Origin of the sequence: Pantoea rwandensis (assembly GCF_002095475.1) — a bacterium.
GTDB lineage: Bacteria > Pseudomonadota > Gammaproteobacteria > Enterobacterales > Enterobacteriaceae > Pantoea > Pantoea rwandensis.
This window is the reverse complement of record NZ_MLFR01000020.1, coordinates 57672-105758: the sequence shown is the minus strand read 5'-3', so window position 1 is coordinate 105758 and position 48087 is coordinate 57672. Positions and strand designations below refer to the sequence as shown.

General features: G+C 52.9%; 48 protein-coding genes and 3 pseudogenes (1 of these 51 cut by a window edge). 14 read left to right on the top strand and 37 right to left on the bottom strand.

Annotated elements, in window-relative coordinates; all coding sequences use genetic code 11:
* From HA51_RS18005 to fkpA, 9 genes are all read right to left on the bottom strand, one after another.
* Positions 1-264: GTP-binding protein (locus HA51_RS18005; protein WP_245840239.1), on the bottom strand; the 264-nt coding region annotated here is incomplete at its 3' end.
* A 69-nt stretch (positions 265-333) separates the two neighbouring features.
* On the bottom strand, positions 334-2448 hold the full coding sequence (gene fusA, locus HA51_RS18000; protein WP_084935964.1) for an elongation factor G: 2115 nt from the start codon (positions 2446-2448) through the stop codon (positions 334-336).
* 93 nt (positions 2449-2541) lie between these two features.
* Positions 2542-3012: a 30S ribosomal protein S7 gene (gene rpsG, locus HA51_RS17995; protein WP_007886246.1), complete on the bottom strand. Its 471-nt coding sequence runs from the start codon at positions 3010-3012 to the stop codon at positions 2542-2544.
* A gap of 96 nt (positions 3013-3108) precedes the next feature.
* Positions 3109-3483, bottom strand: a complete 375-nt coding sequence (gene rpsL, locus HA51_RS17990; protein WP_006120575.1) for a 30S ribosomal protein S12 — start codon at positions 3481-3483, stop codon at positions 3109-3111.
* Between the two features lie 126 nt (positions 3484-3609).
* A complete protein-coding gene (tusB, locus tag HA51_RS17985) occupies positions 3610-3897 on the bottom strand; it encodes a sulfurtransferase complex subunit TusB (RefSeq protein ID WP_084935963.1) in 288 nt (95 codons plus the stop codon).
* Between the two features lie 9 nt (positions 3898-3906).
* Entirely contained in the window at positions 3907-4266 is a 360-nt protein-coding gene (tusC, locus tag HA51_RS17980) for a sulfurtransferase complex subunit TusC (RefSeq protein ID WP_084935962.1), read from the bottom strand.
* Entirely contained in the window at positions 4266-4652 is a 387-nt protein-coding gene (tusD, locus tag HA51_RS17975) for a sulfurtransferase complex subunit TusD (RefSeq protein ID WP_084935961.1), read from the bottom strand. The genes tusC and tusD overlap by 1 nt, the downstream gene beginning before the upstream one ends.
* Positions 4652-5374, bottom strand: a complete 723-nt coding sequence (locus HA51_RS17970; protein WP_084935960.1) for a helix-turn-helix transcriptional regulator — start codon at positions 5372-5374, stop codon at positions 4652-4654. The genes tusD and HA51_RS17970 overlap by 1 nt, the downstream gene beginning before the upstream one ends.
* A gap of 172 nt (positions 5375-5546) precedes the next feature.
* Positions 5547-6377: an FKBP-type peptidyl-prolyl cis-trans isomerase gene (gene fkpA / locus HA51_RS17965; protein ID WP_084935959.1), complete on the bottom strand. Its 831-nt coding sequence runs from the start codon at positions 6375-6377 to the stop codon at positions 5547-5549.
* Between the two features lie 279 nt (positions 6378-6656).
* On the opposite strand from fkpA, the gene HA51_RS17960 reads away from it, so the two are divergent.
* Positions 6657-6875, top strand: coding sequence for a SlyX family protein (locus HA51_RS17960; protein ID WP_084935971.1), 219 nt, complete (start codon positions 6657-6659; stop codon positions 6873-6875).
* Between the two features lie 47 nt (positions 6876-6922).
* On the opposite strand, the gene slyD is transcribed toward HA51_RS17960, so the two are convergent.
* The 4 genes and pseudogenes from slyD to kefG all read right to left on the bottom strand — a co-directional run bounded on the left by slyD (position 6923) and on the right by kefG (position 10251).
* Positions 6923-7462, bottom strand: coding sequence for a peptidylprolyl isomerase (gene slyD, locus HA51_RS17955; RefSeq protein WP_084935958.1), 540 nt, complete (start codon positions 7460-7462; stop codon positions 6923-6925).
* A gap of 193 nt (positions 7463-7655) precedes the next feature.
* Complete coding sequence (locus tag HA51_RS17950) at positions 7656-7850, bottom strand: YheV family putative zinc ribbon protein (RefSeq protein WP_084935957.1); 195 nt, start codon at positions 7848-7850, stop codon at positions 7656-7658.
* A gap of 46 nt (positions 7851-7896) precedes the next feature.
* A complete protein-coding gene (kefB, locus tag HA51_RS17945; protein WP_084935956.1) occupies positions 7897-9699 on the bottom strand; it encodes a glutathione-regulated potassium-efflux system protein KefB in 1803 nt (600 codons plus the stop codon).
* Positions 9699-10251, bottom strand: a pseudogene (gene kefG, locus HA51_RS17940) (glutathione-regulated potassium-efflux system ancillary protein KefG). Before kefG ends, kefB begins: the two are co-directional and overlap by 1 nt.
* Before the next feature lie 115 nt (positions 10252-10366).
* Between kefG and HA51_RS17935 the strand changes: the two are divergent.
* Entirely contained in the window at positions 10367-12271 is a 1905-nt protein-coding gene (locus HA51_RS17935) for an ABC transporter ATP-binding protein (RefSeq protein ID WP_084935955.1), read from the top strand.
* 321 nt (positions 12272-12592) lie between these two features.
* On the opposite strand, the gene tauD is transcribed toward HA51_RS17935, so the two are convergent.
* The 4 genes from tauD to tauA are packed head-to-tail and all read right to left on the bottom strand — an operon-like array spanning position 12593 to position 16011.
* On the bottom strand, positions 12593-13432 hold the full coding sequence (tauD, locus tag HA51_RS17930; RefSeq protein ID WP_084935954.1) for a taurine dioxygenase: 840 nt from the start codon (positions 13430-13432) through the stop codon (positions 12593-12595).
* Positions 13429-14256 carry a taurine ABC transporter permease TauC gene (tauC, locus tag HA51_RS17925; RefSeq protein ID WP_084935953.1) on the bottom strand — a complete coding sequence of 276 codons (828 nt, stop codon included), beginning with the start codon at positions 14254-14256 and terminating at the stop codon, positions 13429-13431. The genes tauD and tauC overlap by 4 nt, the downstream gene beginning before the upstream one ends.
* On the bottom strand, positions 14253-15020 hold the full coding sequence (tauB, locus tag HA51_RS17920) for a taurine ABC transporter ATP-binding subunit (RefSeq protein WP_084935952.1): 768 nt from the start codon (positions 15018-15020) through the stop codon (positions 14253-14255). Before tauB ends, tauC begins: the two co-directional genes overlap by 4 nt.
* 10 nt (positions 15021-15030) lie before the next feature.
* A complete protein-coding gene (gene tauA, locus HA51_RS17915) occupies positions 15031-16011 on the bottom strand; it encodes a taurine ABC transporter substrate-binding protein (RefSeq protein WP_084935970.1) in 981 nt (326 codons plus the stop codon).
* A gap of 232 nt (positions 16012-16243) precedes the next feature.
* On the opposite strand from tauA, the gene HA51_RS17910 reads away from it, so the two are divergent.
* The gene (locus tag HA51_RS17910; protein ID WP_084935969.1) at positions 16244-17224 is read left to right on the top strand and encodes a LacI family DNA-binding transcriptional regulator; all 981 of its coding nucleotides are present in this window, start codon (positions 16244-16246) and stop codon (positions 17222-17224) included.
* 464 nt (positions 17225-17688) lie between these two features.
* Here HA51_RS17910 and HA51_RS17905 read toward each other — a convergent pair whose 3' ends face one another.
* Positions 17689-18759: a glycosyltransferase family 9 protein gene (locus HA51_RS17905; RefSeq protein WP_158087379.1), complete on the bottom strand. Its 1071-nt coding sequence runs from the start codon at positions 18757-18759 to the stop codon at positions 17689-17691.
* Between the two features lie 291 nt (positions 18760-19050).
* Here HA51_RS17905 and msbA point away from each other — a divergent pair, with 291 nt between their 5' ends.
* Positions 19051-20808 carry a lipid A ABC transporter ATP-binding protein/permease MsbA gene (gene msbA / locus HA51_RS17900; RefSeq protein WP_084935950.1) on the top strand — a complete coding sequence of 586 codons (1758 nt, stop codon included), beginning with the start codon at positions 19051-19053 and terminating at the stop codon, positions 20806-20808.
* 220 nt (positions 20809-21028) lie between these two features.
* Here msbA and HA51_RS17895 read toward each other — a convergent pair whose 3' ends face one another.
* Positions 21029-21631 (bottom strand): LysE family translocator, encoded by a 603-nt coding sequence (locus HA51_RS17895; protein WP_084935949.1) that lies wholly within the window; start codon positions 21629-21631, stop codon positions 21029-21031.
* A gap of 60 nt (positions 21632-21691) precedes the next feature.
* Between HA51_RS17895 and HA51_RS17890 the strand changes: the two genes are divergently transcribed.
* The 3 genes from HA51_RS17890 to HA51_RS17880 all read left to right on the top strand — a co-directional run bounded on the left by HA51_RS17890 (position 21692) and on the right by HA51_RS17880 (position 23860).
* A complete protein-coding gene (locus HA51_RS17890) occupies positions 21692-22708 on the top strand; it encodes a hydrolase (RefSeq protein WP_084935948.1) in 1017 nt (338 codons plus the stop codon).
* Between the two features lie 2 nt (positions 22709-22710).
* Positions 22711-22929, top strand: coding sequence for a YheU family protein (locus tag HA51_RS17885; RefSeq protein ID WP_084935947.1), 219 nt, complete (start codon positions 22711-22713; stop codon positions 22927-22929).
* 61 nt (positions 22930-22990) lie between these two features.
* On the top strand, positions 22991-23860 hold the full coding sequence (locus HA51_RS17880; RefSeq protein WP_084935946.1) for a phosphoribulokinase: 870 nt from the start codon (positions 22991-22993) through the stop codon (positions 23858-23860).
* A gap of 43 nt (positions 23861-23903) precedes the next feature.
* On the opposite strand, the gene HA51_RS17875 is transcribed toward HA51_RS17880, so the two are convergent.
* Positions 23904-24308 (bottom strand): OsmC family protein, encoded by a 405-nt coding sequence (locus HA51_RS17875; RefSeq protein WP_084935945.1) that lies wholly within the window; start codon positions 24306-24308, stop codon positions 23904-23906.
* 303 nt (positions 24309-24611) lie between these two features.
* Between HA51_RS17875 and crp the strand changes: the two genes are divergently transcribed.
* Positions 24612-25244, top strand: coding sequence for a cAMP-activated global transcriptional regulator CRP (crp, locus tag HA51_RS17870; RefSeq protein WP_003852956.1), 633 nt, complete (start codon positions 24612-24614; stop codon positions 25242-25244).
* Between the two features lie 58 nt (positions 25245-25302).
* Positions 25303-27372, top strand: a pseudogene (locus HA51_RS17865) (YccS/YhfK family putative transporter); the annotation flags it as partial.
* Positions 27373-27377: 5 nt separating this feature from the next.
* Here the strand turns inward: HA51_RS17865 and argD are convergent.
* The 5 genes from argD to ppiA all read right to left on the bottom strand — a co-directional run bounded on the left by argD (position 27378) and on the right by ppiA (position 30721).
* Positions 27378-28598, bottom strand: a complete 1221-nt coding sequence (gene argD / locus HA51_RS17860; protein WP_084935944.1) for a bifunctional acetylornithine/succinyldiaminopimelate transaminase — start codon at positions 28596-28598, stop codon at positions 27378-27380.
* An 87-nt stretch (positions 28599-28685) separates the two neighbouring features.
* Positions 28686-29261: an aminodeoxychorismate synthase component II gene (locus HA51_RS17855; RefSeq protein ID WP_084935943.1), complete on the bottom strand. Its 576-nt coding sequence runs from the start codon at positions 29259-29261 to the stop codon at positions 28686-28688.
* A 41-nt stretch (positions 29262-29302) separates the two neighbouring features.
* Positions 29303-29896 carry a putative adenosine monophosphate-protein transferase Fic gene (locus HA51_RS17850; RefSeq protein WP_084935942.1) on the bottom strand — a complete coding sequence of 198 codons (594 nt, stop codon included), beginning with the start codon at positions 29894-29896 and terminating at the stop codon, positions 29303-29305.
* Positions 29886-30050, bottom strand: a complete 165-nt coding sequence (locus HA51_RS17845; RefSeq protein ID WP_084935941.1) for a YhfG family protein — start codon at positions 30048-30050, stop codon at positions 29886-29888. The genes HA51_RS17850 and HA51_RS17845 overlap by 11 nt, the downstream gene beginning before the upstream one ends.
* Before the next feature lie 98 nt (positions 30051-30148).
* Positions 30149-30721 carry a peptidylprolyl isomerase A gene (gene ppiA / locus HA51_RS17840; protein WP_084935940.1) on the bottom strand — a complete coding sequence of 191 codons (573 nt, stop codon included), beginning with the start codon at positions 30719-30721 and terminating at the stop codon, positions 30149-30151.
* A 261-nt stretch (positions 30722-30982) separates the two neighbouring features.
* Between ppiA and tsgA the strand changes: the two genes are divergently transcribed.
* The gene (gene tsgA / locus HA51_RS17835) at positions 30983-32161 is read left to right on the top strand and encodes an MFS transporter TsgA (RefSeq protein WP_084935939.1); all 1179 of its coding nucleotides are present in this window, start codon (positions 30983-30985) and stop codon (positions 32159-32161) included.
* Positions 32162-32194: 33 nt separating this feature from the next.
* Here tsgA and HA51_RS17830 read toward each other — a convergent pair.
* Positions 32195-33477, bottom strand: a pseudogene (locus HA51_RS17830) (cytosine deaminase).
* 250 nt (positions 33478-33727) lie between these two features.
* On the opposite strand from HA51_RS17830, the gene nirB reads away from it, so the two are divergent.
* The 4 genes from nirB (at position 33728) to cysG (ending at position 38987) form a co-directional block, all read left to right on the top strand.
* Positions 33728-36268: a nitrite reductase large subunit NirB gene (nirB, locus tag HA51_RS17825; protein WP_084935938.1), complete on the top strand. Its 2541-nt coding sequence runs from the start codon at positions 33728-33730 to the stop codon at positions 36266-36268.
* Entirely contained in the window at positions 36265-36591 is a 327-nt protein-coding gene (nirD, locus tag HA51_RS17820) for a nitrite reductase small subunit NirD (RefSeq protein WP_084935937.1), read from the top strand. Before nirB ends, nirD begins: the two co-directional genes overlap by 4 nt.
* Positions 36592-36621: 30 nt before the next feature.
* On the top strand, positions 36622-37425 hold the full coding sequence (gene nirC / locus HA51_RS17815; RefSeq protein ID WP_084935936.1) for a nitrite transporter NirC: 804 nt from the start codon (positions 36622-36624) through the stop codon (positions 37423-37425).
* Between the two features lie 197 nt (positions 37426-37622).
* Positions 37623-38987, top strand: a complete 1365-nt coding sequence (gene cysG, locus HA51_RS17810) for a siroheme synthase CysG (RefSeq protein WP_084935935.1) — start codon at positions 37623-37625, stop codon at positions 38985-38987.
* Positions 38988-39043: 56 nt separating this feature from the next.
* Here cysG and trpS read toward each other — a convergent pair whose 3' ends face one another.
* The 11 genes from trpS to HA51_RS17755 all read right to left on the bottom strand — a co-directional run.
* Complete coding sequence (gene trpS / locus HA51_RS17805; RefSeq protein WP_084935934.1) at positions 39044-40048, bottom strand: tryptophan--tRNA ligase; 1005 nt, start codon at positions 40046-40048, stop codon at positions 39044-39046.
* 15 nt (positions 40049-40063) lie between these two features.
* On the bottom strand, positions 40064-40741 hold the full coding sequence (locus HA51_RS17800) for a phosphoglycolate phosphatase (protein WP_084935933.1): 678 nt from the start codon (positions 40739-40741) through the stop codon (positions 40064-40066).
* Positions 40725-41408, bottom strand: coding sequence for a ribulose-phosphate 3-epimerase (gene rpe / locus HA51_RS17795; protein WP_034819612.1), 684 nt, complete (start codon positions 41406-41408; stop codon positions 40725-40727). Before rpe ends, HA51_RS17800 begins: the two co-directional genes overlap by 17 nt.
* A gap of 65 nt (positions 41409-41473) precedes the next feature.
* Positions 41474-42286, bottom strand: coding sequence for an adenine-specific DNA-methyltransferase (gene dam / locus HA51_RS17790; protein ID WP_084935932.1), 813 nt, complete (start codon positions 42284-42286; stop codon positions 41474-41476).
* A gap of 94 nt (positions 42287-42380) precedes the next feature.
* On the bottom strand, positions 42381-43442 hold the full coding sequence (locus tag HA51_RS17785; RefSeq protein ID WP_084935931.1) for an SPOR domain-containing protein: 1062 nt from the start codon (positions 43440-43442) through the stop codon (positions 42381-42383).
* A 59-nt stretch (positions 43443-43501) separates the two neighbouring features.
* Complete coding sequence (aroB, locus tag HA51_RS17780) at positions 43502-44590, bottom strand: 3-dehydroquinate synthase (protein WP_084935930.1); 1089 nt, start codon at positions 44588-44590, stop codon at positions 43502-43504.
* A 39-nt stretch (positions 44591-44629) separates the two neighbouring features.
* Positions 44630-45151 carry a shikimate kinase AroK gene (gene aroK / locus HA51_RS17775; protein WP_039380929.1) on the bottom strand — a complete coding sequence of 174 codons (522 nt, stop codon included), beginning with the start codon at positions 45149-45151 and terminating at the stop codon, positions 44630-44632.
* A gap of 481 nt (positions 45152-45632) precedes the next feature.
* Positions 45633-46892 (bottom strand): DNA uptake porin HofQ, encoded by a 1260-nt coding sequence (gene hofQ, locus HA51_RS17770; protein WP_084935929.1) that lies wholly within the window; start codon positions 46890-46892, stop codon positions 45633-45635.
* Positions 46855-47214, bottom strand: a complete 360-nt coding sequence (locus HA51_RS17765) for a HofP DNA utilization family protein (RefSeq protein WP_084935928.1) — start codon at positions 47212-47214, stop codon at positions 46855-46857. Before HA51_RS17765 ends, hofQ begins: the two co-directional genes overlap by 38 nt.
* On the bottom strand, positions 47204-47698 hold the full coding sequence (locus tag HA51_RS17760) for a HofO family protein (RefSeq protein WP_084935927.1): 495 nt from the start codon (positions 47696-47698) through the stop codon (positions 47204-47206). The genes HA51_RS17765 and HA51_RS17760 overlap by 11 nt, the downstream gene beginning before the upstream one ends.
* Positions 47691-48087, bottom strand: partial view of a PilN domain-containing protein gene (locus HA51_RS17755; RefSeq protein ID WP_245840238.1) — the 3' portion only. It continues 149 nt past the right edge of the window; 397 of the gene's 546 nt are visible here — the last part of the coding sequence; its start codon lies off the right edge, out of view; its stop codon occupies positions 47691-47693. The genes HA51_RS17760 and HA51_RS17755 overlap by 8 nt, the downstream gene beginning before the upstream one ends.

Below are 48087 nucleotides of genomic sequence, written 5' to 3'. Positions count from 1 at the left end.
ATAGTCGGCGTGGCCTGGGCAGTCAACGTGCGCATAGTGGCGTGACGGGGTTTCATATTCAACGTGAGAAGTGTTGATGGTGATACCACGTGCTTTCTCTTCTGGCGCCTTATCGATCTCATCGAATTTGCTTGCTTTACCGCCGTAGGTTTTAGCCAGAACGGTGGTGATAGCTGCAGTCAGAGTGGTTTTACCATGGTCAACGTGACCGATGGTGCCGACGTTTACGTGCAGTTTGTTACGCTGAAATTGCTCTTTCGCCATGGCGATAATTCCTTACGTTGTGCCTTCATGAGTCATGAAGGCATCAGTTAACAATTTTTAAACCGTAGCTTATTTGCTACGAGCTTCAATAACGGCCTGAGCGACGTTGTTCGGCGCATCATCGTACTTCAGGAACTCCATGGAGTAAGAAGCACGGCCTTTTGTCAGAGAACGCAGCTGAGTTGCATATCCGAACATTTCAGACAGTGGAACTTCAGCATGGATCTGAACGCCAGTAGCGTTAGATTCCTGTCCTTTGAGCATACCACGACGACGGCTAAGGTCACCGATAACGTCACCGGTGTTCTCTTCCGGAGTCTCAACTTCAACCTTCATGATCGGCTCAAGCAGAACTGGAGTTGCTCTTTTAAAGCCTTCTTTAAATGCAATAGAAGCAGCAAGTTTAAAGGCCAGCTCTGAGGAGTCGACATCATGATATGAACCGAAGTGCAGACGAACACCCAAGTCTACTACCGGATAACCGGCCAGAGGACCTGACTTCAACTGCTCCTGAAGGCCTTTATCAACCGCAGGGATGTATTCAGTTGGAATCGTACCGCCCTTGATATCGTTGATAAATTCGTAGCCTTTAGGGTTTACACCCGGCTCCAGCGGGTACATGTCGATAACAACATGACCATACTGACCACGACCACCAGACTGCTTGGCGTGTTTACCTTCGATATCGGTAACTTTCGCGCGAATCGCTTCACGGTAAGCAACCTGAGGTTTACCCACGTTCGCTTCAACGTTGAATTCACGCTTCATGCGGTCAACGATGATGTCGAGGTGCAGCTCACCCATACCAGCGATGATGGTCTGGTTGGTTTCTTCATCAGTCCATACGCGGAATGATGGATCTTCCTTCGCCAGACGACCCAGAGCCAGACCCATTTTTTCTTGGTCAGCTTTGGTTTTCGGCTCAACGGCGATAGAGATTACTGGCTCTGGGAATTCCATGCGCTCAAGGATGATGACGTTATCTGGGTCACACAGGGTGTCACCAGTGGTCACATCTTTCAGGCCGATCGCAGCTGCGATGTCGCCTGCACGGACTTCTTTGATCTCTTCACGCTTGTTGGCGTGCATCTGAACGATACGGCCCAGACGCTCACGGTTTGACTTAACCGGGTTGTACACGGTGTCACCAGTGTTAACAACACCAGAATAAACGCGGAAGAAGGTCAAGTTACCAACAAACGGGTCGGTTGCGATTTTGAACGCCAGAGCAGCAAACGGCTCGTTGTCGTCAGAATGACGCTCAGCCGGTGTGTCTTTACCGTCGTCCAGCATACCGTTAATCGCGGTAACGTCAGTCGGTGCTGGCAGGTATTCAACTACCGCATCCAGCATCGCCTGAACACCTTTGTTCTTAAATGCAGAACCACAGGTCACCAGGATGATTTCGTTTTTCAGCACGCGCTTACGCAGAGAAGTTTTGATCTCTTCTTCGGTCAGTTCTTCACCGCCGAAGAATTTCTCCATCAGCTCATCAGAACCTTCAGCTGCAGCTTCAACCAGATTTGCACGCCATTCGTCAGCCAGTTCCTGCATATCAGCTGGGATATCTTCGTAAACGAAGGTAACGCCCTGATCTTCATCGTTCCAGTTGATGGCTTTCATTTTCACCAGGTCAACAACGCCGGTGAATTTCTCTTCTGCGCCGATTGCCAGCTGAAGTGGAACCGGGTTTGCACCCAAGCGCACTTTCATCTGATCAACAACTTTCAGGAAGTTAGCACCCATGCGGTCCATTTTGTTAACGAACGCGATGCGTGGAACTTTATATTTGTTAGCCTGGCGCCATACGGTCTCAGACTGTGGCTGAACACCACCAACCGCACAGTAAACCATCACTGCGCCATCGAGCACACGCATAGAACGCTCAACTTCGATGGTGAAGTCAACGTGTCCCGGGGTGTCAATGATGTTGACGTGGTGTGGCTCGAACTGCTTAGCCATACCTGACCAGTAACAGGTGGTCGCAGCGGAAGTGATGGTAATACCACGTTCCTGTTCCTGCTCCATCCAGTCCATGGTTGCGGCGCCGTCATGCACTTCACCGATTTTGTGGTTTACACCGGTGTAGAACAGAACACGTTCGGTAGTGGTAGTTTTACCGGCGTCGATGTGAGCACTGATACCGATGTTACGATAGCGCTCAATGGGTGTTTTACGAGCCATTTGATTCCTCTGATTCTGAGACGTTCTAAGTTAAAAAAGCCCAGCAGGTAAGTCACTGGGACGCCCGCTGGGTTAATAACAACTACGTGGCTGTTACCAGCGGTAGTGTGCGAACGCCTTGTTGGCTTCAGCCATACGGTGAACGTCTTCACGTTTCTTAACTGCAGTACCTTTGTTCTCTGCAGCATCAGAAAGTTCGTTCGCCAGGCGAAGAGCCATTGATTTATCACCGCGTTTACGAGCAGCTTCAACGATCCAACGCATTGCCAGAGCATTACGACGAACCGGACGGACTTCAACTGGAACCTGGTAGGTTGAACCACCAACGCGACGTGACTTAACTTCTACAGTCGGACGTACGTTTTCGAGTGCAACTTCGAAAGCTTCCAGACCGTCTTTACCTGCACGTTGAGCCAGGGTATCAAGTGCGGTATAGACGATAGATTCTGCAGTAGATTTTTTACCATCTACCATCAGAATGTTTACAAATTTAGCCAGCAATTCTGATCCGAACTTAGGATCTGGCAGGATTTTACGCTGACCAATGACGCGACGACGTGGCATGGAAATACTCCGTTGTTAATTCAGGATTGTCCAAAACTCTACGAGTTTATTTTGACATTAAAGTGAAAATGTTTGGCCTTACTTAACGGAGAACCATTAAGCCTTTGGCTTCTTCACGCCGTACTTGGAACGTGACTGCTTACGATCTTTAACACCTGAGCAGTCAAGCGCGCCGCGAACGGTGTGGTAACGCACACCTGGCAAGTCTTTAACACGACCGCCACGGATCAGGATCACTGAGTGTTCCTGGAGGTTATGACCTTCACCGCCGATGTAGGAGGTAACTTCAAAACCGTTAGTCAAACGCACACGGCAAACTTTACGCAGTGCTGAGTTTGGTTTTTTAGGGGTAGTGGTGTACACACGAGTACAAACACCACGTTTCTGCGGGCAAGCTTCCAGCGCAGGCACGTTGCTCTTTGCAACTTTGCGTACGCGTGGTTTGCGAACCAGCTGGTTAACTGTTGCCATTAAATAGCTCCTGGGATTTAGCTTTTTGCTTCGTAAACACGTAATAAATCGCCTCGTATTACTACGAGGAGGCAGAATTTTAGGGCTGTGTCAAAAGGGTGTCAAGAAATAACCAGGTTTTCGTTGTTACCAGGCCACTTGTTGTTGGTGCTTTGCCGTCATCGCAACGAAACCAGTATAGTCCAAACGTGCTACTTTGGTTGAAATTTGCTCAGCGAGTCCCCGCGCGACCACATCTTCCTGCAATACCCAAAGCGTTGCAGGTGAAGCACTTAACTTGATAAACATCTGGCTACCCTCCAGTGCGGCCGTCACGCCATCTTGCAGCAGCAGCAAATCATCGCCCTCCTGCATCAGCAGTAACAAACTATCGATGTCGCATTGCCAAGGGGATTGCAGCAGCGTGTAAAGCATAGGCGATTCTCAAAAACGAATGATTCGATGATAGGAAGCCAGTTTCTGGTGCAGCGTTTTGGCATCCAGCACCTCTGCTTCCAGAACGCGCTTCGCTGTCAGACTTTGTCCACGCGTGACCAGTGACTCGCGGCAGATAAAGCACTGGTCAATATCGTACAGACCCAGCACGCCAAAAGTCGCAATGTAATTGCGCGCCAAAATCTGCTCTGGATGTTGATCGCGTTGAAGTTGCAGCACACCATCACCTATAAAGAACAAGGCGATATCTTCGCTGAGCGCGCCAGTGGCCAGCACTGCATCCAGCCCTTCCCTGCCCGCGCTGCTACCGTGTGGTGCCTGAGTGAACAGAAATGCCACGCGATTCATCAGAATTGCACCAGACGATCGCAAGTCAGCGCGGCTTCTGCCAGCGCACCTAAGCCACTCAGTTCAAAGCCGGGCTGCAAATTACTGCCTGCCAGTTGCAAGCGAGCAGCTTCCTGCGCATCCGTCACGCCACGGCGTAATGCAGCAGCCACGCAGATATTCAGCGCAGCGCCACTCTCTTCACGTAGTTGCTGCCATGCACGCACCACATCCACTTCATCACTGGCGGGCGCGCTGAGCTGATTGGCATTCATCACACCCTCTCTATAAAAGAAGACGCTTGCTAGCTGATGCCCTTCTTTAATCAGCGCACGCGCAAACAGCAGCGCGCTGCTGGCATGCTGGGTGCCGTATGCCGGCCCAGTGACCAGCAAGGTGTAACGCATTAGCGTTCCTGCCCCTGGAAATCGCCGCTTTTGAATTGGCGAATATACAGATAAACCGTGTGCTTCGAGATATTCAGACGATCGGCGACCTGGTTAATGGCATCTTTAATATCGAAGATGCCCTTCTCATACAGATTGAGCACAATCTGACGATTCTTAGCGTTGTTGGAGACGTTGCGATCGTTGCTCACTTCTTCAATCGTAAATTCCAGCGTCTGCATCACCAGATCTTCTACCGAGCTGGCAAAGTTGACGTTGGAATCCACCTGCTGCGTTTCTGGCGGCAAGAAAGTAGACATAATCTGTGAGAACGGCACATCGAGATTCATGTTGATGCACAGCAGGCCAATCACGCGCTGTTGGCGATTACGAATCGCAATGGTCACTGACTTCATCAACACGCCGCTTTTTGCACGAGTGAAGTAAGCACGGGAAACATTACTGTCCGCGCCATGCATATCGTGCAGCATACGCAGTGCCAAATCGGTAATCGGAGAACCCACTTTACGGCCTGTATGTTCACCGTTGGCGATGCGCACGGCAGAGCATTTCAAATCTTCCAGTGAATGCAGCACGATTTCGCAGTGCGAGCCAATCAGCATCGCCAGACCATCAACGACCGCTTCGTAAGATTTGAGGATATCGTAATCTGCTTGCTCGAACGGACGCTGCTCCAGTAAATCGAAGTCAGTCAGTTCACCGGGATTGAATGGATTAGACATCGAAGACATTACCCTAAGTGGCTGGAGCCTGTCTCGACAGCGTAGGGGCAGACTCATATTGTGATAGTTGTGCAGGCGCTAGTCTGGCAAATGTCGTGGTGTTTAGCCAGAGCTTTGTCAGGGGATAGAAATGAAACCGCCGCCCGAAGGCGGCGGTGTAAGAAAGGGCAGGTTACTGCGCTTTCTTATCAGCGGCGGCTGGAGCCTGCGCTTTCTCATCCGCTTTTGGTGCTGGTTTGATATCCAGCAGCTCAACATCGAAGACCAGCGTGGAGTTAGCCGGAATACCCGGAACGCCATTTTTGCCGTAAGCCAAGTTTGGTGGGATCACCAGCTTGATCTTACCGCCTTTCTTCACGTGCTTCAGACCTTCAGTCCAGCCAGGGATAACACCATCCAGACGGAATGACAGCGGCTCGCCACGGGTGTAAGAGTTGTCGAACTCGGTACCGTCGATCAGCGTACCCTTGTAGTTCACCACAACAGTGTCGCTATCTTTAGGCGCGTCACCGGTGCCTTCTTTCTCAACCTGATAAAGCAGGCCAGATTCAGTTTTCTTCACGCCCTTTTCTTTAGCGAATTTGTCAGCGTATGCAGCACCCTTGTCAGAGTTCTCTTTCGCATCTTTTTCCATCTTCGCCTGTGCAGCGCCTTTCACGCGGCCTTCAAAGGCTTGCAGCGTCTGCTCAATCTCTTGGTCAGAGAGCTTGCTCTTGCCACCGAATGCATCCTGAACACCCGCGATCAGCTGGTCTTTGTCCAGTTTGATACCGAGTTTCTCTTGTTCCTTCAGAGAATTGTCCATGTAGCGACCCAGAGAAGCGCCCAGCGCATAGGCTGATTGCTGGTCTTCATTTTTGAAGGCAGCATTCTTTGGTGCCTGTGGTGCAGCTTGAGCTGCATCAGTTGGCGCTGCGGTGGTTTCTGCGGCCATAGCCAGCGGTGCATTTAACACGACGGCCATGGTGGTAGCTAACAATGTGACTTTAAACAGTGAATTCATCCTTTCTCCAAAACCGAAGCGTCAAAACCTCGGGAATCATTGCGGACAGTGGCCCACACTATAACTTTACGTGGCAGCTGCGAACACTCCCACAACGTAATTACCCGCTTAACATCCGACCTTTTTTGCATCAGGAAGTTTCACCAGAGATGAAGGCATTAGCGCTGTTTTCAACCGCAGGGGCTCATAAAGGTTAAAAATCGGGTGATTCTGGCGCCAAAGGCCGTAGAATCTCGCCCGATACGCGCCAAGCGCAGCACCGTAACAGGAGAAGAGATGATGCAACATGAAGAGTGGGAACAACGCCTTGAGGCGCTGGAGAGCAAGCTAGCTTTTCAGGAGCACACCATTGATCAGCTCAATCAGACGGTTACTCAGCACGAACTGGAGATGAGCAGGATGCGCGAACAGGTACGCCTGCTGGTGGATAAAGTCAAAGCTGCCACACCCTCACCGATTGCCTCACAGTCCGAAGAGACGCCTCCTCCCCATTATTAAAAGCAAAAGGCCACCCAAAGGTGGCCTTTCGCACATCAACGTCAAACTTAGTGGCTGCAGCCGCAGCCGCCTTGGCCGTGGTCGTGACCATGGTCGTGGTCATGATCGTGATGATGACCATCTGCACCGTGTACGTGGCCGTGTGCGATTTCTTCTTCCGTTGCTTCACGGATCGCCACCACTTCCACGTTGAAGTTCAGGTTCTGGCCCGCCAGCATGTGGTTACCATCAACCACGACGTGCTCGTCTTCCACTTCGGTGATTTCAACTGGCACAGGACCCTGATCGGTCTCTGCCAGGAAGCGCATGCCAACTTGCAGTTCATCCACGCCCATGAACACGTCTTTAGGAACACGCTGAACCAGGTTGTCATCGTACTGACCATAAGCATCGTTTGCTGGGATATGCACATCAAACTTATCGCCTACTGCATGATTTTCCAGCGCTTTTTCCAGACCAGAAATCAGGGAACCATGACCGTGCAGATAGTCCAACGGTGCACTCACCGGTGACTCGTCAACCAACACACCGTCTTCGGTACGAACCTGATACGCCAGGCTCACCACCAGGTCTTTTGCTACTTTCATGATATCTCCTAACCGTTGAGAACTGAGATCCTGTCTCATTGGTCTATTTTGCGTGCAATAACCAACCAGAAAGGTTCAAGACTGAGAATGCCAACAAATGTGTTGCTGCATACTGCTCAGCGTTAATGGCGCCGATTGTAACGGAATTCAATCCCGCTGTAAGTTTAAGCTTAAAAAAAGCTGCGCCATTACGCTACTCAGGATGAAAAATGCCGATGACTTGCTCATTGTTGCGCACCTTATCGCGAACTTGCTTATCCGCTTCACGCATCTGATGGCCGCACTGCACGCATTCCACCACCTCGACATTGTTTTCACGCCACAGTGCCAGCGTGTCTTTTTCCTGACATTGCGGACATACCGCACCGGCAATAAAACGTTTACGCATACTCTTTCCTGCCCGTTGTTAAGAAACGGATATGTTAAGTGTAGTCTTACTCGTCATCCCAACCGTCAATCTGGCGTTTTTCATGCTGCATTTCCCGTTGAAAGATGTCCTCCAACTCGCGACGGGCTTCACGAACGCGCGAGGCCTGCGTGCTGTCATCATGACTCGGCACAAGCTCACGCAGCATCCGCATATCCAGCCGACGGAAATGTTGTTGCGCGCGTTGTGCCTGGTGAGGATGCATGCCAAGTGAAATCAGCGTTTTGCGCCCCAGCTCCAGCGCACTAGAGAAGGTTTCACGTGAGAACAGTGTAACACCGGCCTCAAGCAGTTCATGTGCTTCAACACGTCCACGCGCACGCGCCAGAATTTCCAACTGTGGGAAATGCTGCTGACAGAGATGCACGATGGTCATCGAGTCCTCGGGATCGTTGCAGGTGATCACGATGGATTGCGCATTCTCCGCGCCAGCCGCTCGCAGCAGCTCAAGTTCAGTGGCATCTCCGTAGTAAACCTTATAGCCATACTTGCGCATTAGGCTCACAGCAGAGATGTCACGCTCCAGCACCGTAATACGCTTGTTGTTGGCCATCAGCAAGCGGCCCACGACCTGGCCAAAGCGACCGAAGCCCACCACAATCACCTGCGGCTGGTCGTCTTCAACAAAAGGTTTTTCACTGTTGTCATCGGGCTCATTGAAACGACGCGCGAGAATTTTATCCACGCCCTGCATCAATAGCGGAGTGGTCATCATCGACAGCGTCACCGTCACCAACAGCAGTGGGAGCTGATCGCCCCTAAACAGTTTGGCGGAAGAAGCGGCAGAGAACAGTACAAAGGCGAACTCACCTCCCTGGCTCAACACACTCGCAAACTGCAGTCGTTCAGAGCTTCGCAACCCGTAGATGCGGCCCAACACATACAGCACCAACGTTTTCACCGCCACCAAAATCACTACGCCAAGAACAATCTCAACGATGTGGGTGTAAAGCACCCCAAGATTCAGCGCCATGCCAACGGAAATGAAGAACAGTCCCAGCAGCAAGCCTTTAAAGGGCTCAATCGCCACTTCCAGTTCGTGGCGATATTCGCTTTCCGCCAGCAGGATACCGGCGATAAAGGTGCCCAATGCCATCGACAGCCCCAGCGCATCCATAAACAACGCCGAGCCGAGCACCAGCAATAATGAGGCAGCAGTAAAGACTTCACGTACGCCAGATGCAGCGATGAAACGGAAAATCGGGCGCAGCAAATAACGGCCACCCACCAACATCCCGGCGAAGGCCAGCACTTTCATCCCCACTTTCAACCAGTCAACATGGCCGCTATCGCCCCCTGCCAGTAACGGCACAAGTGCCAAGGCGGGAATCACCGCCAAATCCTGGAACAGCAGTACCGAAAAGCCGAGTTGCCCTGCTTCGCTGCGGTTCATGCCCTTGTCACGCATCAACTGCAATGCCATCGCGGTGGAGGACATGGCTAAGCCAATCCCCCCAATCACCGCAGCCTGCCAGCTAAAGTCGGTGAGCCACAGCAGCACACCGAGAATGGCAGCAGAGATCAGCACCTGCGCGGCACCGACACCAAAAATGGAGCGACGTAGCGCCCAAAGTTTGGCGGGATTCAGTTCCAGTCCGATGATGAACATCAGGAACACGACGCCGAGTTCAGAGAAATGCAGAATCTCGTCAACGTCGCTGATGAACCCTAATCCCCATGGGCCGATGGCAATACCTGCCAGCAAATATCCCAGCACCGCGCCAATGCCAAGGCGCGCGGCTATGGGCACGATCAGCACCGCCGCGACCAGATAAATGACCCCAGCGGTCAGTAATGTTTGTCCTTCCATCACACCACTCCCTGCGGCAACGGTGAAGAGAGCCAGTCGCGATAGGCGTGCGCATAGTTACGCATCACCTCTGGCGTCTGGCGGCGTGCCCAGTAGATCACCATTGGCGTCATCCAGTGCATGCGGCACATCTGCGCCGTCAACTCAAACGGACGCATGATGTCGCTCATGGGATAGCGATTCAGCCCACTGTGGTGGTAAGCCGTTTCCGGCTCTCCGGTGGTGACCACGCTACGCCAGTATTTACCCTCGAGCGCATTGCCATCGATACCGCTGGCAAATCCGCGCGACAACACGCGGTCCAACCACTCTTTCAGTAACGCCGGGCAGCTGTAGGTATAAAGCGGATGCTGGAATACCACGATTTGATGTTCACGCAGCAGTTGCTGTTCGTAGTGAACATCAATAAAAAAAATCCGGATAGTGGGCGTATAAATCGTGCACCGTGACGTGGTCCAGTTCCATAGCCGACTGCAGCAAAACCCGATTAGCAATCGAATCCTGTGTTTCCGGATGGGCATAAAGCAGCAATATTTTAGGTGGCTGCGACATCGTTCCCCTCCAAGGCGTCGTCACAGCAGAGGAATTCCGCTACCATGCTCGACGCAACTAACCATTATCGAATTATGTTGCCAATAAATTAACATATTCTGACGATACGGCGCTTATGATTGTATTTTCCTCATTACAAATCCGCCGCGGCACCAATGTGCTGCTGGATAACGCAACAGCCACCATTAATCCCGGCCAAAAAGTCGGTCTGGTGGGCAAAAACGGCTGCGGTAAATCCACGCTGCTGTCGCTACTGAAGGGTGAAATCAGCAGTGATGCGGGTCACTTCACCTTCCCCAGCAGTTGGGCATTGGCATGGGTGAATCAGGAAACCCCTGCGCTGAGCAAAGCCGCACTTGAATATGTTATTGATGGCGACCGCGAATATCGTCAGCTTGAATCCGAATTAGCAGAAGCAAATGCAAAAGATGACGGCAACGCTATCGCACTGCTACACGGCAAACTGGATGCGATCCAAGCGTGGAGCATACACGCTCGTGCGTCCAGCCTGCTGCACGGATTGGGCTTTAGCCAGGAACAATTAATGCGGTCGGTGAGCGACTTTTCCGGTGGCTGGCGTATGCGCCTCAACCTTGCGCAAGCACTGGTGTGTCGATCCGATCTGCTGCTGCTGGATGAACCGACTAACCACCTTGATCTCGATGCAGTGATCTGGCTTGAACGCTGGTTGAAAAGCTATGAAGGCACGCTGATCCTGATTTCGCATGACCGAGACTTTCTCGATCCGGTGGTGGATAAGATTATCCATATCGAACAGCAAACCATGTTCGAATACACCGGCAACTACAGCTCGTTTGAGCGCCAGCGCGTCGCCAAACTGGCGCAGCAGCAGGCGCTGTTCCAGAGTCAGCAGGAAAAAGTGCAGCATCTGCAAAAGTATATTGATCGCTTCCGTGCGCAGGCCACCAAAGCCAAGCAGGCACAGAGTCGTATCAAAATGCTGGAGCGCATGGAGTTGATTGCCCCTGCACACGTCGATAACCCGTTCAGTTTCAGCTTCCGTGCCCCCGAAAGCCTGCCGAATCCATTGCTGAAAATGGAAAAAGTCACGGCAGGTTACGGTGAACGCATCATTCTTGATGCCATTAAGCTCAACCTGGTGCCCGGTTCGCGCATCGGCCTCTTAGGCCGTAACGGTGCGGGTAAATCAACGCTGATCAAACTGCTGGCCGGCGAGATTGAAGCGCTGGATGGCAAAGTCGGCTTGGCGAAAGGCATCAAACTCGGCTACTTCGCTCAGCATCAGCTTGAATATCTACGCGCTGATGAATCGCCATTGCAGCACCTGGCACGTATTGCGCCACAAACGCTCGAACAGCAATTGCGTGATTACCTCGGCGGCTTCGGCTTCCAGGGTGACAAAGTCAGCGAAATCACTGAGCGCTTCTCGGGCGGTGAAAAAGCGCGACTGGTGCTGGCGCTGATTGTCTGGCAACGTCCAAACTTGCTGCTGCTCGATGAACCGACCAACCACCTTGATCTCGACATGCGTCAGGCATTGACCGAAGCACTGATTGATTTCGAGGGCGCCTTGGTGGTGGTTTCGCATGATCGTCATTTGCTGCGATCCACCACCGACGATCTCTATCTGGTGCATGACCGCAAAGTCGATGTGTTCGAGGGCGATCTCGATGATTACCAGCAGTGGTTGAGCGATTTGCAAAAGCAGCAGGCCCAACAGGATGCAACGCCAAAGCTAGATAACGCCAATAGCGCCCAGTCTCGTAAAGATCAGAAGCGCCGCGATGCCGAACTGCGCGCGCAGACTCAGCCATTACGCAAAGAGATAGAGAAGCTGGAAAAGCAGATGGCGAAATGGCAGAGCCAACTGAGTGAAGCGGAAGCGATGCTGTCAGACAGTGCAATTTACGATCAGAGCCGTAAAGCGGATTTGAACGTGGCGTTGCAACGTCAGGCAGAGAGCAAATCTGCTTTAGAAGACGTTGAAATGGCCTGGCTGGATGCGCAAGAGCAGCTGGAGCAAATGCTGGCGGGATAGCCGACAGGTTGGTTCTGTAGGGTTCGCATTTTACGAACCTGGTAAATTGTGTTGCTGTTTATGTTGCTGCCGGGTTTGGTGTAAGGGCCAGAAAAGCCCCGCCCGATCGCAAAGGGATCACGCATCCATGCTGATCGACCGCCACATCCATGTGGCGGACGCTTTGCTCTTCTGGCGGGGATTTCCTGTCCTGTTTAGATTCTCATCGCTGTATCTTGTGCGCTTGCCTGGATGTTTGCACACTTCGTAGCGGCGCAATTTATTGCTCATTTTTTTAGACACGCGCGATAAATCGCGCCGCTACGGATATGAATCAGCCAGTTAGAACGGAACATCACCCAGCACTGTCGCCCGATGCATCACCCTGCGTGCCGGATAATAATCCGCATTGGCATAATGCTGCGTCACGCGGTTATCCCAGATCGCAACATCATTCGGCTGCCAGCGCCAGCGCACCTGAAACTCCGGTTTCGCCGTATGCCAGAACAGGAAATTCAGCAGCGCCTCACTCTCCTTCTCACTCAATCCCAATAAACGCGTCGTGAAGCCTTCATTCACAAATAACGCCTTGCGCCCACTCACCGGGTGTGTGCGAATGACGGGATGTTGCACCGGCGGATGCTTCGCCACGGCCTGTTGCCAGCGTTGATGTTCCTCTTCGGTCTTGCGGTATTTGTATTCCTGGAATGACTTCTTGAAATCGTGCTCCGCCTGCAAGCCACCCAGCAGCTGCTTAAAGGGCTCTGACAGGGCTTCATAAGCCGCAATCCCCGTGGACCACAGCGTATCGCCACCGCTTTCCGGTAACAGCTTGGAGGCCAGAATCGCTATCGCTGGCGGCGTTTCGATAAAGGTCACATCGGTGTGCCAGTTATCATTATCCGGTGGATTGTCCTGATGGGTATCCAGCACGATGATCTCGTCCACCCCTTCCGCGTGCGGATACACCGGATGGATATGCAGATCGCCAAAGCGAATCGCTAACGCACGCTGCTGCTCCGGCGTGATCAGCTGATTACGCAGGAACAACACTTGATGACGCAGTAGGCCATGATAAAGCTGCTCAAACTGCGCGTCGCTTAATGGTCGACTGAGATCCACATCGCTAACCTGCGAACCGATATACGGGCCCAGCGCGGTAAAAGTAAGACGTTCGTTCATTGCTGTTCTCCATTCCAGGGCGTTAATCGGCGCTGCAAAGCGCGCAGACCCAGTTCTAAGCTAAAAGCGATCAAGGCAATCACGGCGATTCCGGCTAGCACCACATCAGTAGCAAGGAACTCGCCCGCCGACTGCACCATGAATCCCAGCCCGCGCGTGGCGGCAATCAGTTCGGCAGCCACCAGCGTTGACCAGCCGACGCCGAGGCCAATACGCAAACCGGTAAGAATTTCCGGCAAGGCACCCGGCAAGATGACAAAGCGCAGCAGCTGCCAGCGTGAAGCCCCCAAAGCTTGCGCCGCTCGTATCCGTACCTGCTGAGCATTCTTCACACCCGCCAGTGTCGAGAGCGTGACCGGCGCGAAGATTGCCAGATAAATCAGTAAAATTTTCGAGGTCTCACCGATGCCAAACCAAATCACCATCAGCGGCAAATAGGCGAGCGGCGGCACCGGGCGATAGAGTTCAATCAGCGGGTCGAGCAGCCCGCGAATCGCCGGACTTAAACCCATCGCAATGCCCACAGGGATGCCAATCAGCGCCGCGAAGAACAACGCCACCAACATACGCGTCAGGCTGGCACCCAAGTGCTGCCATAAGGTCGCATCCATAAAGCCTTGCGGACTGGCGATCAGCAGTAACTTTTGCAGCACCTGCTGGGGTGGCGGTAGGAACAGGGGTGCAACTAAACCGAGCGCCGTCACGCCCCACCACACCAGCAGCAGCAAACCGACACTCAGCAAGCTCAGTGAAAACTGGGCTGAAAACGGCCAGCGCAGTGCGCGGCGGCGAGTTTGCGTTTTCTCATCAATAACCGCACTCATACAAACGCCTCCCGCTGAGAAAAGACCTGATTCAGCACATATTCGCGGCGCTCGATAAAGGCCGGATCGGATTTGATACTGCGGCACGGTTCACCGGCAGCGAACCGCTGACCAAAATCGAGTTTGATACGTTCCACCACGCGACCAGGCCCAGTTGACAGCAGCACCAGCTCGCTGGCGAGAAACACCGCTTCTTCAATATCGTGAGTGATGAGCAAAATCTGTTTGCCGGTATCGCGCCACAGCGTCAGCAGCAGGGTTTGCATCTGTTCACGGGTGAAGGCATCCAGCGCGCCAAATGGCTCATCTAACAGCAGCAGCTGAGGGTCAGCCGCCAGCGCACGCGCAATCCCCACGCGCTGACGCTGACCCCCAGAGAGCTGCCAGATAAAACGCTTTTCGGCCCCTTCCAATCCGACTTTACGGATCAAACGACGCGCAATCACATGACGCTCTGCTTTCGCCATCCCCGTCAGTTGCAAACCAAACGCCACGTTATCGATCACGTTGCGCCACGGCAGTAAACCTTCGTTTTGGAATACCACACCGCGTTCGGCGCCGGGTCCCTTTACCGCTTGGCCATCTAGCGTGATGCTGCCTGACTCCAACGGCAGGAAACCGGCGATCAAATTCAGCAGTGTGGTTTTGCCACAGCCAGAGGGCCCCAGCACCACCAGCAGGTCGCGTTGATCCAGCTGCAGGTTAATATCCTGCAGCGCGGGTTGTCCGGCGTAACGTGCATTCAGGTTGGTGATGCTGAGCATAACGCCTCCGTTATTTCGCTAAGGGCGCAACAAAGCGCGTAGTGACAAAGCTGCTGTAATCGTTAGCCGCATCCGGCACTTTGCCCTGCTCTTTCAGGAAGTGTGCGGTATCAACAATCGCTTTGTTGACCGGTTTACCCAGCTGTTCCACCTGTTGCTGTGCGGTCAGGTAGGTATTGCCTTTGACCAGCACCGGCACATCGCTTTCCGGTACGCCACTCAGTCGCGCCAGTTTGCTAAGATTGTCGGGCTGCTTCAGCCACTGTTCTGGATTAGCAATGTAGGCTTGCTGCGCCTCAATCGCACTGCGCGCAAAGGCAGTGACGATTTCAGGATGCTGCTGGGCGAAATCTTTACGCACTACCCACACATCTAGCGTCGGTGAACCCCATTTGCCTACCTGTGAGGAGTCGGTCAGCACCGTGCCGTCTTTTTCCAGCTCGTTAACTGCTGGCGACCAGACGTAGGCGCCGTCGATATCACCGCGTTTCCACGCCGCAATAATGGCTGGCGGTTGCAGATTCACTAACTGCACCTGTGACGGCTTAATGCCCCAATGTTTAAGTGCAGATAACAGGCTGTAATGGGTGGTGGAGATGAATGGCACGGCGATGCGTTTGCCAATCAAATCCTTGGGACTGGTGATGGATTTTTTGACCACCAGCGCTTCGGAATTGCCAAGCTGTGATGCCAGTAAGAAGGCTTCGATGGGCAGTTGCTGTGTTGCCGCCACTGCTAACGGGCTGGACCCGATATTACCGATTTGCACATCACCTGAAGCCAGTGCTCGCAGCACGCTGGCACCACTATCAAACTTGCGCCAGTCCACCGTCGCGCCGCTCTCTTTGGCAAAGGTGTTGTCAGCCTGCGCCACTTTGGCCGGTTCCGCTGAGGTTTGATACGCCACAGTGACGTTGACCGCCTGTGCCTGAAAAGCCATCAGGGCCAATGCTGCCGCCACTGCCGTTATTGTTTTTTTTACTGCCATCATCATTCACCCCAATGTTATGTCGTGACGGCAGTTTCTCCAGCGGCTGTAATTTCATAAAGGAATTAAAAATTATCCCTAATGAAAATCTGTTCTTAGATCATCATCGGGCAAAGGTATGCGAAATGCGCAAATGCAAAGAAGGTGTAAAGACAGAAATATGTCACGCGCTCACATCCTGGCTGTGCTATTGATAGATTCTCTGTTTTTCACTCTGTTTGCGGTACTGAAATCCATGTCGATTGAGGAAGTTGCACGTCTGGCTGGCGTATCTAAAGCCACGGTATCGCGGGTGTTGAATCAACATCCGGGCGTGCGGCCAGACACGCGAGGAAAGGTATTGGCAGCCATCGAGCACTGCGACTATCAGCCCAATTTGCTGGCTCGTCAGCTGCGCACATCGCAGAGTCATATGTTACTGGTGTTAATTTCAGACATCACTAATCCCTTCTGCTCACGTGTGGTGCAAGGCATTGAAGCTGAAGCCGAAGCGCAGGGTTATCACATCCTGTTATGCAATTCAGCTTCACAGCTGCCACGAGAAGCCGCCTATCTGGCGCTGCTGAGCGGCAAAGTGGTGGATGGCGTCATCACCATGGATGCGGCCGCCTGTTTGCAAGAGCTGAAAGGCTTGATTGGCAATGCCCCTTGGGTACAGTGCGCGGAATACGACCCGTCGATTCCCGCTTCCAGCGTCACGATTGATAATAAAGAAGCCGCATTTGAGACTGTGCGTTATTTGGCGGGCAAAGGCCGGCGCCGTATTGCACTGGTAAACTGTGATATGCGCTATCTCTACTCTCATCAACGCGAGCGTGGCTATCGTGAAGCGTTGGAACAGCTTGAACTCAACTGGGGAGCGGTGGCTTACGCGGAGAATATTTCGTGTGAGGCGGGAAGTGCTGCGCTGCGTGAATTGCTGGCACAGCCGGAGCGGCCAGATGCGGTGTTTGCAGTATCGGATGTGTTGGCGGTCGGTGTGATCCACGCGGCGTTGGATGCCGGACTGCGCGTGCCGGAAGATCTGGCGGTGGTGGGATTCGATGGCATCCCGTTTACCAGCAGCCTCAATCCGCCGCTAACAACCATCGAGCAGCCGATGAACCGGCTGGGCGCACGCAGCGTTCAGCTATTACTGAACCGCATTCGCCAGCCGCACAGTGAAGTGGTACGCGAGGTGCTGCCGTGGAAGCGCGTCGAACGCGCTTCCAGTTAGGTCCCATCTGATGCATAGAGGCCTTTAATACTGTATTGACCCATTGCCTTGATAAAGTGTTTCACCGCTCTAACGTTCATTTATTACGTTAGAGTCAGTGACCTTCCTTTACAAGCTAAGGGATAATGATTATCTGTGAGGAGTCAAACAATCTGTAGCTGATGGAACAACACTTTACAGATATTAATTGAGGTCATTCTATTTAAGGCGAAAATTTCCTACAACGTGTTTTTAACAATCTTTAATTAAAAGTCCGCCATACATCCATGTGATTATTAATCTAAAAAAATAGATTATTTATCAACTCACATATGATCCGTAAGCAAAATGACTTTCAGTACTCAAGGCTTTGCTGAATCAATGTTTTCAGTACATCCCTACGTTCTGCCTGGCAACTGTATATTTAGAGGACAGATAATCACTGGAAGAAAATGTATATCAGGCAGCGTGACTGCCTGATTGCATCAATCATGGACTCTGGTCGTCAAGAGTGCAGCTTCAATCATCGGGAAGACTTGATTAATTGGACTTTTCCCAATGTAAGCACCTTCGACAATGACTTGTTTGCCCAGTGGATAGTTAGGAGCCCAGATTTTATAACCTGGTAAGCCGGTATCTTTCAGTTTACGCTTATTATAAATAGAGATAAGTGGGCGGTTGAGTGCATTAGCAATGTGGACAATCGAGGTATCAGTGCTGACGACTAAGCTTGATAACCTGACGATTTCGATAGCAGTATTTATCGTACTTTCAGGAACAATAACCGCGCCAAACTTATTGTATTTCCGCACTTTATTCTCCTGCCCAACAATGACAACTTTTATAGCAGGGTTGACTGATTGAATAAAATGGATGAGTGAAACCACTTGTTCTTCTGAAAAATCCTTGTCTTGCGCGCCGGAATAAGGATTCACAGATACGATGACATCCTCTGGAGTAAAATTCAGCGCACCTTTAACTCTATCTTGCTCATGAAGGCATTTCCCAAGTTGATACTGAAATTCATTCTTATAGATGTTAAATAATTCCAGCACCCGTTTATGGCGCTCAATGATATGCTTTTCGGCGTCAAGATAACTAATACACAAGTTATAAATACCCGGAAGGTTTTTGTTAAACCCAACATGATGGCTACGTCTCATCCGCCATGCCAGTTTTAAGCGTTCATAATCTTGAACATCATCAAAATCGACGATTACATCAAAGTTCTGAGCAGAAAGATCATCCAGAGACATTCGATTTTTGTAAAGGATGACCTGATCCAGATAGTCACATTTTTTTAGCATCTGAGCACAGACAGGCCCAGTTAGCACAGATACCCGGTAACCTTGCTCAGTCAGTAAAAAAGCGGTTCCGGTGGTGACGACCATGTCCCCGATTTTGTCATCAAGACGTAGCAGCAATATATGACGAACATTTTCAGGATCGAAATGACGCTGCCTACGTTGAGTTTTGAGAAAAGAATGCAGCATAACTTTTTTAATTTTTCTGAGTAAAACATTTTTATTTCTGTTGATGGCTTTCAGAAACTGCATGGATCTTTCCATATAAAGAGATCAGGCGGTTATCGTTTTCATAAGAAAACAACGGTGCCGAAACGACTGGCTTAGTGTTTCTATGCTAACGCTTTTCATGGAGTAAAAAAATCTTTATGACTTATCCGGGCTTTATGCGGAAAGCAAGGGTTAGCCACAGCGACCTCTAAAAGCCAGCTTCAACCTCAACCAGAACACTGACGCCCGGCTGGACATAAAAATTATGCTGGACTTGTGCCAACAGCATGTATAAAACGCCCGCATGACTTATCAGCAGGCGGAATCTAATACGTGAATCAAAATAGTGATTTCTCAACGCGGGCAACGTTCCGCAGGCTTATCCCCTATATATCCCCCCATAAAAAGGGATTGTTTGCCGCGAGTTTTGCGCTGGTCATCAACGCCGCGACCGATGCTGGTCTACTTTCACTGCTCAAGCCTCTAATGAATGGTGTTGGCTTTGGAAGTGTTACACCTGAATCGTTGCGCTGGCTACCGCTTGCTGTGATTGGACTGGTTATAATCCGTGGAGTATCTGGCTATGTATCAGATTACTGTATGGCATGGGTATCAGGTCGCGTTGTGATGTCCATGCGCCGTCAGATCTTTAGTCATCTGATGGGGATGCCTGTCAGCTTCCATAATCGCAATTCGTCAGGAAGTCTTTTGACCAAGATTACCTATGACTCTGAACGCGTTGCGTCTGCTTCCTCTGATACGCTCATCTCTCTGGTCCGTAACACTGCTTCAATCATCAGCCTGATGGTACTTATGATCTGGAACAGCTGGCAGCTGTCCTTAGTGCTTCTGATCGCTGCTCCAGTCATTGCACTGAGCGTCAGCGCCGTGTCTGGTAGATTCCGTCGTATCAGTCGGGATCTGCAGAACACCATGGGCAGCGTTGCCGTCAGCTCAGAACAGATGCTGAGAAATCACCGAGAGGTGCGCATGTTTGGCGGCCAATCTGTTGAACGGGAAAACTTTGCTAACACCAGCGATGCGATGCGTAAGCACGGCCTAAGAATGGTTTCTGTTGCCGCACTTTCCGAGCCCTTCATACAGGTCATAGCCTCATTAGCTCTGGCTGCGATTCTTTATGCAGCGAGCTTCCCCTCAGTGCTGGAAACACTTTCTGCAGGGTCGGTAACCGTGGTTTTCTCCGCCATGTTTATGATAATGCGCCCGCTTAAATCGCTAACAAGTCTTAACGCCGGTTTTCAACAGGGAATGACGGCATGCCACTCACTTTTTAACCTTCTTGATATGCCAAAGGAACGTGACGAAGGCACACTTTCTGCGGAGGGTGCGAAGGGAGAGCTTGAATTTCGCAACGTTAGCTTTCGTTACGAAAACTCAGAGGACTATGCGCTACGTAACGTGAGCTTCAAAGTGTCAGCGGGTAAAACAGTGGCTCTTGTTGGGCGGTCGGGTTCAGGGAAGTCTACTTTAGTCAGTCTTATTCCGCGGTTTTATGATGATTACGAAGGAGAAATTCTGCTCGATGGGCAGGAGCTTCGAAGCTACCAGCTGAAATCGTTGCGGGAAAAAATATCCCTTGTATCCCAGCATGTTCACCTTTTTGATGCCAGCCTTGCGGAAAACATCGCCTATGCCTGTCCGGACTCTGTCACACGTGAGGACATCAGTGAGGCGGCGTCTCGTGCCTATGCAGATGTGTTCATTAACAGGTTGCCTGAAGGGCTAGATACGCTGGCAGGTGAAAATGGCGTACAGCTTTCAGGCGGTCAGCGTCAGAGAATAGCCATCGCGCGGGCTCTGTTGAAGAAAACGCCATTACTCATACTGGATGAAGCCACCTCTGCGTTGGACAATGAATCTGAGCACGCAATCAAGATGTCACTGGATAATATCAGGCATGAATGCACGCTGTTGATTATTGCTCACAGGCTGTCAACGATTGAGGCCTGTGATGAAATCATTGTTATGGATAATGGCAGAATGAGTGAACGAGGAAATCACAAAGAGCTTTTGCAACAAACGGGTCTGTACAGCAAGCTGCATGAAATGCAGTTCTCAACTCAGCAATAGCATAGTTTCGTAAATACCTCATTGGTTCATCCCCAGGCCATCATCCATCTTGTCCTGGGGGTCAAGACCAGCCGTTATAACGTCGCCATACTTTCAGGTATGCGACGACAACACCACCTTTGCAAGAAGAGTGTGGGCATGGTGAACTCCCAGTTCCCCATGCCCACACTGATTTCTTACAAAAAGGTTACTACCCTATGCGCTCAACAACTCAGCTAACTCAACGCCAAATCAGCAGCACACAGGCGGCCGTGAGCGCACCCATCGCCAGGTTGAAGATTTTCCATGCGCGCGGGCTGCGTAGCAGGCGGCCAATCAACGAACCAAAGCCCATCCAAATCACCCCGGAGACCACGTTAACCAGCGCCATGCCCATGCTGATAGCAACCACCGAATGCAGGTAAGCATCGCCTGCGAGGCTAAAGCTGGCCACCGCACCCAGCGCCATCAACCAAGCCTTCGGGTTGATCAGTTGCAGCAATCCCCCTTGCCAGAAGGGCATCTGCTTCACGGTTTCATCTTCCGTTTCCAATTTCTCGTATGCGGCAGTCGCAATCTTCCACGCCAGCCATAACAAGTAGAGGCTACCGGCAATTTTTAATACCAGATGCAGTGAGGGATAAAGCAAGATGAGGCCACCGATGCCAAATGCCACCATCAGCAACATGACTTGCATGCCAATCATGATACCAATGAGCAAAGGTATGGTGCGCAGGAAGCCAAAATTAGCACCTGAGGCGGTAAGTAACATATTATTGGGGCCTGGCGTGATGGCAGCGACCCAAAGAAAACCCAACATTGATAAAAAAAGACTCAGTTCCATGTATATTCGGGTGCTCCTCACCCAGTAAAGCGGACAACCCATCGAAGCTATCAGCGACTTATGCATCAGACAAGCCTTTACCCAAGCTATTTTGATCGCCTGAACGGCGAGCGCTTTAAACCGCTGCGCGGATTCAGTAACGCGCATCTGCAAACATTGCTGCCGCGCATATTGCGACGGCGCGTAACCTTACGTCCGCACTGGCAGCGACTTGACCTGCCTGACGGCGATTTTGTCGATCTCGCATGGAGCGAAGATCCGGCACAAGCACGTCACAAGCCGCGTATGGTGATGTTCCACGGACTGGAAGGCAGCTTCCGCAGCCCTTATGCACACGGCCTTATGCAAGCGTGTCAGGCGCGTGGCTGGTTAGCGGTGGTGATGCACTTCCGTGGCTGCAGTGGCGAACCCAATCGCCTGGAGCGCATCTATCATTCCGGTGAAACCGAAGACGCGACCTTTTTCCTGCACTGGCTGCAACGCGAATGGGGCACTGTGCCTACTGCAGCAGTGGGCGTTTCACTCGGTGGCAACATGCTGGCCTACTTATTGGGCATGCAGGGGAATGATGTGCCTGTGGATGCAGCCGTCGCGATTTCGGCTCCCTTTGCGCTCGAACCCTGTAGCGAAAAGTTGGATGCCGGCTTCTCTCGTTTCTATCAGCACTATTTGCTGACCAAGCTGAAGCAGAATGCCACGCGCAAACTGCTGGCCTGGCCCGGCACGTTGCCAGTGGAACTGAGCCAACTGCGGGCATTCCGCCGTATCCGTGAGTTCGATGATGCGATTACCGCGCGGGCGCACGGTTTTCTGGATGCCAACGACTATTATCAACGTGCCAGCGCCATGCCGCTGCTCACCGGCGTGCGCAAGCCGTTGCTGATTATCCATGCCAAAGACGATCCGTTTATGACCGATGCGGTCATTCCGCAGCCGGAGCAGCTCTCGCCTTCGATTGAATATCAGCTGACGCAACAAGGTGGTCACGTTGGATTTGTCGGTGGCACTTTATTGAAGCCGAAAATGTGGCTGGAACAACGTGTGCCTGACTGGCTCTCAACCTATCTGGATGTGTGATAGTGATTATTCCCTGGCAAGAACTTGAGGTCGCAACGCTGGAAAACTTGATTGAAAGTTTTGTACTGCGAGAAGGCACCGACTATGGCGAACAAGAGCGCAGCCTGGCGCAGAAAGTGGCTGACGTGCGTCGCCAGCTGGAGCGCGGTGAGGTGGTATTAGTGTGGTCAGAACTGCATGAATCAGTGAATATCATGCCAAAAGGTGAGTTTCGCGGTTAATGCACCGCGCGGCAATTCGTGCTAACAATGCTCATCGCCGGACTTCACAGGGAGCGCTGTTATGTCAGCCAGGCATCCAATTATTGCCGTCACCGGTTCCAGCGGTGCCGGAACCACTACCACCAGCCTCGCCTTCCGTAAAATATTTCAGCAGCTGGATTTGCATGCTGCGGAACTTGAAGGCGACAGCTTCCATCGCTATACCCGTCCTGAAATGGACATGGCGATCCGTAAAGCGCGCGATTTGGGTCGCCATATCAGCTACTTCGGCCCAGAAGCCAATGACTTCGGTCTGTTAGAGCACACCTTTAAGCACTACGGACAAACCGGGTTGGGTGAATCACGCAAATATCTGCACACCTACGATGAAGCCGTACCCTGGAATCAGGTACCCGGCACCTTTACGCCCTGGCAGCCACTGCCGGAGAACACCGATGTGCTGTTCTATGAAGGATTGCATGGCGGTGTGGTGACACAGCAGCAAAACGTCGCCGAGCATGTCGATCTGCTGGTCGGCGTGGTACCGATCGTCAATCTGGAGTGGATTCAAAAGCTGGTGCGCGACACCGGCGAGCGTGGCCATTCTCGTGAAGCGGTAATGGATTCGGTGGTGCGTTCAATGGAGGATTACATCAACTTCATTACGCCGCAATTCTCACGGACCCACATCAACTTCCAGCGCGTACCGACAGTCGATACCTCCAACCCGTTTGCCGCACGTGAAATTCCCTCGCTCGATGAAAGTTTTGTGGTCATTCATTTTCGTGGGCTGGAGGGCATTGCCTACCCTTATCTGCTGGCGATGATTCAGGGCTCGTTTATTTCACACATGAATACGCTGGTGGTACCGGGCGGTAAAATGGGACTGGCAATGGAGTTGATCATGACGCCGCTGGTGCAGCGTCTGATAGAAGGTAAACGGATTGAATAATCCAGATTTTCTTCAGCAGCGGCCATAGGGCCGCTGCGCTGTTTCACAGCTCAATCACCTCATAGCTGTGCGTCATTTCCACTCCTTTGCCCAGCATAATTGCCACTGAGCAGTACTTCTCGGCGGACAGATCAACGGCACGAGCCACCGCTTTATCACTCAGCTCTTTGCCGGTGACAATAAAATGTAGATTGATATGGGTAAAAATACGTGGCGCTTCTTCACGGCGTTCAGAGGTGAGTTTTACCTCGCAATCCGCCACGTCGTTACGTCCTTTTTGCAAGATGGTTACCACGTCAATCGCACTGCAGCCGCCCGCCGCCATCAGCACCATCTCCATGGGGCTCGGCGCTTTGTCACCGGAATTTCCGTCCATTAATACCTGATGACCGGATGAGGATTCTCCGAGAAAGGTCAGCCCTTCCACCCATTTCACTCGTGCTTGCATTATTCTTTCTCCAGAAGCGGCTATTTTGCCGCCAGAGTACGCTTTCAGTTGATAAACAGCAATCCAGACTCATCCGCCCTTTGCTGAAGCGAGACAACAGAAGACAGCTCGCAAAAGCTGTGCTACAAACAGTGCTGAAAATATTTTCGTCGTAACAGACGAAGGCGGGAAGAATCAAAAGCGTAGCTTAAGAATCACCCGGAAATAATTTTCCTTAACAGGAAACGCTCGACGATTACACCGCCTGACAGGGAAAACTGCCCCCTGTATTTTGGGCACGATTACAATAGAGGATAATAGCGAATGGTTCTCGGCAAACCGCAAACAGACCCTACACTCGAATGGTTCCTGTCCCATTGCCATATTCACAAATATCCGTCCAAAAGCACGCTCATCCATCAGGGTGAGAAAGCGGAAACGCTGTACTACATCGTGAAAGGTTCCGTTGCGGTTCTGATCAAAGATGAAGAAGGCAAAGAGATGATCCTCTCCTACCTCAATCAGGGAGATTTCATCGGCGAACTCGGCCTGTTTGAAGAAGGTCAGGAACGTAGTGCCTGGGTACGTGCGAAAAGTGCCTGCGAAGTGGCTGAAATTTCCTACAAAAAATTCCGTCAGCTGATTCAGGTAAACCCGGATATTTTAATGCGACTCTCGTCGCAAATGGCGCGACGTCTGCAAGTCACCTCCGAGAAAGTAGGCAACCTTGCCTTCCTCGATGTGACAGGCCGCATTGCGCAAACACTGCTTAATCTGGCCAAACAGCCAGATGCGATGACTCACCCAGACGGGATGCAGATTAAAATCACCCGTCAGGAGATTGGTCAGATCGTGGGTTGCTCACGCGAAACCGTGGGACGCATCCTGAAAATGCTGGAAGATCAGAATCTGATCTCCGCACACGGTAAAACCATCGTCGTCTACGGCACCCGCTAATTTCTTATCACCCACGGCGTGATGGCAACATTGCGCCGTTTTTATTTGCGGTGAGCTGATGTGGCGCCGAATCATCTATCATCCTGAGGTCAATTACGCGCTGCGGCAAACGCTGGTGCTGTGCCTGCCTGTGGCTCTTGGCTGGCTGTTTGGCGATCTGCAAAAAGGCCTGTTGTTCTCCTTAGTGCCTGCATGCTGCAACATGGCGGGACTCGACACGCCGCATAAACGCTTCTTCAAACGTCTGATTGTGGGTGGTTCACTGTTTGCCACCGGCAGTTTTCTTATCCAAATCCTCACCGACTACCAAATACCGCTACCGCTGATTCTGTTCGTGTTACCGTTACTGGTTGGCGTCACGGGTGAAATCAGTCCGCTGCATGGTCGCTTGCTGCCAGCAACCTTAATCGCTGCAATTTTCAGCCTGAGCCTGATCGGACGTATGCCGGTGTGGGTACCGCCGCTGCTGTATATCGGCGGCACGCTATGGTACGGCTTGTTCAACTGGTTCTGGTTTTGGCTGTGGAAAGAGCAGCCGATGCGCGAAACCCTCAGCCTGCTTTACCGCGAGCTGGCGGATTACTGCGATGCCAAGTACACGCTGCTCACACAGCTTACCGATCCCGAAAAGGCCTTGCCGCCGCTGCTGGCACGTCAGCAAAAAGCCGTCGATCTGATCACCACCTGTTATCAGCAAATGCATATGCTTTCTGCCAGCCGTGATAACAGTCACAAGCGACTGACGCGCGCCTTTCAAGTCGCGCTTGATTTACAGGAACACATCTCCGTGAGCTTGCACCAGCCGGAAGAAGTGCAAAAATTGGTCGAGCAAAGTCACGCTGAAGCGGTTATCCGCTGGAACGCCAAAACTATCTCCGCGCGCCTGCGCCTGTTGGCCGATGCCATTCTCTATCATCAATTACCAGACCGTTTTCACATGGAGAAGCCACTCGGGGCGCTAGAAAAGATTGCACGCCAGCATCCAAATAACCCAGTCGGAAACTTCTGTTACTATCATTTCAGCCGTATTGCGCGCGTGCTGCGTACCCAGAAGCCGCTTTACACCCGTGACCTGATGGCTGACCGCCAGCGCCGTCTGCCCCTGTTCCCCGCGCTGCGAAGCTACCTGTCCCTGAAGTCCGCCGCATTACGTACCGCCGCCCGTATTTCCGTAATGCTGATGTTCGGCAGCGCGCTGGCGCTGTTCTTCAATATCCCCAAGCCCTATTGGATTCTGATGACCATCATGTTTGTCAGCCAAAATGGCTATAGCGCGACACGTGTTCGCATTCAACACCGTGCGCTGGGTACCTTTGCTGGATTGCTGATTGCTGCCGCCTCGCTGCGGCTGGCGGTGCCCGAATCGGCCACCCTGCTGTTTATGCTGGTCATCACGCTCGCCAGCTATCTGGTGACACGTAAATATTATGGCTGGTCGATGATCGGTTTCACCGTTACCGCCGTCTATTCCCTGCAACTGCTGTCTTTGAACGGCGCCCAATTCTTGCTGCCCCGCATGATGGACACGCTGATGGGCTGCCTGATCGCCTTTGCGGGAATGATTTGGCTATGGCCACAGTGGCAGAGTGGATTGCTGCGCAGCAACGCGCACGATGCGTTGGAAGCGTATCAGGAAGCATTGAGGATGCTGTTGGGGCCGGAGCAATCGCCTGAAAAGCTGGCATACCAGCGTATTAAGGTGAACCAGGCGCATAACGCGCTGTTCAACTCACTCAATCAGGCCTCTAGTGAACCGGGGTTTGATGCGCAATACCTGAAAGACATGCGCATGTGGGTCACACACAGCCAGTTTATTGTGGAACATCTCAATGCGATGACCATTCTGGCGCGTGAACACACCATGCTGACGCCTAAGCTGGCGGAGCGTTATCTGCAATCCTGTGAAATTGCGCTGCAGCGCTGTCAGCAGCGACTGGCGTACGATGGGCCAGGGAATGACAGCAACATTTTGGAAGCGCCGGAGAATCTTAATGAGGGGCCGGTAACGATTGTTGAGCAGCATGTGAAGCGTATCTTGCAGCACCTGAACGTGATGCACACCATCTCTTCACTGGCCTGGAGCCAGCGCCCCCATCATGGTCGCTGGCTCCAGGCATTACGTCAGAAGGCTAATTACGCCGCCAGAACCTTCTGGATAGCGGTAGCGAAACGCGCCATGCCTTCTTCGATGTCGGTGGGTTCAATCACCAGTGACGGCACAAAGCGAATCACATCGGTGCCCGCGGTCAGGATCATCAATCCCTCTGCCGCCGAGGCGTTGAGAATATCGCGCGCCTTGCTGGCGTGCTGTGGCTTCAGCGCCGCGCCAATCAGCAAGCCTTTACCGCGAATCTCACTGAAGAGATCGAATTTGCTGTTGATCGCCTGCAACGCCTCAACGAACTGCTGACGACGGGCATCCACGCCACCCAGCACTTCTGGGGTATTGATAATATCCAACGCCGTTTCGGCAATCGCACAGGCCAACGGGTTACCGCCGTAAGTGGTGCCGTGCACGCCGGGTGCCATCACAGAAGCGATCTCATTGGTCGTCAGCATGGCACTTACTGGGAAACCGCCGCCCAGCGCTTTCGCGGTGGTGATGATGTCTGGCTTGATGCCGTAATGCTCGTAGCTGAACAGCTTGCCGCTACGTCCCATACCGCTCTGCACTTCATCCAGCACCAGTAACGCTTTATGCTCGTCACACAGCGCACGCAGACCCTGCATGAATTCCTGAGTCGCCGCCACCACGCCGCCTTCGCCCTGAATCGGCTCAACGACAATGGCGCAGGTATGGTCATCAATCACCGCTTTCACTGCATCCAGATCGTTAAACGGCACATGCACGATGTCGGCAGGCTTAGGACCGAAGCCGTCGGAATATTTCGGCTGACCGCCTACGGAGACGGTGAACAAAGTACGACCGTGGAACGCATTGTGGAAAGCGATGATTTTGCTTTTGAATGGGCTGTGTTTTTTACACGCGTAATAACGTGCCAGCTTGAAAGCCGCTTCGTTAGCTTCCGCGCCGGAGTTACCAAAGAACACGCGATCGGCAAAGGTTGCAGCAATCAGCTTGCTGGCCAGACGCAGCGCCGGTTCATTGGTGAACACGTTACTGGTGTGCCATAGGGTTTCACCCTGACTTTTCAACGTTTCCACTAACGCAGGATGACAATGGCCCAGTGCAGTCACCGCGATGCCGCCGGAAAAGTCGATATACTCTTTGCCCTGCTGATCCCAGACTCGGCTGCCTTTACCTTTTACCGGCACAAACTGCGCAGGTGCATAAACAGGCAAAATCACGTTATCGAACGTTTCCCGGGTTACCGCTAGTTTTTCCGCTGCCATTGCCGACCTCATTGGGTTGTTTATTAATCTGAAGTGAAATTATAATCACAAAATATGCATAAAAAATCATACGAAGGCAAACATAAGTTACGTATTCAGGAAATTCGCCAGCAGCTGATGCCCCTGCTCGCTCAGAATGCTCTCCGGATGGAACTGTACCCCTTCTAAGGGCAGCGTACGGTGGCGGAAACCCATGATCTCATCCGGTTCGCCATGACGTAGGCTCCATGCGGTGACTTCAAATTCAGCAGGCAGCGTATCGTGAGCCACAATCAATGAATGGTAGCGCGTTACGGTGAGAGGATTATTAAGGTCACGGAACACACCTTGACTCGTGTGCTGAATAAGCGAGGTTTTACCGTGCATCACTTGGCGCGCGCGCACCACTTTTGCGCCATAAGCTTGAGCAATCGCCTGATGACCCAGGCAAACGCCGAGGATCGGCAATCGTCCGGCAAAATGGCGGATGGCATCCAGTGAAATACCGGATTGATCCGGCGTGCAAGGTCCCGGCGAGATTACCAGATGCGTCAGCGGTAATGCCTCCATCTCCGCAAGGGTGATGGCATCGTTGCGCGCCACGCGCACATCCGCGCCCAGCTCACAGAAGTACTGGTAGAGATTCCAGGTGAAGGAGTCGTAGTTATCAATTAGCAGCAGCATAATGCCCTCAGGCCAGTAAAACCGCCGCTATTCTACGCATTTTACCGCGCAGGGCTCACCACTTTTGCAAACTGCGCCGTTAGCGGTGCCAAATCCCCCGCCACACCGGCAAACAGCGCGATACGCCACGTCTCTTGCTCCAGCTTGTCCCACGTCAGCAGGTAACCGGCATGTAGCGCCAGCTGCTCGAAGAAAATGCGCTGCGTGCGGCCGTTACCCGCGCGGAACGGATGCAATACGAAGATTTCACAGTAATAATGCGCAAGACGCGCGACAAACTCATCCTGGGGCAAGTTTGTCAGCTGCTGTTCATCTTCCAGCGCGCTCATCAGCGCGTTGCCCTCTTTCTCAATATATTCGCAATGGCAATAGGGCGTCTCATCTCGCCAGATATCGATGCTACGTAATTCCCCCGCCCAACTGTAGATATCCTGAAACAGCGTACGATGAATGTGGCAGAGCCACGGCATGCCGGTGCTGCGCGGACCCAGTTCCAGCGTGGCCAGCCGTGCGGCACTGAAGGCCAGCTCGGCTTTTCGCAACTGCGCTTCATCATGAATATCAAGGCGGTTTTTCAGCACCGTATCATTGTGCCAGACGTAAGGGTCGCGCATGGCCAGACTGTTATCCGCCATATTGCCTCCTCAGCGACTCAAGTCGCTCTTCATGTTGTTCAGCTGTGATATCGCTGAGTACGTAACCGGCAAGACGGCAACTGGCCTGAAAACTGGCCATGCGGCGCTGTTGCCACAGGGTGGCTTTCTGTTTTTCGGTGAGTTGGCTGGTCATCGCGCCTCCGACAAGCAATTTGCCCTAAGTATAAGAGCAAATTTTAGCTTTGCCGGAGAGCAGCAGAACGCGCCAGCAAGCAGCGGCGCGTTAAATCATTAAGGCAGGACTTTTGCAGAAAGGATAACAATCGGTTTTGACGGCACATTTTGGTACGGACCGACATCTTTGGTTGGCACCTGAGCAATCTTATCGATGACATCCTGGCCTTTCACAACTTTACCAAATACCGCATAGCCGAAGTCACGTTGGCCGTGATCGAGGAAGGCGTTATCCGCAACGTTAAGGAAGAACTGACTAGTCGCGCTATCTTTATCAGCGGTGCGCGCCATCGAGATGGTGCCACGCAGGTTACGCAAACCGTTATCGGCTTCGTTTTTGATTGGCGCGACAGTCTGCTTCTGCTGCATATCTGTTGTAAAGCCGCCGCCCTGGATCATAAAGCCAGGAATCACGCGGTGGAAAATGGTGTTGTTGTAGAAACCGTTGTTGACGTAATCAACAAAGTTTTTCACCGAGACGGGGGCTTTCTGATTATTCAGTTCGAGTTCGATATTGCCCGCAGAGGTGGTGAGCAGCACATGGGGATCCCCTTTGGCTGCCAGAGCCGTAGCGGATACCGAAGAGAGCGCTAACAGGGCGACTGCCGCTGTCAAAGTACGTTTAAACATGAAAGATTCCTTACCATGGAGTGCAAGCTCAAAACGAGATTGATTGTAAAGAGCAAGCCAAACAAGAGCCAGCGTTTTACCGATATTTACGCTGATGTTGCGATTGTCATACTTTTGCGCTCACGCAATCATTTGCGTGACGAAAATCACACTATTAATGAAATATTTCGCGCTTGTTTCACTCGTTGTTTATTAAGATCACAGTTGCATTTACAATTCATGACACTTTTTGCCACCCACGGCGCTTAACAGGCTCAGAATATGACAAACCGTAATCGCATCGGCCTTTCCTGGATCAGCTATTTTTCCTACGCGCTCACTGGCGCGTTGGTCATCGTTACTGGCATGGTGCTGGAAAATATCGCCCAGTACTTCCAATTGCCCGTTTCTGAAATGAGCAATACTTTCACCTTCCTCAATGCAGGTATTTTAGCGGCAGTGTTCCTCAATGCCTGGCTGATGGTGATTGTGCCGCTGAAACGTCAGCTGATTTTCGGCTTCGTACTGATGATTTTTGCGGTGGCCGGTTTAATGACCAGCCACGATCTCACCATTTTCTCGCTGTGCATGTTTGTGCTCGGTGTGGTCAGCGGCATCACCATGTCGATCGGGACCTTCCTGATCACACATCTGTATGATGGTCGCCAGCGCGGTGCGCGTCTGCTGTTTACTGACTCATTCTTCAGCATGGCAGGCACTATCTTCCCAATCATCGCCGGTATGCTGCTGGCGCGCGCACTGCCGTGGTATTGGGTTTATGCCTGCATCGGCCTGATTTACGTGGCGATTTTTGTGCTAACGCTCTTTGTCGAATTCCCGGTCTTGAAAAGCGAAGCGGCGGTTCAGGGCGGCGAAAAAGAGAAATGGGGCATCGGTGTGCTATTCCTGTCGATTGCGGCGCTGTGTTACATCCTCGGTCAACTGGGCTTCATCTCTTGGGTGCCGCTGTATGCCACTAACACCATGGGCATGGATATCGCCGCAGCGGGACAGCTGGTCGGTAACTTCTGGACCGCGTACATGGTCGGCATGTGGGCGTTTAGCTTCTTACTGCGCTTCTTTGATCTGCAACGCATTTTGATGGTGCTGGCCGCGCTGGCGACGGGTTTGATGTACTGGTTCGTCAGCACCAAAGACGCCAGCATGCTGCACTGGATCATCATGATTCTCGGCTTCAGCTCTAGCGCCATTTACACCACTATTATCACGCTCGGCTCGCTGCAAACTAAGGTCTCATCACCGAAGCTGGTGAACTTTATCCTGACTTGCGGCACCGTTGGCACCATGCTGACCTTCGTGGTCACCGGACCGATTGTGGCTAAAGGTGGCGCGCATGCGGCACTCTCCACCGCCAACGGTCTCTATGCCGTGGTGTTTGTGATGTGTGTTCTGCTTGGCTTTGTGACGAAACATCGCCAGCACGGTCATGTGACACACTAAGAATGAGGGGCGGCCTGAGGGTCGCCCCTGCTGCTACCGCTTAAAGTTAACCGCTTCCGCTTCACCTAAGTAAATCTCACTGACCGCAGGCTGCGTGGCTGCCACCACCCTCCCTGACGCACCGAATAGCGCACGGGTACTTGCCTACGCACCGCATCAAAACCATTCTCGGCAGGCAAAATAATCAGGCTGGCATCATCACCCACGGCCAGGCCGTAATCCTTCAATTGCATAGCTTTAGCGCTGTTGGTGGTAATCAGGCTTAGCCCATTATCAATCTGCTCGTAGCCCATCATCTGACACACATGCAATCCCATATGCAGCACCTGTAGCATGCTGGCCGTGCCCAGCGGATACCAGGGGTCGAATACATCATCGTGACCAAAGCAGACGTTAATGTCGGCGTCGAGCAACTCTTTCACGCGTGTGATGCCGCGCCGTTTAGGGTAGCTGTCGAAACGCCCCTGCAGGTGGATATTCACCAGCGGGTTAGCGATAAAGTTGATCTTTGAGAGCTTTAACAGCCGGAATAAGCGTGAGGTGTAGGCATTATTGTAGGAGTGCATCGCCGTGGTGTGGCTGGCCGTCACCCGCTCACCGTTGCCATCACGATGCGCCAGCGCCGCCACGGTTTCGACAAAGCGTGATTGCTCATCGTCGATTTCATCACAGTGCACATCCACCATGCGGTCATAACGATTGGCCAGCGCAAAGGTTTTATGCAGCGACTCCACACCATATTCACGCGTGAACTCGAAATGCGGAATGGCACCCACCACATCGGCGCCGAGTCGCAGCGCCTCTTCCAGCAATGCCTCACCATTGGGGTAGGAAAGAATGCCTTCCTGCGGGAAGGCGACGATTTGGATATCGATCCAAGGTGCCATTTCGGCTTTCACTTCAAGCATCGCTTTCAATGCGGTGAGCGTAGGATCGGAGACATCGACGTGGGTGCGCACATGCTGAATGCCATTGGCGATTTGCCATTTCAACGTCTGCTGCGCCCGCTGCTTGACATCCTCATGGCTGAGTAGCGCTTTGCGCTCCGCCCAACGCTCAATCCCTTCAAACAGCGTACCAGACTGGTTCCAGGCGGGCTGCCCGGCGGTTTGTGTGGTATCGAGGTGAATATGCGGCTCTATAAAGGGGGCGCTTGCCAGCCCTCCTTCCGCATCAAGCGCATCGTTTTGCATCGCCAGCGTTGATGGCTGTGGGCGAAGCGCGGCGATTTTTGCGCCGTTAATTTCCATCTGCCACAAACCTTGTTGGCCCGCGATACGCAGGTTGTTGATCCACTTCAGTGACCGGTTCGCCATGCCTTTCTCCTGTTTAAAAGCAACAGGTAAAGCTAGCACGAAAATCCGTTTACCCGCGTCATCGATTTACGGTTGCTATACAGACCGATCAGACTGAACAAATTCGAGCCAAATAAGCCACTTACTGATTTTGTTCAAAATCAGTTACATACCTCAAAATAGGTATATAAAGGTGCGCTTGATATACATCAATGAGCGGCAAAAGTAGCGCGCTATCGTAATCGCAGATACCGCAAATTTTGAGGCAAGCATGAGCAAGCACAATGTCGTGATTATTGGCAACGGCATGGTCGGCCACCGCTTTATAGAAGAACTGATCGACAAAGCCGAACCTGGCCAATTCGCCCTTACCGTCTTTTGTGAAGAACCCCGTGTCGCCTATGATCGCGTCCACCTTTCTGCCTACTTCTCCCATCACACCGCGGAAGAGCTGTCTCTGGTGCGGCCGGGCTATTACGAAAAACATCAGGTTAATCTGCTGATTGGCGAACGCGCTATCACTATTAATCGCGACGAAAAACTCATCCACTCCAACACCGGTCGTGCGGTGCATTACGACACGCTGATTTTTGCTACGGGCTCTTATCCGTGGATCCCGCCCATCAAGGGCTCGGAGGGCACTGACTGTTTTGTTTATCGCACCATCGAAGATCTCAATGCCATTGAAGCCTGCGCGCGTCGCAGCAAACGGGGTGCCGTGATTGGCGGCGGCCTGCTGGGTCTGGAAGCAGCGGGAGCGCTAAAAAACCTTGGCATCGAAACCCATGTCATTGAGTTTGCGCCAGGGTTAATGGCAGAACAGCTGGATGTGCAAGGGGGCGAACAGCTACGCCGTAAAATTGAGCAGATGGGTGTGCGGGTGCATACGGGTAAAAACACGCAGCAGATTGTGCATCATGCTAAAGGCGGGAAAACGCTGGAGTTCGCCGATGGCAGCGCGCTGGATGTCGATTTTATCGTGTTCTCCACCGGGATTCGCCCACAGGACAAACTGGCAAAACAGTGCGGGCTGGAAATTGGTCAACGCGGCGGCATCGCGATTAACGATCGCTGCCGAACCAGTGATGCCGCGATTTACGCTGTCGGTGAATGTGCTGCATGGCAGAACCGTCTGTTCGGCTTAGTGGCACCGGGCTACAAAATGGCTCAGGTTGCCAGCGATACCTTAGTGGGACGTGAAAACGCCTTCTCCGGGGCCGACATGAGCGCCAAGCTTAAACTGCTTGGCGTGGATGTCGGTGGCATCGGCGATGCGCAGGGCCGCACGCCGGGTGCGCGCAGCTACATGTGGCTCGACGAGCACAAACACATCTACAAACGTCTCATCGTTAGTGAAGACAACCGCACGTTGCTCGGCGCGGTGTTAGTCGGTGACACCAGCGATTACGGTAATCTGCTGCAGTTGGCGCTGAATAACATCACTCTGCCAGAGAATCCGGAAATGCTGATTCTCCCCGCTGGCAGCGGGGAAAAGCCGGTGCTGGGCGTGGATTCACTGCCGGACAGTGCGCAAATCTGCTCCTGCTTTGACGTCAGCAAAGGCGACATCGTAAAAGCGGTGCAAGGCGGCTGCCACACGGTGGCGATGCTGAAAAGTGAAACCCGCGCCGGAACCGGCTGCGGCGGCTGTATCCCACTGATTACTCAAGTGTTAAACGCTGAATTAAGTCGCCAGGGTATCGAAGTCAACAACCACCTGTGCGAACACTTTCCTTATTCGCGCCAAGAGCTGTATCACCTAATTCGCGTTGAAGAGATTAAATCCTTTGATGCGCTGCTGGCGAAATACGGCCAAGGCTATGGTTGTGAAGTGTGCAAACCCACCGTGGGTTCGCTGCTGGCTTCTTGCTGGAACGAATATGTGCTCAAACCACAGCTCGCGCCGCTGCAGGACAGCAACGATCTGTTCCTCGGCAACATCCAGAAAGATGGCACCTACTCCGTTATCCCGCGTTCACCAGGCGGCGAAATCACGCCGGAAGGCTTGATGGCCGTGGGTGCTGTGGCTCGTCAGTACAACCTCTATACCAAAATCACCGGATCGCAGCGTATTGGTCTGTTCGGCGCACAGCGCGATGACCTGCCCGCCATCTGGGCCCAACTGATTGATGCTGGATTTGAAACCGGCCAAGCCTACGCCAAAGCACTACGCATGGCGAAAACCTGCGTCGGCAGCACCTGGTGCCGCTACGGCGTGGGCGACAGCCTTGGCTTTGGTATTGAGCTGGAGAACCGCTACAAAGGCATCCGTACCCCGCACAAAATGAAGTTTGGCGTCTCGGGCTGTACCCGCGAATGTGCCGAAGCGCAAGGTAAGGATGTCGGCATCATCGCCACCGAAAAAGGCTGGAATCTGTATGTGTGCGGCAACGGCGGTATGAAACCTCGCCACGCCGATCTGCTGGCAGCCGATCTGGATCGCGACACCCTGCTCACCTATCTCGACCGCTTCATGATGTTCTACATCCGCACCGGTGACCGCTTGCAGCGCACCTCACTGTGGCTGGAAAGCCTGGAAGGCGGCATCAACTATCTGCGCAGCGTGATTGTGGATGACAAACTCGGCCTTAACGCGCAGCTGGAGAGTGAATTGACACGCCTGCGCGGCGCAGTCGAGTGCGAATGGGCTGCAACGGTGAACGATCCCCAGCAGCAAATCCACTTCAGCACCTTTATTAACAGCAATCAGCGTGACCCGCTGGTGCAACACATTCACCAGCGCGATCAGCATCGCCCGGCACGTCCCGCCGAACGCATTGCGGTCACCCTGATTGAGGAGATTGACGCATGAGCCAGTGGCATTCCGTGTGTGAACTCAAGCAAATCCTGCCTGCTACCGGCGTCTGTGCGCTGGTAAAAGGGCAACAGATTGCCATCTTCCGCCCGCATGACGATGAGCAACTGTATGCACTCAGCAACATCGATCCTTTCTCCGAAGCAAGTGTGTTATCACGCGGCTTGATTGCTGAACATCAGCAAACACTTTGGGTCGCCAGTCCATTGAAAAAGCAGCGCTTCCGCTTGAGTGATGGCATCTGCCTGGAGGACGAATCCCGTTCAGTGGCGAGTTATCCGGTACGCGTTAATGAAGGTCGGGTCGAGGTGTGCAGTTGAGAGAATTCCTTCACTTTATGAGACGTCACTATGTTTACTGACACCCTGAACAGCTGCGCTAATAATGCGGCGCGCATTGTGCGTACGGCACAGCAAAGCCCGCTTGCTTTTTGGATCAGCTCGGCAATGGCCGGTGCCTACGTTGGCCTGGCAATCATCTTGATCTTCACGCTCGGTAATCTGGCCGATCCCGCTTGGCGGCCGCTGATTATGGGGGCCACTTTTGGCATCGCGCTGACACTGGTGATCATCGCCGGTTCGGAGTTGTTTACCGGCCACACCATGTTTCTGATGATTGGCGCTAAGTCCGGCAGCATTAGCCAAGGGCAAATGTGGTGTGTGCTGCCGCAGACCTGGCTGGGTAATCTGATTGGTTCGGTGTTTGTCGCGTTGCTTCATTACTATGCCGCAGGTGCCATGCTGCCCAACGCTAGCGCTCTGATTCACAGCGCGGCATTGGCCAAAACCACCCAGCCCGCGATGGCGCTGTTCTTTAAAGGCGCACTCTGTAACTGGTTGGTCTGTCTGGCAATCTGGATGGCAGTACGTACCGAAGGCACTGCGAAGTTCCTCGCTATTTGGTGGTGCTTGCTGGCGTTCATCGCCTCCGGCTATGAGCACTCAGTAGCCAACATGACAGTCTTCGCCCTGTCGTGGTTTGGTCAGCACAATGCCGACCTGACATTAAACGGCATCGGCCACAACCTACTGTGGGTGACACTCGGCAACATGTTCTCTGGTATGGTGTTAATGGGCCTCGGTTACTGGTACGCCACACCGCAAGCTCAGAGACCGCAAGTGGCGCCAAAAGTCACTGCGCTCAAATCGGTTTAAATGTTTCTGAGCCCACGAACCTTATTATGTGAATCACGTTATCAACACTAACGGTCACACAAATTTGTAGCGGCGCAATTTATTGCGCGTGTTTAACCCCTGCGCGATAAATCGCGCCGCTACAGATTGTGCATGCCAAAACCACGTTGCTTAACTGATGACCATCACACGGCTCGCGGGCTTTTTGAGGATGAGCGATGGACTATTTCCCCCTGTTTTGCCGCCTACAGGGCAAACGTTGTTTGCTGGTTGGCGGAGGTGATGTCGCAGAGCGTAAAGCGCGTCTGTTGCTGGATGCGGGTGCCGATCTGCATGTCGGTGCGTTGAGTTTCTCCCCTGTTTTTCAACAATGGGCTGAACAGGGAAAGCTGCGCTTATTACCCGGCACCTTTGAGGAGAGCTGGCTGGAGGGCTGTTGGTTGGTGATTGCCGCCACCGACGATGACGCCGTCAATCAGCAGGTGGGCGATGCCGCCGAATTACGCCGCATCTTCTGCAATCTGGTGGATGCGCCGCAGGAAGCCAGCGCCATCATGCCGTCGATTGTCGATCGCTCACCGCTGATGATTGCCGTGTCATCCGGCGGCCGTGCTCCGGTGCTGGCTCGCCTGCTGCGCGAGAAGCTTGAAGCCATGTTGCCGCAGCATCTCGGCCAACTGGCTACTCTGGCCGGCTCATTGCGCAGCCGGGTGAAAAAGACGTTCAACAGCATGGGGCAGCGCCGTGCTTTCTGGGAGCGATTCTTCGCCAGCGATCGTCTGGCACAAACGCTGGCCAATGGTGACCAACCACGCGCCGATCATATCGTTGATACGCTGTTTGATGCGCCGCTATCACAACAGGGTGAAGTGGTGCTGGTAGGCGCGGGTCCGGGAGATGCCGGATTACTGACGCTGAAAGGCTTGCAGTGCATCCAGCAGGCCGATGTGGTGGTTTACGATCGCCTGGTATCCGAGCCGATTCTCAATCTGGTCCGTCGCGATGCTGAGCGCATCTTTGTGGGGAAACAGGCAGGCAACCACTGCGTGCCTCAGTCGCAAATCAACCAACTGTTACTGGAGCAAGCCCAAAGTGGCAAACGTGTGGTGCGACTCAAAGGCGGCGATCCGTTTATTTTCGGACGTGGAGGAGAGGAATTGGAAGTGCTGGCGCAGCACAACATTCCCTTTAGCGTGGTGCCGGGGATCACTGCCGCTTCCGGTTGTGCAGCCTACAGCGGCATTCCGCTTACGCACCGCGATCACGCGCAGAGCGTGCGTTTTGTCACCGGTCATCTGCAGCAGCACGGGGAAATTGAGTGGGATAAACTCGCAGCCGACCAGCAAACGCTGGTCTTTTACATGGGTCTGAATCAGGCACCTGAAATCCAGCGCCAGCTGTTGCAGCATGGGATGGATGCCGGGACACCAGTGGCTATCGTGCAGAACGGCACCACACCACAGCAGCGGGTGGAAACCGCCACATTAGCGGAACTCAGTCAACTGGCTCAGCAGTTTGCTAGCCCGGCTCTGATTATCGTTGGTCACGTGGTGAGTTTGCGCAGTCAGTTACGCTGGTTCTAGAAATAAAAAACGGCGAGTCATGACAACTCGCCGTTTTGAATGATGTCGCTAGCAGTTTATGGCTGTGCGACAAAGCCCACCGCTTCGTAGACTTTCTTCAGGGTTTCTTGCGCTTGAGCACGCGCCTTAGTGGCACCCTCACGCATGACCTGGTTCAGGAAAGCTTCGTCATTACGGAAACGATGATAGCGCTCCTGCAGCTCAGTCAGCATGCCGGAAACCGCATCCGCAACTTCACCTTTCAGATGGCCATACATTTTGCCTTCGAATTCCTGTTCCAGCTGCGGAATCGGCTTGCCAGTCACACCGGAAAGGATATCCAGCAGGTTAGAAACACCGGCTTTCTCTTTAATGTCGTAACGCACCACGGGTGGCTCAGCGGAGTCAGTCACTGCGCGCTTAATCTTCTTCACCACCGCTTTGGTATCTTCCAACAGGCCAATCACGTTATTGCGGTTGTCATCCGACTTCGACATCTTCTTAGTCGGTTCCAACAGCGACATCACGCGTGCGCCTGATTTTGGAATAAACGGCTCAGGGACCTTGAATACATCACCGTACAGCGCGTTGAAGCGACCCGCGATATCGCGACTCAGTTCCAGATGCTGTTTCTGATCTTCACCCACCGGTACCTGGTTGGTTTGATACAGCAGAATGTCCGCTGCCATTAACACCGGGTAATCGAACAGACCTGCCGTGATGTTTTCTGAGTAACGCGCAGATTTATCTTTAAACTGCGTCATGCGGCTCAGCTCACCGAAATAGGTGTAGCAGTTCAGCACCCAGCTCAGCTGCGCGTGCTCTGGCACGTGTGACTGAACAAAGATGGTGCTTTTAGCCGGATCGATACCGCAGGCAAGGTACAGCGCCAGGGTATCCAGCGTGGCTTTGCGCAGCGCAACCGGATCCTGGCGAACCGTGATCGCGTGCAGATCAACGATGCAGTAAATGCAGTGGAAATCATCCTGCATCTGCACCCACTGACGTAGCGCACCCATGTAGTTGCCAATGGTCAGTTCACCGGAAGGCTGGGCGCCGCTGAAAACGATGGGTTTGCTCATATTATGTCCTGATAATTACAGCCCGAGAGCGGGCAAAAGTTCGCTAAAAGTATCGAGAGTTAAGTCGGGTTGGCTGGCGGCAATCGGCTCGCCATAGTTGTAGCCGAAGGTCATGCCGATATTCGGTACGCCTGCGGCCTGAGCCGCATGAATATCATTGCGAGAATCGCCCACAAACAGTAATTCTTTTTGCAGCACGCCAAAGTGACCCAGAACAAGGAAGATCGCTGCTGGATGCGGCTTTTTCACTACCACATCATCACCGCCAATAATCAGCGTGAAGTAGTCGGCAATGCCCAACGATTGCAGTAAAGGCGCGACAAAGGGCGTCGGCTTGTTGGTGACGATCGCCATCGGCAAGCCTTTCGCATGCAACGCGGCCAGCGTCTCTTTCACTTGTGGAAACAGCGTGCTGCCCGCTTCCACTGTTTCGGCGTAATACTTATCAAACAAGCTGCGCGCATCACGCTGTTCTTCAGCATGCGGCTCACGTCCTAGCGCCCACTTCAGGGCGCGGGCCATCATCACATCTGCGCCATTACCAATCCATGTGGAGGCCAGCGCAACGCCCGGCGGCGGTAACTGCAAATCACCTAAGGCATGATCAATCGCCTGCGCCAGACCCGGTGCGCTATCTACCAGCGTGCCATCCAGGTCAAAAGCCAGTGCGCGGATATCAGTGAAATGAGCCATTAACTTTCTCCAGTTCGCCACGCATTTCGTCGATCACTTTTTTGTAATCGGGGTGACCGAAGATCGCAGAACCGGCCACAAACATATCCGCACCCGCCGCCGCGATCTGACCGATGTTATCGATCTTCACACCGCCATCCACTTCCAGACGAATATCGTAGCCGCTCTGGTCGATGAGTCGACGCGCCTGACGCAGTTTATCCAGCGTGCCAGGAATGAAGGATTGACCACCGAAGCCTGGGTTGACTGACATCAGCAAGATGATGTCGAGTTTATCCATCACATAATCGAGGTAATCGAGCGGCGTCGCAGGGTTAAACACCAGGCCGGCTTTGCAGCCATGTTCTTTAATCAGTTGCAGCGTGCGATCAACGTGCTCGCTCGCTTCAGGATGGAAGGTAATGTAAGTCGCACCCGCTTTAGCAAATTCTGGGATCAGCGCATCAACCGGCTTAACCATCAGATGCACATCAATGGGCGCAGTGATGCCGTAATCGCGCAGCGCTTTCAGCACCATCGGACCCATGGTCAGATTGGGAACATAGTGGTTGTCCATCACGTCGAAATGAACCACATCACCCCCTGCCGCCAGTGCTTTCGCAGTATCCTCACCCAAGCGGGCGAAATCAGCAGCAAGAATTGAAGGGGCCAGTAAAAATTGTTTCATCCGATTCTCCCAATTTTGTGCGCCAGCCAGAGCTGACGTAATGCGTTGGTCGCGGACGAAACAAGCTAGCGGAAAAGCGCCAGCAGTTCGTCAACCTGAGTGCGACCACTTATGCTTCGGCTGATGGAACGCCGGGCTTTGACTACATTTAACACCGCATTCTGATACCACTCGCGAGTAAGCAGCGTGTCGTGGTTGGAAATCAGTACCGGTATACCGTTTTCATGCGCCAGCTTATTGGCCAATTCCGCCAAATGCTGCTGCTCGCGCAGGCTAAAGCTGTTGGTGTGGTAAGCGGTAAAATTCGCCGTCGCCGACAAGGGCGCGTAAGGCGGATCGCAATAAACCACTGAGCCAACAGGGGCGTTGTTCAGAGTAACATCGTACGATTCACAGACAAAGGTCGCTTTTTGCGCCCGTTCGGCAAACCACAGCAGTTCCGCTTCAGGGAAGTAAGGTTTGCGGTAACGACCAAAAGGCACATTGAACTCACCGCGCAAATTGTAGCGGCAAAGACCGTTATAGCCGTGGCGGTTAAGATAAAGAAACAGCAATGCGCGCTGATACTCATCCGTACTGGCATTAAACGCCAGACGCTGTGCATAGTAAGTCTCCGCCATGTTCCCTTCAGGGGTAAACAACAGGCGCGCATCTTCAATAAATGCGTTGGTGCGGGTTTTGACGATGTTGTAGAGATTGATCAGATCACCGTTAATGTCCGCCAGGTGATAGCGGTCATAATCAGTGTTGAGGAATACGGAACCGGCACCGACAAAGGGTTCGATTAAACAATCACCTTGTGGCAAATGACGACGGATATCGTCAAGCAGTGGGTATTTCCCTCCGGCCCATTTAAGGAAAGCGCGATTTTTCTTCATGCTGTCGTGGTTATTACATCTTATATTGGCTGTGGTGGAACCGACAGCAGCTCTGCGCTTTAAACGGGGCCGCGCTAACGCAGCCCCACATCAGTTACTGACTTTCTTTTTTCACCTGACTCAACGGTTTGACCCACGGATTCGCCGCACGCACTTCAGCAGGCAATGATGCCACCGCGCGTTTGGCATCTGCTGGCGTGGCATAAGCACCACTCACCAACACATACCATGGCTGACCGTTACGCGTCGTTTTATACACGTGATAACCGCTCAGATTCTGTTTTTTCGCCCACGCATTCAAGCTCTCTTCTTTCGAAGCACCACTCAGTTGCAGCGTGTAGCTGCCGCCGGTAGGCAATGACTTGCTGGCTCCGCTGTTGCTGGCGCTAACAGGCGCATTATGCGCTGCCGTGGTGTGCGTTTTGTTCTCTTTTGCTACCGGTACCGGTTTGGTGTTGGTCAGCGCTTTGTGTGCCGTGCTGTTGTGAGACTCACGCACGCCATTACTGCTTGAACGCGCAGGTGTTTCAGAACGCATAGCAGGCGGTGTTATCGCCTTGCCATTCCCGCTGACCGTCGCCGGAGCGGTTGGCAATGACGAGTTGCCCTGTGCACCCTGTGCAGCGTTATCAACCTGACCTTGCTGATTGTTCAACGCACTGTTGAGATCGCCTGGTAGTGTGACACGTTGCTGATTAGCTGGCGTCTCAACGGCTGCAGCCTGAGTCGGTGTGGAGGAAACTGCAGGCATTGAAATCGAATTGGAATCACTTCCCGTCGCCGCTTGATTCCCAGCAGGTTGAGCACCCGCAGGCGTTTGTGGCGCGTTTGCATCCGCAGTAGGGGCAGCGTTCTGCTGGCCGCTCATAGACGTCGAACCGGAAAGGTCGATGTTCTTTTCACTGCCACCGGAGGCCGGCGCGGCGGTGCCATTATTGGCTGTCGTCGCTGCGGGCTTTTTCTCATCCGGGCCTGTTAACGCGGAACCGATTCCCAACACGACCAATAGCAGAACCAGAATACCGATGCCCATCATCATATGCTGGCGCGATACCGGCACCTTCGCTTTTGGGGCAGAAGACTGTTTGCGAGGCCGCGTAGGACGGCGGTCACTGGCATCAGGTTTTAACTCGTCTTCCGGTTTGAACTCATCCATCTCGCCTCCTCCGTAAGCGGCACGCTAGCACGCACCGCATCACCACTCACTACTTTTAATCAGGGTTTCTGGCAATCATTAATTGCAGCCAGCACCATATCATGGGCGACACCTGCACGCACTTCAGAGCGGCCAATTGCGAGAGGCAGCACCAAACGCATTTCACCTGCCAGTACTTTTTTGTCGCGCATCATGTGCGGTAAGTACGCTTCAGCCTTCATGCTCTCAGGGCCATGCACAGGTAAACCCGCACGCAGCAATAGCGCAATGATACGATCGGTATCCGCTGACGAGAACTGCTTCAGACGTTCTGCCGTTCGCGCTGCCATCACCATGCCAGCAGCGATTGCTTCACCATGAAGCCAGTTGCCGTAGCCCATGTGCGCTTCAATCGCATGGCCAAAAGTATGGCCCAGATTAAGCAGCGCGCGCAGACCCATCTCACGTTCGTCGGCAGCAACAACTTCAGCTTTGAGTTCACAGCAGCGCCGAATGCAGTACGCCATTGCTTTCTCATCCAGAGCCAGGAGCGCATCAAGGTTCTGTTCCAGCCACTGGAAGAAATCGCCATCAAGGATAATGCCGTATTTGATCACTTCCGCCAGACCGGACGCCAATTCGCGTGCCGGTAGCGTCGCCAGGCAATGGGTATCCACCACCACTGACGCAGGCTGGTAGAAGGCACCAATCATATTTTTGCCAAGCGGATGATTGACGGCCGTTTTGCCGCCAACGGAGGAATCAACCTGAGAGAGCAATGTGGTAGGTACTTGGATAAAGCGCACGCCACGCTGATAGCTCGCGGCAGCAAATCCCGTCAGATCGCCAATCACACCACCGCCAAGGGCGATCAATGTGGTATCACGACCATGGGGTTTTTGCAGCAGCGCAGTAAAGACCTCGTCCATCACGGCCAGCGTCTTATACTTTTCGCCATCAGGTAAAATCACCTGATCCACTTTCACGCCCGCCTGACTCAGCAAAGCAGAAAGCTTGTCGAGATAGATCGGGGCAAGCGTCTCGTTGGTCACCAGCATGGCATTATCGCCAGCTTTTAGCGGCCAAAAAGAAGCCGGATCATTAAACAGTCCGGCAGCGATAGTGATGGGGTAACTGCGATCCCCGAGTGAGACAGTGATCTTCTCCATGATGACCGATACCTATTGCTGAGCCCTCAGGACACTGGATTAATTTTTTTCCAGCATGTTGATGATCTGATTGGCGACAACTTTTGCACTTTGATCGTCAGTGCGAATGGTGACGTCAGCGATCTCTTCATAAAGTGGATTGCGTTCGTCAGCTAGCGCTTCCAGCACTTCACGCGGCGGCTCATCAACCTGCAACAGCGGACGTTTTTTATCACGCTGAGTTCGAGCAAGTTGCTTTTCAATCGTCGTTTCAAGATAAACGACCACGCCGCGGGCGGAGAGACGATTACGAGTTTCACGGGATTTAACAGACCCACCACCCGTAGCCAGGACAATGCCTTGCTTCTCGGTGAGTTCATTGATGATCTTCTCTTCGCGATCGCGGAAACCGGCTTCGCCTTCCACATCAAATACCCAGCCTACATCCGCTCCGGTACGTCGCTCAATTTCCTGATCGGAATCGAAGAATTCCATATTGAGTTGCTGAGCTAACTGACGACCAATAGTGCTTTTGCCGGCACCCATCGGCCCAACCAGAAAGATATTGCGTTTCTCTGCCATTTTATCGGTATTACTAAGAATTCGTTGATGATACCCCGCGTTCAGCGCGTGCTGGCGGGACAGGAACTGAGACCTCATGAGCATTAACAAGAGTCAGACGGAAAATTATCTCAACACTCATGGCCGTTTGGCAACCGAATAAATTGCCCCCGGCGACCTATTAACAGGACCGGTCTGTGGTTCGCGAGACGGTAACGCCCCTCCTTTTTTCCCTCACACTTCAAGCTACAAGCGCGCTGGCTGCAATTGTGCATTCCTAAAACTGACGCTTGTCAGGTTAAGAATTCACGTTTTTGCCCGCGTGAATTAACTCGATTTTTTTAGGGAAAACATATTCTGACGTCAGTATCGCTTGTGACTGACGCCCATCGGAAGGTTATCCTGCCGCGTTCCGTTACACCGTTTTAAAAATCGCTAAACCTTGTAAGCTAATTCCTGCCCTGCGTCAACGCAGTTGGCATTTCAGAGCGAATTTTCCGCTTTATCCACCCGTAAGCGCTGCTTCCCTGACCAGTCGAGGGGTAATAAAGATCACCAACTCTTTCTTTTTTTGCTCTTCCGTTTGGTGTCGGAACAAATTTCCCAACAAAGGAACTTCGCCTAACCACGGAACGCGTTTTTCACCCTGCGTGCGCTGCTGCTGGAAAATGCCGCCCAGAGCCAGGGTTTCCCCATCACGCAGCGTGACCTGAGTTTCTATTTCCTGTTTATCGATACTCAGAACCTTATTCTCGCCCACGCTTAAGCTGCGTCCTGGCATATTTTGGCTGAGTCGCAACTTGAGCTGGATACGCCCATTGCCTAGCACGACAGGCGTGACTTCCATCCCCAGTACGGCTTCTTTGAATTCAATCGCTGTCGCGCCGCTGCTGCCTGATTTCACCTCATAAGGGATTTCGGTGCCTTGCTTAATGGAGGCGGTCTGCTGATTGGAGGTAAACAAGCGCGGGCTGGCGATGATTTCGATCTGGTTCTCCTGCTCCAGTGCACTGAGTTCAAGATTGAGCAACTCACCACTGAGCTTCCCCAGCGTCACCCCCGCACGCAGGGCTGGATTCTCCACCGTTAGGGGGATCGCCAACTGCGGATTGCGCAGCGCAGCGGTCACGTTTTGCGCAGGAGAAGTGCTCCAGTTAACACCTAGTTCGCGAAGATGCTCTTCGTGAATAGTAATGATGTGTGCTGAAAGCTCAACTTGCTCAAGCGGCCTGTCCAGCGCAGTGAGCCAGCGCGTGGTATCGCGCAACGCTTTAGCCGTGTCACGCAGTAGCAAACTGTTAGTTCGGCTATCGACTGTCACGCTTCCGCGCGCCGTAAGCAAGGAACGTTCGGTCTGCAAACTGCGATAGACATCGCTGGCTGTGGCGTAATGCAGCGTCACCCGGTATTGCTCAAGCGGCACCTGCTGCTCCCTCTCCTCATTTTCAGCTTTAGATTGCAGCGCCTGCATTTGCTGCCAGCTTTCTGGATAGACCAGAAGTACGCCCTCCTCCTGTATTAGCGTGAGCTTTGCCAGCCGCGCCACCAGTGCCAATGCCCGCTCGCCATCAATCTCATCAAGGCGTAGCGAAAGCCGCCCTTCTACACCCGGCGCAATCAGCAAATTGGTTTGCTGATAATCTGCCAGTGCCTGCAAAATACGTTCGACTGGCGCATCATCAAATACCAAACTCAAACGGTCGTTACTGGCCCTCAGCGGGACGCTAAAGATCAGACAGAATATGAGAACCATCCTTTTCATAAAATCCTCCTTTTATTACCCAGGTAATCTGCTGCGGCGGGCAGCTCTGTGCCGCACGCAGTATCAGACTTCTTGCAGTGAGTTCCGTCACCTGCCAGGGGGAATCCGGCAACATTGCCAGTAAAGTGAGGCGATGGCTTTTACCCTGCGGTGAGACAAGCCAGGCAACATAGTGCATTGATGACCCCACAATCCCCTGCAAACGCCAGCCATCGGGTACGACAACCTGCGGCTGACACACGCCTTCTGATGGTGGTTGAAAAGGATCGCGCGCCAACGCCAGACTGCTGCACAATAAGAGCAACCATGCACTACTCCGCATCGCCATCCTCCAGCCACAGCAGCGTCTTTAACGCCCCCTGCTCAGCACTTAATTCAAAACGATCCGGCACGGATAACCGCGCGAGAGCCAGTTCACCAAACAACGGCAGAAATTGTGACCATTGGACTCGGAGTTGCAGCTGCTGTGGTTGGCTACCCGGCTGCCAGTTTTCCAATTGTGTTCCGCGTGCCGTAACAACGTTTTCAAGCGTTTGTCGCTCTGCGTTTTCGCTGGCTGGTTGCAAAAGCCGTGCAATTTCGATTTCAAGCGCCTCAATGGAGGGGCGCACCGCTAACTGATGCTGGCGCTGTTGTAGCTGCAACCCCACGTCCTCCTGCTCTTGCGTTTGTGAATCAAGCCTCTGCTGCTGAGGGTATAACAGTGCAAACCAAGCCAGCGTAAGCAGCACGAATGACATCATCATCAGACACGCAATGCGCTTCGAAAGTGACAGGGCCAGCCAGTGAAGCAGTGATTCATTCATCAGCCATCTCCTGCACGCGGGCCTGTAGTACAAAGCGATATTCGCCACTTGCCTGGCGTTGCACGCTGCCCGGCTTGACGTTGGCAAACAGTGACTGTGTGACCAGCCGTTGACGAAAATCCCGAACCGCCAGCATGCTCTGTGCCTGCCCTTCAAACAGCAGCATCCGCTGCCGACGCTCAACGCGGTTCAACCACAGCGCATCCGGCATCAGCGTGGGTAGCTGCTGCCAGAATTGCTGCCAGCGGCGATGTTCCTGGCGTTTTTGTTGCAGTGCGCGCTGCACCTGTAGCAACCCATCTCGTTGTTGAAGCAGCGAGTGTTGTAAGGCCAGCTGCTGTTGCAGCACGTCGCGCCTCTGGCTGGCGTCCGTCAGCATCACCTGCTGC

Coding starts and splice junctions, on each gene's coding strand:
- tusC (WP_084935962.1), bottom strand. CDS start 4,266: ATGAATCGCGTGGCATTTCTGTTCACTCAGGCACCACACGGTAGCAGC.
- tauA (WP_084935970.1), bottom strand. CDS start 16,011: ATGATGGCAGTAAAAAAAACAATAACGGCAGTGGCGGCAGCATTGGCC.
- hofQ (WP_084935929.1), bottom strand. CDS start 46,892: ATGAAAAGGATGGTTCTCATATTCTGTCTGATCTTTAGCGTCCCGCTG.
- HA51_RS17785 (WP_084935931.1), bottom strand. CDS start 43,442: ATGGATGAGTTCAAACCGGAAGACGAGTTAAAACCTGATGCCAGTGAC.
- tsgA (WP_084935939.1), top strand. CDS start 30,983: ATGACAAACCGTAATCGCATCGGCCTTTCCTGGATCAGCTATTTTTCC.
- HA51_RS17910 (WP_084935969.1), top strand. CDS start 16,244: ATGTCGATTGAGGAAGTTGCACGTCTGGCTGGCGTATCTAAAGCCACG.
- HA51_RS17760 (WP_084935927.1), bottom strand. CDS start 47,698: ATGAATGAATCACTGCTTCACTGGCTGGCCCTGTCACTTTCGAAGCGC.
- HA51_RS17960 (WP_084935971.1), top strand. CDS start 6,657: ATGCAACATGAAGAGTGGGAACAACGCCTTGAGGCGCTGGAGAGCAAG.
- tusB (WP_084935963.1), bottom strand. CDS start 3,897: ATGCTTTACACGCTGCTGCAATCCCCTTGGCAATGCGACATCGATAGT.
- tauD (WP_084935954.1), bottom strand. CDS start 13,432: ATGAACGAACGTCTTACTTTTACCGCGCTGGGCCCGTATATCGGTTCG.
- HA51_RS17950 (WP_084935957.1), bottom strand. CDS start 7,850: ATGCGTAAACGTTTTATTGCCGGTGCGGTATGTCCGCAATGTCAGGAA.
- aroK (WP_039380929.1), bottom strand. CDS start 45,151: ATGGCAGAGAAACGCAATATCTTTCTGGTTGGGCCGATGGGTGCCGGC.
- nirC (WP_084935936.1), top strand. CDS start 36,622: ATGTTTACTGACACCCTGAACAGCTGCGCTAATAATGCGGCGCGCATT.
- argD (WP_084935944.1), bottom strand. CDS start 28,598: ATGGCAGCGGAAAAACTAGCGGTAACCCGGGAAACGTTCGATAACGTG.
- HA51_RS17845 (WP_084935941.1), bottom strand. CDS start 30,050: ATGACCAGCCAACTCACCGAAAAACAGAAAGCCACCCTGTGGCAACAG.
- HA51_RS17765 (WP_084935928.1), bottom strand. CDS start 47,214: ATGCGGAGTAGTGCATGGTTGCTCTTATTGTGCAGCAGTCTGGCGTTG.
- HA51_RS17890 (WP_084935948.1), top strand. CDS start 21,692: ATGCATCAGACAAGCCTTTACCCAAGCTATTTTGATCGCCTGAACGGC.
- tauB (WP_084935952.1), bottom strand. CDS start 15,020: ATGCTCAGCATCACCAACCTGAATGCACGTTACGCCGGACAACCCGCG.
- HA51_RS17800 (WP_084935933.1), bottom strand. CDS start 40,741: ATGGCTCATTTCACTGATATCCGCGCACTGGCTTTTGACCTGGATGGC.
- cysG (WP_084935935.1), top strand. CDS start 37,623: ATGGACTATTTCCCCCTGTTTTGCCGCCTACAGGGCAAACGTTGTTTG.
- fusA (WP_084935964.1), bottom strand. CDS start 2,448: ATGGCTCGTAAAACACCCATTGAGCGCTATCGTAACATCGGTATCAGT.
- HA51_RS17880 (WP_084935946.1), top strand. CDS start 22,991: ATGTCAGCCAGGCATCCAATTATTGCCGTCACCGGTTCCAGCGGTGCC.
- rpsG (WP_007886246.1), bottom strand. CDS start 3,012: ATGCCACGTCGTCGCGTCATTGGTCAGCGTAAAATCCTGCCAGATCCT.
- HA51_RS17875 (WP_084935945.1), bottom strand. CDS start 24,308: ATGCAAGCACGAGTGAAATGGGTGGAAGGGCTGACCTTTCTCGGAGAA.
- rpsL (WP_006120575.1), bottom strand. CDS start 3,483: ATGGCAACAGTTAACCAGCTGGTTCGCAAACCACGCGTACGCAAAGTT.
- HA51_RS17850 (WP_084935942.1), bottom strand. CDS start 29,896: ATGGCGGATAACAGTCTGGCCATGCGCGACCCTTACGTCTGGCACAAT.
- ppiA (WP_084935940.1), bottom strand. CDS start 30,721: ATGTTTAAACGTACTTTGACAGCGGCAGTCGCCCTGTTAGCGCTCTCT.
- aroB (WP_084935930.1), bottom strand. CDS start 44,590: ATGGAGAAGATCACTGTCTCACTCGGGGATCGCAGTTACCCCATCACT.
- HA51_RS17905 (WP_158087379.1), bottom strand. CDS start 18,759: ATGCAGTTTCTGAAAGCCATCAACAGAAATAAAAATGTTTTACTCAGA.
- tusD (WP_084935961.1), bottom strand. CDS start 4,652: ATGCGTTACACCTTGCTGGTCACTGGGCCGGCATACGGCACCCAGCAT.
- nirD (WP_084935937.1), top strand. CDS start 36,265: ATGAGCCAGTGGCATTCCGTGTGTGAACTCAAGCAAATCCTGCCTGCT.
- trpS (WP_084935934.1), bottom strand. CDS start 40,048: ATGAGCAAACCCATCGTTTTCAGCGGCGCCCAGCCTTCCGGTGAACTG.
- dam (WP_084935932.1), bottom strand. CDS start 42,286: ATGAAGAAAAATCGCGCTTTCCTTAAATGGGCCGGAGGGAAATACCCA.
- crp (WP_003852956.1), top strand. CDS start 24,612: ATGGTTCTCGGCAAACCGCAAACAGACCCTACACTCGAATGGTTCCTG.
- HA51_RS17935 (WP_084935955.1), top strand. CDS start 10,367: ATGATTGTATTTTCCTCATTACAAATCCGCCGCGGCACCAATGTGCTG.
- HA51_RS17855 (WP_084935943.1), bottom strand. CDS start 29,261: ATGCTGCTGCTAATTGATAACTACGACTCCTTCACCTGGAATCTCTAC.
- nirB (WP_084935938.1), top strand. CDS start 33,728: ATGAGCAAGCACAATGTCGTGATTATTGGCAACGGCATGGTCGGCCAC.
- HA51_RS17970 (WP_084935960.1), bottom strand. CDS start 5,374: ATGTCTAATCCATTCAATCCCGGTGAACTGACTGACTTCGATTTACTG.
- fkpA (WP_084935959.1), bottom strand. CDS start 6,377: ATGAATTCACTGTTTAAAGTCACATTGTTAGCTACCACCATGGCCGTC.
- slyD (WP_084935958.1), bottom strand. CDS start 7,462: ATGAAAGTAGCAAAAGACCTGGTGGTGAGCCTGGCGTATCAGGTTCGT.
- HA51_RS17895 (WP_084935949.1), bottom strand. CDS start 21,631: ATGGAACTGAGTCTTTTTTTATCAATGTTGGGTTTTCTTTGGGTCGCT.
- rpe (WP_034819612.1), bottom strand. CDS start 41,408: ATGAAACAATTTTTACTGGCCCCTTCAATTCTTGCTGCTGATTTCGCC.
- tauC (WP_084935953.1), bottom strand. CDS start 14,256: ATGAGTGCGGTTATTGATGAGAAAACGCAAACTCGCCGCCGCGCACTG.
- kefB (WP_084935956.1), bottom strand. CDS start 9,699: ATGGAAGGACAAACATTACTGACCGCTGGGGTCATTTATCTGGTCGCG.